Genomic DNA, 43491 nt, shown 5'->3' with positions numbered 1-43491 from the left:
CTGAAGGGACTGACCCCGGAGGAATTCCGGAATCAGTCCCTATGTGCGGCGTAGGCCGCTTATTAGCCCGTCCAAGAATTGGGGCGCAGTTCATCAGAGCCAAAACGGGGGCTGTTCCGTGCTTCAGCTAGCTGGTAAAAGCCTTTACCTTGCTGAATACTCTCAATTTTGCACGGCGCAGGCGGGGGTACCTTTGTCCGCGGCAGAATATGGAAGCCAATCACCAACCTACCGGCAAGATCGTGTCGGCAGCCCCGGCCTTTCCTTTGCCTAGCGCGACCCTCGCAAAGCGCGTGAGCGATAGGGAAAGGAAAGGCCGGGGCGAACAACCCGCGGCGCAGCCAGTGTTCGCGTTACGGCAGGATATGGAAACCGAGCGCGGCGATATCCTTGGCAAAGCCGCGAACGGTGTCGAGCGAAACCTCGTACGGATCGCGGCCGATGTTCTTGCGCTTGGCAAGGATGCCGTTAGGCACCGTGATGATCTGGCAACCGCAGGCCTCGGCCTGGTAAATGTTGATAAGCTCGCGCGTGGACGCCCACAAGACCTCGCAGTTGGGCTTGACGGCGGCCTTCTTGACCGACTCCGTCATAAACGGAATGGGGTCGACGCCGGTGTCGGCGATGCGGCCGGCAAAGAGCGAGATGATGGACGGCGTCTCGGCGTCAACGGCCTCGACCATCTCATCGACCTGCTCGGGCGTAAAAATGGTGGTGACGTTGGCCTTGATGCCGTCGGCCGAAAGCTTGCGGACCAGCTCGGCGGTGGACTCGCCCTTGGTGGTCACGCATGGAATCTTGACGTAGACGTTCTCGGCCCAGGTGGCGATCTCACGAGCCTCGACCTCCATGGTCTCGACGTCGTCGGCAAAGACCTCAAACGACACGGATACATCGGTGATGTGGGCCAGGACCTCCTTGGCAAACGCGCGGTAATCCGTCACGCCGCCCTTCTTCATAAGGGACGGGTTGGTCGTGAAACCCTGAACGTTGCCGTTCTCGTACATGTCGAGCATGCCCTCGAGGTTTGCACCGTCAGCGAACACCTTGATTGCCATCTGCCTGATTCCTTTCGTTTGCATATGGGCGTTAAGCTGCTAAACACTTTACCTACGTTTATCAAGGCGTGAACTGCGGTTTTTTGTCTTCTCGGCGAACGGTATAAACGCTTTAGCGTTTTTGAGCACACCTTCCAGCAGCAAAACGATTTTGCAGGGCGGGCCCATTTGAGCCGCCCGCCGCGGGTGAACGGTAATTGGGCGGTTCCCGCTAGATCAACCCAAAGTGGCGCATCGCCGTGACGGTGCCGTCGTGCTCGACGTCGTCGGTCACATAGTCGGCGACCGCCTTGACCTCGGGCATGGCGTTGCCCATGGCGACAGCCATCTCGACAGCGGCGAGTATGCCCAGGTCGTTGCCCGAATCGCCGAAGCCAAAGGTGCGCGCGTTACGGCTGCATCCCAGATACTCCAGTGCTCGCGCCACGCCCACGCCCTTGTCAATGCCCTTGGGGCTCAGCTCGCGGTTTGCTTGCTGGGCTCGCTTGGAAGATCGGCGGTAAACGCGTCTCCCAGTCAATCCGGCACCGCCGAGGCAAACCCCACACGCGCCCGCCGGCAAGCGGCACGCGCCCGCCAACGCAAAGGTCCGGCGGGACGCACCTAGCATCCCGCCGGACCGTCACTCGTCCAGGAGGTCGCCGCGACGAGCCCCTAGATCTTCGCAAGCTCCTCGGAGATGACGCGACAGACATCCTCAGCCTGAGGCATCACGCCGTACATCTCGAAGAAGCCGTGGTCGCAGCCGCGATAACGAATCGCAGTGACGTCAACGCCCGCATCCTGCAGCCTCTTCGCGAACAGCTCGTCCTGATAGCGCAGATAGTCATACTCGGAAGAGATGATGACCGTGCGGGGGAACGCGCTCACGTCCTCCGCGAACAGCGCGGAAATCAGCGGGTCGAGCATCTTGTCCGCATCGCCGTTGACGTACATGGGCGGAAGGTCGTTGTTGGCGAGGCGAATGCGATCAACCCTGCTCAGCGCCTCGGGCCTCTGCTCATCCACGACCTCGTACAGGTCATAGGACCACTCATCCGGAACGGGACCGCCATCAACGAGCGGATAAAGCTCGACAACCGCCTTGATCCTATCCGCGTGAGAGCCCTCGAGCACGACGGCATTCGACAGGCTGCCACCCGCAGAGTCACCAGCCACGGCAATGCGAGTCGCATCAACGCCCAGCTCGTCAGCGTGATCGACAAGCCAGTCGAGCGTCTTCACGCAGTCCTCGACGCCACCCGGGAACATCGTCTCGGGAGACAGGCGGTACTCCGGATAGATCGCGACGCAACCCGTGCGCTCCACGATGTCGCGCAGGCAGTTCTCGTACTGGCCGATGTTGCCCACCATGAACCCGCCGCCATGGATGAACACGAGCGCGGCAGACCCATCCTCGTGCCCCTCCGGCGTGAAGATGTGCAGCGGAATGCCCTTGTCGCCGAAGTTCATGACGACGGTCTTCTTGGCAACGTTCGCGCCCCTCACGACGTGGGTCTCCTTGTTGGGCGCGGAGCGCCACGCGATCACGTCCACCGGTCCGGCCGGCGCCGACCCCGCCGCAGGAGCCGCAGCGAGCTTCGCGTGCGCACGAGCATAGACGCGCGGATCGAGCACGTGCTCGCGGTCGTCACCCGGCACGGGCTTCAGCATCAGCCTCAGGCCGTTAGGCTCGACAACCTCCCTCGCGCCACTCTCAAGCACCTCAAGCTCGGAAGTGGGGTACTTCCTATCCTCGGCGCTCATGGCTAGCCGATCTTCAGCTCGTCGAGCCTGGCGTCGAGCTTGGCCATCTCGTCGGCGGAAAGCTCCCACTCGAACGTCTCGCAGTTCTGAATCGCGTGGGCGTCCGTGCGCACGCCCACGAGAGCGGTGCCCACGTACTCCTTCTGGGTGCTCCAGTTCACGGCAACCTGCGCCACGGGTTTGTCGTGGGCCTCGGCGATCTCGTCCATGACCTTGAGCAGCTCCTGGACGCGCGAGAACTTGGGCTCCCGGAAGTAGTCGTAGAAGCCACCGCGGACGTCGCCTTCCTCGAACTTCGTCAGCTCGCGGAACTTACCCGACAGGATGCCCGCGCCAAGGGAGCCATAGGTGAAGGAGTCGATGCCACGCTCGTAGCCCCACTTGATGAGGTCCTCGGAGGAGCGGTCAACCATAGAGTAGGGCGGCTGCTGGACGTCAATCTGAGCGACCTTCTCGCACTCCTCGATCATCTCGGTCGTGAAGTTGGAGACGCCGATGTGGCGAATCTTGCCCTGCTCCTTGAGGAGCTGGAGGGCGCACATCGTCTCGGAGAACGGAGTCTTAGCGTCGGGCCAGTGCACGAAGTAGAAGTCGATGTAGTCGGTGCGGAGGTTGCGCAGCGAGCTCTCGACCTCCCTCATGATGTTCTTGAACGAGGAGTCGCGGTCATAGCCGGCGGCGCTGGTGATCAGGCCAACCTTGGTCGAGAGCAGGTAGCTCTCTCTGTCGACGCCCCTGAGCGCGTTGCCGACGACCTTCTCGGACGTGCCGTTGCCATAGCACGGCGCGGTGTCGATGAGGTTGACGCCGTGATCGAGCATGGTGCGGATGGCGGACATGCTGGCGGCGTCATCGTTCTCACCAAAGGAGTCGCCGCCGATCGCCCAGGTGCCCACAGCGAGCTGGGAGACGTCGACATCGGAATTCTTGAGGTGCGTGTAGCGCATGTTCTCTCCTTCTAATGGGGCGGCACGCGTCGAATGTCCTCGATCGCGTGCCGCCGGGAATTGCCTTAAACAAGCTTCGAATGATCCGGAAGCCGCCCTACACGATGCCCACGAGGCCGAGGACGAGCGCCAGAATCATGATGCCAACCAGGATGATGTTGACGTTCACGTTCTTCTTGCGCAGGAGCCAGAGGACGACGAGCGTAAGCCCCAGGGGCACGATGCCCTTGAAGATCGAGTCGAGGTAGGTCTGGATCATGACGGGGTCAGAGTCCTGAACCGGAATGGACAGGATCGTGTTGAATTGGACGTTCGCCGCAGTCATGGCACCGATCATCACGAGGCCAACCGTGGAGGTCGCCTTGGTGATGAGCTTCATGAGACCACCCTCGTACATCTCGGAGATGAAGTTGGTGCCCATGCTGAAGCCGAGGTAGGTCATGAAGTATCGGCAGAGGATCGACGGGATGTTGTAGATCAGCAGGAACATGATCGCGCCGAGGGGCGAGCCGCTCATGGCGAGGTTGATGCCAATGCCGGCAGCGATGACACGCAGGACGCCCCAGAAGATTGCGTCACCGATGCCGGACATCGGGCCCATCAGGGAAACCTTGATGCCGTCGATGGACTCGGTGTCGAAGTCTTCGTGCTGCGAGTTCTCCCTCTCCATGGAGGCGACGAGGCCCATGGCGAACGTGCCGACGTTCTGGGTAATGTTGTACCAAGTCGTGTGACGCTTCATGGCTTCGGCACGGGCCTCGGGGTCATCGGCGTAGTAGCGGTTAAGCGCGGGCTGGACGGAGTACAGCCAGCCGTCGGCGCCAGCCTTGACGGAACCGCCGGCGCAGGAGGCGAACACGGAGAAAGAGCGCAGGAAAATGCTGTTGAGCATCTTCTTGTCTTCAGGGCTCACATTCTTGGTCAGGTTGCTCATGCGAAGAAATCCTCCTCGTCGCTGGTTACAGAGTCGTTGGAAACGGCCTGGGTGGCCAAGCCCTTCTTGGTGAGATCGAAAATCTCCTTGTCGCGGAGGGCGGAGGCAACCGCGATGATGACGCCGAGAACCGCGATGGCGATCATCGGGAGGCCGAGGTACTGGTAGAGCGTGAAGCCCAGGAAGAAGTAGATGCTGAGCTCGGTGCTCCACAGCATCTGGAGCAGGAGCGCCATACCAACGGCGGGCAGGAGGGCGCCCACGGCGTTGAGGCCGCTCATGACATTGGCCGGAATCTGGTTGACGATAGCGGCAACGGGCTCAGCGCCAAGGTAAACGCCGAGGAAGGCGATGAGGCCAAAGGCGGCGTACTTAACGAACCAGAGAACGAAGTGCTGAAGCGCGAGGCCCTTCTCGTTGCCCTCGGCGGCCATCTTGTCAAAGGTGGCGGCGAAGAACGCGAGGAACACGTTGTTCACAAAGATCGAGAGGAACGCGGTGACGACGCCAATGGGAACGGCCAGCGTGATGGCGGCGCCTTGGTCGATGCCGGCGCCAACGGTGAAGGCGACGGCGAGGGCGGTCGCGGTAACGGGCTCGGCGGAGATGGCGCCACCGATGTTAACCGCGCCCATGAAGATTGCCTCGAGAGAGGCACCGATGATGACACCGGTCTTGACGTCGCCCATCAGAAGGCCCGCAACGAGGCCGACCACGAGAGGACGCTCGATCATACACTGACCGAGAACCCAGTTGCCGCCGTAGCAAATCAGCACGGTCAACCAGGCCATTACTGCTAACCCAATCATTTGACTTCCTTTCTCTCATTTCATTTGACCGCCTGGCCAAATCCCCTTATTTCTCCGCCGCCTCGATCAGACTCTTGAGAGGAGTCTTGGGATTGGACGGGATAAGCTGATGGAAAACCGGAATACCCTGCTCGCAAAGCTCCTTCGCGGCCTCGAGCTCATCCGGGTTGAGCATGATCGTGGAGTTGAGGGCGACCTTGCTATCCGGATCGGACTTGTCGAAGCGGCCGACATTGGCAACGTTCACGCCCTCGATCTTGCCCGGTGCGCCTTTAACGAGCTCAAGCACGTCACGCACGCAGTTGGTGAGCGCGAAGATGCGCATGGAGTCCGCACGCGGATCGTTCGCGATGCGGCAAGCATCCGGAACATCCTTGACGAGGAGCTTCTGGCCCGCCGGCGTACCCATGGAAAGCGTCATGCGAAGGGCATCGCTCTCCACGGCGTGCTTGTTGGCGACGATGATCCTGGTGGTGTTGAGCTCCTTGGTCCACACCAGGGCGACCTGCCCGTGAATCAGACGGTCATCGACTCGAACCTGAACAATCATTGTTTCCTCTCCTTACTTATTAGTGCTCTCTAATCGAAGAAGTCTCCGTCGGACCCCTCGTTGTCCGCGGCCTTGCTCGGAGGCTCGACGACCTGCATCGTCGCCCTCGCCAGCTCGACGCTCTGCTTGATCGAATCTGCCGTGACCGGCTCAGCGCCGAGGAGCGCCTCGATCACGAGGCCGAGGTTCATACCGGTAACATGGACGATCCCGCGCTTCTCCGGCTCCATGAGGACGACCTTCTGGAAGACGGAGCCACCGTAGATGTCGGTGAAGATGATGGCCTCGTCCTCAGGGCCCACCGAGTCAATAAACGCCTGGATGCGAGGGGTGAAATCGGAGTCGTCCACGTAGCAGTCAACTGCTTCCACCATGTCCGCCATACCGGTCAGGATCTCGATCGAGCTCCTGATTCCGCTTGCGAGGTGACCGTGCGACGCGACAAGAACTTTCTTCATCGAGTCTCTCCTAGAGCGAATAGTGGTTGGGGTTCAGAAGCTGGATCTTGCTTGCGACGAACGCGCGCATGTCGGGGGCGGCGTCCATCAGGAGGCCAACGCCGTTGCCGTCGTTCTTGCCGGAGCTGATGTCCTTCTCGAAGGCGCGGTACATGGAGCGGAAGTACTCCGTGGCGATGTTGAACTTGCTCATGCCGAGGTTCACGGCCTCCTGGAGCTGCTCGTCGGGGATGTCGGAGCATCCGTGCATGACGAGGGGGACGCTGACGGCCTCCCTGCAGGCCTTGATGCGCTCCATGTCGAGGTTCGGGACCTTGACGTAGGGGCCGTGGGCGTTGCCGACGGCGATGGCGAGCGAACCACAGCCGGTGCCCTCGACGAACTCCTCGGCGAGGTTCGGGTCGGTATAGTGGTCGCTGTTCACGAAGTCGTTGGCGTCGGAGCCGTTGCCGACGTGGCCGAGCTCGGCCTCGATGTCAACGTCGAAGATCTTGGCGACCTGGACGACGTCCTTCGTGAGCTGAAAGTTCTCCTCATAGGGAAGCGAGGAGCCGTCGACCATGACGGAGGGGAAACCGGCCTTGACGCCCTTGACGGCGATCTCGTAACCAGCGGAGTGATCCTGGTGGACGGCGACGGGCACGCTCGCGCGCTCGGCGTAATAGCGGGCGGCGAAGGCGATGATGTCGAGGGCACAGTGGTCCTCGAAGCCGGGCCAGTACTGGATGATGATAGGCATGTGCTCATCCTCGGCGGCCTGGATCGCATAACGGATGGTCTCCGTGTTGATGACGTTGATCGCGGGCACGCCATAGTGGTGCTCGGTCGCATGTTGAAGAAGCTCGTTGACCTTGATGAGAGACATCTTTGTCTTCCTTTCACTTGGATAACCATTGGATTGGACAGTTCTCAGCTCGTCAGCTGGTTGAACACGAAGAGAAGCGCGAAGCAGGCAGGCGCTTGCAAAACGCGGTGGAACCTATGCGGCCGACTGGCCCTCAGGCTGTGGCGCTGCGCTTCGACGCCACAGTACGTACGCCACAAAAGCAACGACCGCAGCAATCGTTGAAGCGAGGGCGAAGGCCAGAAAACCCGCGTGCGTGCCGAGCGCGTCGCACGCCCAACCGCCAAACAGGTTCGCAACCACGACGGACAGACCGCTCTGAACCATCGCGAAGGCGCTCTGACCTCGAGCGCGACAATCCTCGTAAGTGTGGTTGGCAATGTAGGTAACGCAGGAGTAGTAGACGGTCATGTAACTCACGCTCTGCAGCAGCTGGCCGCAGATCATGACCGGGACGATGCCGGTGCCCACGAGCACGAGCCTGAGCGCCGCCATGAAGCAGGAAAAGATCAGGAGGTTCATCTCGCCGAAGCGCCTGACCAGCTTGGAGGAAACGAGCAGGATGGGGATCTCGCTCGCAGCGGAGACCGCACTCAGGACGCCCACGAGGTTCTGACCCTCGCCAAGCTCGACCGCGTAGCGGCCCAAGAACGCCCCGATGAAGCCAATCGCGGCCGAACTGATGAAGGCGAAGACCAAGACGAAGGCGATCTCATTGCTGGTAAACAGCGAGAGGAGGCCCTTTCCGTGGGAGACCTTGGGATCGTCCGCGGCATTGGCGCGAATTCCCGCCTCGGGGAGGCGCCACATGTGAGCCGCGAAGACCACCAGCGCGGCAGAGACCACCGCGAACTGGATTTGAGGAGCCATGTCGAGCAGCCGACCGACGATCAGGACGACGATGGCATAGCCGATAGTGCCACCCATGCGAATGCGAGAAAAGTCCAGGCCAGAGCGATCCGCGAGCTCGATGACGAGGGAGTCGCTCAGGGGCAGGAGCCCCGAGAAAAACGCCGAGAACGCAAAGGTTACGAGAAGGACCGGGACGAACGTCGACGCCAGGTAATACAGCGGAGCGAGTACCGCCGCCGCAAGGCAGAGGATCACGATGACCGCGCGGCGGCGCCCGAGCTTGTCGGCGATCGTCGACCAGAGCGGCTGGATGGCGAGCGCACACACCGGGGTCGCCGCGAGGAGGATGCCGGTCTGGGCTGCGCTGAGGCCGAGGCTCGTGTAGTGAGCGGAGAGGAACGGCGAGTACACGCCCGCGCAGACCCAGTAGAGGACGTTCGCGAAGAACAGCGAAGTCATGCTTGCGTTTGTCCTGGCGTTGTGCATCGTGCTTCTCCCTTCTTGCTCGCCGGGTGCCTGTCTGGGCTTCGAAGTGATTCGCCATCTAGCGTGAAACAAAGTTGTGAGGCGTTGGAACAATGTTCTGTTGTTTCATCGTTTTCGTGCCGTTGTTTCACGGCTCATAAGATAGCAGCTCAAGATGAGATTGCGCCGGGGAAGCACCGATTTACCGTGAACGGTAGGAAATCAGCGGTGAAACGCTATTTCACCGCTTATGAAACATTTTGCTTTATTTTCACCTCTCTTGACCTAAGATACGAAGCAAACTAGGGCCAAGGAGTAACCATGGATAAGACAGGGGATGTGCTCAGCCACATCTGCGCGGTCATGAACAGCCTATCCCCCTCGGAGAAGGCAATCGCAACGTATGTGCTCGACCACCCGTCGGACGTCGCAACGATGACCGTCCGCGAACTCGCCGCAGGAACCGGTACGTCACCGGCGTCTGTTTCGAGGTTCGCAAGGACGCTTGACTACCGAACCTATTCGGACATGCGTCTGGCGCTCGGCATATCCATCAGCAGGGCCTCCGGCGAGGAAAAGGCCACGGGCGGCAAGGTTACTCTGGACGACGTCGAGGGCTCCATTAAGTACGTCCTGTCTCACAAGGTCAAGGAGCTCTCCCAAACCGCCTCGCTCATTGACTCCGATGACTTTTCGGCAGTCGTCAATCTGCTCCACAACGCCAACCTCGTCCTGATTGCGGGCGTCGGCAACTCGATTAGCATGGGCGTAAACGCGGCGTTCAAGCTCTCACAGGTTGGAGTCAGGGCGTTTTGCCCCAGTACCACCGATGCCATGGTCTCCGCCGCAACCAGCCTCAAGGAGAATGACATCCTGCTCGTCATTTCGACGTCCGGATACTCGAAGCGCCTCGTCAACATATTCGACTCTGCCGAGGATTCGAACACCCCCATCATCATGATCACAGACAACCCAGATACGCCGCTCGCGAAGCGTGCCACGTATATCATCCGAGCCATCTCGCGAGATCAGGCCATCACCGGAACCGAGGTCGCCTTCTCGCACAGCTCGATCAACTTCGTCATCGAGCTGCTGTTCCTCTTCCTGACCTCTTGCTGGGATGACCCGGTAGAGTTTAACAGGATCATCTCGAAGAATCTCTTGGGAGACAGGCAATACAGCTAGGACGACGCACACCGGCGCACCGACGCCCAGACCGAAACGGGAGGACCCCTTGATAAAGCTCATCCTCGCAGACATGGACGGGACCCTGCTGCCGTTTGGCTCAAGGGTCGTATCGGAGCGCACGCACAGCGCGATTCTTTCGGCGCTTGATGCGGGCATCGCGTTCGGCCCCGCAAGCGGCCGCGACTACGCCGACCTGGCCGATGCCTTTGACGGCGACGCGCGCTGTTTCTCGACCGGCATCATGGCCAACGGAAAGAAGGTCTTCTCCAGCGGCGAACTCGTGTTCAAAAAGACGCTCTCGACGGAGGCCCTCGTCAAGCTCGATAGCGCCGTACGCCCCTACGCGGGGACGTCACTCTGGCTAGTCGCCGATGTCGATGAGACAGGCAAACGCTGCGAGCAGTTCCTCTGCGCCGTCGAGCCTGGCGACGAATTCGCCCTGGAAATCGTTAAGGACTCCGGAAGAGACATGGCGCTCGGAGACGTGCCCACGAACCGTGACGTCATCACCGCCGGCATCTTCGTCAACGTCAGCTCCGCCCCGACGGAAGTCGTTCGGAGTCGATGCAAGGAAGCCTGCCCAGAGCTTGATTTCCCCTCGCCCGTCCCATTCTTCCTCGATGTTGTTCCGGCTGGCTGGAGCAAGGTAAACGGACTCGACGCGCTTCTCGGCAGCCTTGGGGTCACGCTGGACGAGGTCGCTTTTATCGGAGACTCGGAAAACGACGTGACGCTCCTCGAAAAGGTGCCGAACTCCTACGCAGTCGCGGGCGCGATGCCAGAGGCGAAGGCCGCGGCCCATCACCTGATCGGGGACGCAGCCGAGGACTCCGTCGCGAAGCTCATCGAACAGATTGTCCAGCAGCGAGGCTAGGGTTCCGCCAGCGTGGCATGCGCCGCGTGCCTCGTCATCCGTTCGTGGTGCGCTACCTCGTGACGATCCAGAGCGTGGCCATCGTCGCGACGCCGATGCCTACGATGAGCGCGACCCACAGGACGCGGACCACGAGGTTCATGTCGCCCGCCACCACCATGTCGTTCGCGCGCCAGAACCAGCTCTCGTTTCCCTCGCACATGATGCCCTCCCTTGGCCTCGATTACGCCATCTATGGCCGAGCAATCGCAGGTCACGTGCCATGGATTTGCCCTACGCCCAGCTTTCAGTTCTGTAAGGCGGCGGGAGCCTGTGCGAGGCCCCGAGTCCTGAGGCTGTTGCAATGAAAATGGGAATCAAGGAGCACGCATCAATCATATGGGTTCCTTTCGAGGGCGATGGCAAACGAAGCATCCATCATATAATGGAGCGACACAACCAGAGAGGTCACCCATGGAATTTTATGCAAGCTGCCCCGAGGGCTTTGAGTCCGCACTCGCCGACGAGCTAAAACGGCTCGGACTTTCGCATGTCCGCCGCCTGAAGGGCCGCGCTACGTTTGAGGGCGAGCTCGAAGAAGGCTATCGCGCCTGTCTGTGGTCGCGCCTGGCCAGCCGCGTGTTCGTGGTACTCGGGCGCTTTGAGGCGCAGGATGCCGATGAACTGTACGATAGCGTTTACGGCATCGCCTGGGAGAGCATCGTCCGCCCCGGCGCCACCATCGCCATTACCGCCCGCGGCGTGACCGAGCAGTTGCGCAACACGCGCTTCTCGGCCCTGCGCGCCAAGGACGCGCTGTGCGACCGTCTGGCCGAGGCCACGGGCCGTCGCGCCGATGTCGATGCCGCCGACCCCGATGTCCACCTGCTGCTCTCGCTGCGCCAGCGCCGCGCGAGCATAAGCCTGGACCTTTCGGGCGATCCGCTGTTCAAGCGCCTGCCGCCCGCAGCGACTCGCGCCGGCGAGGGCACTCACGTGCTGCGCCCCGACTACGCCGCTCTGGTGCTGGCTCAAGTTGGCTGGACCGCATTGTGCGAGCGCGAGTTGACGGCCGACGACTACGAAAACGAGGCCCTGCCCACGCTGATCGACGCCTCGTGCGCCGGCGGCGGCCTGCTGCTGGAGGCCGTGAACATTCTGACCGACCGCGCCCCGGGCGCCGCACGCGAGCGCTGGGGCTTTGAGGGCTGGCAGCTGCACGATGCCGCCCTATGGGAGCAGCTGCTTGCCGAGGCGCGCGAGCGCGAGGCGGCGGCGCGCGAGCGCCAGGCGCGCATCGTGGCCGTGGACATCGACCCCGCCGCCCGCAAGACCGCCGAGCGCATGGTCAAGTGCGCCGGCTACAAGCGCTTTGTCGATTTTTGCGCCGCTAAGCCCGCCACCGTGCTGGACCATGCGGGTGCTGTCGCCGGCGTTGCCGTAGTCGCAGACACCACCGAGACGCCGCTTTCGCTCATGCACGACGCCATGACGCTGGTCGGCGAGCTGCGCCGCGCGCCCGAGCTCGCTACCGCACCGGTCGCCGCGCTCACCCGCGACGGCCTTATGGCCCGCGCGCTCCATGCCGAGCCCGCGCGCTCCATCGCCGTCATGCCCAACAACGAAGAGGCGACTATTGAGGTTTGGCCCTCGCTTGACCACGCTGCCGCGGCATTTGAAGCTGCGACCAGCACGGATGCCGAGGACAAGACCGCAGATGCCGAAGACGAAGCCGCCAACACCCCCATGTCCGAACCCGCCGCTACGCTCGACCTGGGTGACGGCAAGCCGCTGCCCGTGCTCATCCCCGAGTCCGAGCAGTTCGCCAACCGCCTGCGCAAGAACGCTCGCCTGCGTCGCAAGTGGGCCAAGCGCGAGGGCGTGAGCTGCTACCGCGTCTACGATGCCGACCTGCCCGATTACTCCGCCGCCATCGACCTGTACGAGGGCTGCCCGCAGACACCGGGCCGTTGGCTCGTCATCGCCGAATACGCCGCACCCAAGACCATCGACCCGGCGCTGGCCCAGGCCCGCATGCTCGATATCTTGGCCATCGCGCCGCGCATCCTGGATGTTCCGGCCGAGCACGTGCACGCCAAGGCACGCATGCGTTCGCGCGGCGGCTCGCAGTACGGCAAGCAGGGCGCCGGCAAGGGCGGCTCGGGCGAGCGCGCCAACATCGCGCGCCGTCGCCTGCCGCTCATCGAGGAAGGCGGTCTTACCTTTGCCGTCAACTTTGACGACTACCTGGACGTGGGCATCTTCTTGGACCACCGCGTCACGCGCGATCTGGTGCGCGAGCACGCCAAGCAGGCACGCCGCTTCCTCAACCTGTTCGCCTACACCGGCACCGCTACCTGCTATGCGGCCGACGGCGGCGTCGAGGAAACCGTGACGGTCGACCTCTCCAACACCTACCTGGACTGGGCCGAGCGCAACATGCGCCAGAACGGCTTTGTGGGTCCGCAGCATCACTTTGTGCGCGACGACGTGCTCGCCTGGATTCGCGACCAGCGCCAGACGCGCAACCGCTGGGACCTGATTTTTGTCGATCCGCCCACGTTCTCGAACTCGTCCAAGATGGGCCGCCGCACCTGGGATGTCCAGCGCGACCATGTTGAGCTGTTGGCCGGCGTATCGCGCCTGCTCGCACAGGGCGGCCATGCCATCTTTAGCTGCAACCTGCGAGGCTTCCGCCCCGAGACACGCAAGCTCGCACGCGCGGGCGTGGTGCTGGAGGACATTACGGCGCAGACCATCCCCGAGGACTTCGCACGCAACCAGAAGGTGCACCATTGCTATATCGTGCGCCGCCTGCCCATCGAGGACGCCATGGCCGAGGTCGGCTTTAGCGCCGAGGTAATTGCCGAGCGGACCGAGGAGCTGCGCAACCCCGAGGCCCGCAAGCCCCGCGCAGCAGCGCCCGCGCACGCGCAGTCCGGCAACGGCAAGTCGAACTTTGCCGCCAAACCCTCCCCTGCCGGCAAGCCCAAAAAGAAGAAGTTCTACGCGAGCAAGCCCAAGGGCAAGTAACAAAAATGCGGTGGGATAGTTCCCAAATGGCCTCATCAAAAGCCAAATACGGGAACTATCCCACCGCAACTCATAGAGGGGCCGCGTCTGGGGGCCGCGCTCTGCCCTACCCTTGAGTGACCAATCGGTAACCGATACCCACGTGCGTCTGGATATAGCGCGGATGCGCGGGGTCGGACTCGATCTTCTTACGCAACGTGCCCATAAAGACACGCAGGCTCGCCAGGTCGCTCTTGGTTGCCGTGCCCCAAATCTCGTGCAGGATAAACTGGTGCGTCAGCACCTTGTCGGCGTTGTGCGCCAGCAGGCACAAAAGCTTGTACTCGATCGGCGTCAGATGTAGTTCCTCGCCATCCATCGTGGCGATGCCGGCATCAAAATCGATATGCAGCTCACCGGTATCGAACGAGCCCTCGGAGGCAACGCCGCCCGTCTGCGCATACGAAAGGCGTCTGAGCGTGGTGCGAATGCGCGCGAGCAGCTCCTCGACCGAAAACGGCTTAGTCAGGTAGTCATCGGCGCCGGCATCGAGCGCTCGGATCTTGTCCGCGTCCTCGCTGCGCGCCGAAACCACGATGATCGGCATGCCCGACCACGCGCGCACCGACTCCACCACCTTGACGCCGTCCATATCGGGCAGGCCCAGATCGAGCAGCACAATGCTCGGCGCCTGCGACGAAGCGGCGGCGATGGCGGCGTGGGCGGTCTCCACAGCCATATGGCGCAAACCGTGCGCCTCGAGCGCGGCGACGATAAGGTTGCGGACGGCGGGATCGTCCTCAACGACCAAGATGAGCGGTTTCACGGCAGAGTTCGGCACAGCGCTACTCCTTATCAAACGAAACGTCGGCGGCGGGAAGCTCAATCGTAAAGACCGAACCGTGAGGGTCCGCCGCGGTAACCTCTATGCTACCGCCATGTGCCAGCGCAATGGAGCGGCAGAGCGAAAGCCCCAAGCCCACACTGCGGCAGCTGTCGGCCAGGCCATGGTTGGCGGTGTAGAACGACTCAAAGATGCGCTCGCGGTCCTCGGGCGCAATGCCCGGGCCGTCATCGGCAACCGAGCACGCCACACATCCATCATGGACGCCAATCGAGATTACGATATGCGAACCCGCAGGCGTATAGGTGATGGCGTTGTTCACCAGATTGACCACCAGCTGCACCATCAGACGCGCGTCGACGTTGACAAGCGCCGGCTCATCGCACGCCACCACCTTAAGGTCGTGCTCGCGCACGGCAGGGTTCACGTGGCGCAGCGCCTCCTCGACGATATCGTCCATGAGCTCGAGCGTGGTCGACAGGCGCATACCGCCACCCTCGAGCTTGGTGATGGCGAGCAGATTCTCGACGGTGGCGTTGAGCCACAGCGCATCCGAGCGAATGGATAGAAGCAGGCCGCGGCGCGTCTGGGCATCGAGCACCGCGGTGCCGGTCGAGCCCTGATCGAGCAGGACATCGGCATTGCCCGAAATACTGGTAAGCGGTGTGCGCAGGTCGTGCGAGATGGAGCGCAGCAGGTTGGCGCGCAGCTGCTCATTTTTGGCAAGCACCGCCGCCTCCTCGCGGGCCTCCATGGCGCGGGCGCGATCGAGCGCCAGCTCGCCTTCGCTCACGATAGCATCGGCAAGTGTCCGCTCCTCGTGCGTCAGCACGTCGGGCTCGGCAACGATAGCCAGCACGCCCACCACCGAGGCGGGGTCGCCCGAGCGCGCGAAGCCGTCGCCTGTGCGAACCGTCAGGTAGATGCCATAAAACGCCGAGCCGCCGAACGTAGCATCGAGCGGCGTTCCCACATAGGCGGACGCCGAGAGCCGCGGTGGCATCTGCGGCGCCAGCTCGTGCACCGGCGCGGCATCGCCCACGGCCGTGTATGTCGCACGCGGCAGCAGGTCATCGCCCTCGGCGTCGGCGCTGTACCACACGACCGGACAGCCCGAAAGACGCGCCAGCTGCGTTGCCATGGCGTGCACAATCTGCTGCTGATCGGCACAGCGCTGCAGCATGCGGTTGGTCTCGAGCACCATCTGCGTGCGGCGGTCGCTGGCGGCGGCCTGCGCCAAGGCGCGGCGCAGGGCCAACGCGATCGAACTCGACACAAGCGAGACCGCAAACATGATGAAGAACATGCCGGGATAAACACGGTCGATAAACGACAGCGAGTAGCGCGGGTCAACAAACAAGAAGTTGTAGAGCGCCACGGCGGCAGCCGAGCTCAGCAAGCAATACAGGCGGCTCCAGGTAAAGAACGCGCACAGCTGCACGGCGAACACATAGACGATCATGATGCTCGGCGCGAGACCCGGATGGTCGAGCAGCGCGCCCGCAATCGTCGCCGCGACCAGCAGCCCCGCCGATACGCAGGCGTCATACAGAGGGCTGCGACGCGTCAGCGTCGTGCGCCGCCACCAAAAGTTCTCGGCAATATCGCCGTCCGCATGGACGTCCATCAGCGCCCCGCCCCTCTCTCAAAAACAAAAACCACCACAAAGGGGACAGGCACCTTTGTGGTGGTTTCCCCTTGTGGTGGTTCCAAGTGTATAGCCTTTACAGCCTGCGGTCGTTAGACAAACAGCACGTGCGCGAGCAGGGCGCACACGCACACCGCTCCAAATACCAATGCCACGATCGAAATCACGCGATCGACCATGTCCATGTTGGCCCGATTCGTAAAGAACCGATCTTCGGCGGCGTCGACGCGCGCCTCACGGACGTCAAGTGTCCTTGCATCCATGTTTACCTCCCCGGCTTTAGTTTTGCTCATCGATAACCAACTCCGTGTAGTCTCCGTCGGCTACGGACGCTCGTTGGGGGCCAGGCGCTGCATCTTGCTCACGGCCTTAAACTTGGTGAACAGCGGCACGTACTCAAAGCTCACGTTGGAATTCTCCAGGCCGTACCAGCGCGCGGGGGTGCCGGCAGCACGGCGGATGATGTACTTGAGCGTGATGGCCGTACGCTCGCTGGGCTCCACGTCGCTTTCGGGCGCCAGCAGCTTGCGGATCATGACGAACTTAAACGTACCGATGTTGCCCGGATCCTTGTAGACCGAGTAGTCGTGCGTCTGCGCCGGCAGCTCGCCGCTGGCAGCCAGGTCCTGAACAACCTGGCGCAGGTAAGCATTGACGCGCTGGTTGATCTTATAGCCCAGGTACAGATGCACGCGGAATACGTAGTCGGTGCCGAACGTCTCGACCGAGTAGGCAAAGGTATGCGGCTCGTCCATGGTCTCGACATTCACGAACCACCAGGCACGAGCGCGCTTGGGGTGCTTGTCCAAAATCGAGTAGACGATATCGCGGTCGATATAGTCGGTGTTGGTGTCCTTGGTCAGGTACACGATGTTGTCGCTCATGAGCTCGTAGCGATCGTCGTCGCGCAGGCGTTTGAGCTGCGGCAGATAGCTGCGCAGCGGCAGCAGCGTAAACTGACGTTGCTCGACCGCCGTGCCGTTGTACCAGCACACCATGATGCCCATGATGAGCGCGGCCATAAGGATGGTGAAATAGCCGCCGTGGAAGAACTTGGTGAGCGAGCTCACAAAGAAGAAGCCCTCGAGCATAAGGAAGAAGGCGGCAAAGATCCACGGCGCGACCTTGAGATTGCGCTCCACGTGCAGATAGAAGAAGAGCAGCATTGTCGTGCACATCATGGTCAGGGTAATGGCCAGGCCGTACGCGGCCTCCATGTGCGCCGAGTTCTGGAACAGCAGCACCACGACGACGCAGCCCACGAGCATGACGTTGTTGACCATGGGGATGTAGAGCTGGCCCTTGGTCTCGGCAGGATAGAAGACCTGCATATGCGGCATGAGGTCCAGGCGGCTGGCCTCGGACACCAGCGAGAATGCGCCGGTGATGAGCGCCTGCGAGGCGATGATGGCCGCGACGGTGGAAAGGCCGACGGCAAAGGGGCGCAGACCCGGGGCGAGCATCTGGTAGAAGGGGTTGAGGTCGGCGATACCCATGAGCTCCGGGTTGCCGGCGTTGTTGATAAGCCACGCGCCCTGGCCCATGTAGGACAGCAGCAGGCAGCACTTAACGAACGGCCAGGTGGCATAGATGTTGCCGCGGCCCACATGGCCCATGTCGGAATAGAGCGCCTCGGCACCGGTGGTAGCGAGGAAGCAGCTGCCCAAAATCATGATGCCCGCATGGTTGTTGGGGCTCAGCAGAAAAGCGATGCCACGCAACGGGTTGAGGCATAGCAGCACCGCGGGATACTGGCAGACAAAGAACAGGCCCGTGCCGCCCAGGAACAAAAACCACAGCGTCATGATAGGGCCGAAGGCGTGACCGATCTTGGCCGTGCCGATGCGCTGCACCAAGAAGAGCGCGATGATGATGGCAAGCGTGATGGCGACAACGCGGCCCTGGTCGTCACCGAGCACGGCGTGGACCGCCGGGATGGTGCGCAGGCCCTCGATGGCCGTGGTAACGGTAACGGCCGGCGTCAGGATGCCGTCGGCGAGCAGCGCGGCGCCACCCAGCATGGCAGGGATGATGAGCCATTTGCCGCAGCGCTTGACCAGGCTGTACAGGGCAAAGATGCCGCCCTCGCCGTGGTTATCGGCGCGCAGCGAGATCAGCACGTACTTGACGGTCGTCAGCAGCGTGACCGTCCATACGACGAGCGAGAGCGCGCCGAGCACGAACTCCTGCGTGACGCTTCCGATGCCGCCGTTGCCGGCAACGAGCGCCTTAGTTACATACATAGGGCTGGTGCCGATATCGCCGTACACCACGCCCAGCGTGACGAGCATCGCCGAGATGCTCACAGGAATCGCAGCGTGCGAAGCTGCCTCCTTGGCCTTTTGTTCCATAAGCCGGTTTCCTCCCAATTTTAACGTTCGACGGGATTATATGTAATCAGCCCATATTTTAATGGCACCGTTTTCCCAGCTAGATAAACATTTATGCGGCCTTTAGGCCACCGCGGCGATATGGAATGTGACAAAGGGACGCCCCCTTTGTCACATTCGTCATTTTCCGAGCCAGTTTTTGAACCACCACTCCATAGAGCGGCTCATCTCGGCCATAAAGGGGCTCGTGTGCTTACGGGTGTAGATGTCGATGACGCGCTCGCCTACCTCGCGGGCATGCGGACGGAACATCGCGTCCATCTCGGCCACCTGCGCGTCCATGGTCGTGGCGCCGGCGCGGCAGTAGCGCTCCTCGTGCACCAGGTTCACCACGGGGTGCGCGATTGCCGGGCGCTCCTTACGGGGCGTGCCGATGATGAGCATCGACAGCGGCATGGTATAGGGCGGCAGATCGAGCAGCTCGGCGACTTCCTCGGCATTCTCGACGATATCACCGATGTAGCAGCTCCCCAGCCCCAGGGCCTCGGCGGCAACCACGGCGTTTTGCGCGGCGATCACGGCATCCTGGGCCGCGATCGCAAAGTCGCCCAAACCCGGCGCGCGGCGGGGCGCCTTGCCCGTGCGCTCGACAAACTCGGGCTCAAAGCAGCCCACGTGCTCAAACAGATCGATCCACTTGGCATAATCGACCACAAATATAAGTGCCCAGGGCGCCTTGGCGATCATGGGCTGGTGATCGCACAGGTCGGCCAGACGATCCAGCGTAGCCTGCTCGCGAATGCTCACGATGGAATACATCATCATGGCGCCTGCCGACGGCGCACGACTCGCCGCATGCAAAATCGCCGCCCGCTGCTCGTCGGTCACCGCCACGGGGCGGTCGTCGTCATCACGCGCGAAGGCACGCGTGGAGGAACGGTGCTCCAACGTGTCCAGCACCGCGTTGCCCGTGGTCTCGACCGGATAGCCGTACGTATCGACCGCCGCTCCATCGCCGCCCATGTCCGCCTTGCAAACCTGCTCGCTCATCGCCCTACCCTCGCCATTTCTTTAAGAAGCCTTTACGTTTCCGTGTAATTCCCGTCCATTATCGCGCAGGTCGCCGCTACATTGCGCAACACCGCCACACGTGCGCGTTAATATGGCTGGTTGTTGTGCGCAGCCACCAATTGCAGCGCATATCTTGGTAACAATCGGGTAAATCCCCGCTTTCGTAGGTTTTACATTTGTGAGGAGTCTCAGCATGTTCGCTGCCGCCATCTCGCTCGTCGGTCTTGCGGCGACCGTCTACCTTGTCTTGCGCGAGGCCAAGGCCATTCGCGCTCAGTCGGGCACCGTCACCAAGGGCGCCTTCGCCTGGAGCGTCGCCTTTGGCCTGTTCCAGCTCTTTTTGACTATTTGGGGCGCTGTGGGCCTCGTCGCCCAAAACGAGCCGCTCGCCTTTGTGATGCTCGTCCTGACCAATGCCATTCTCACCGGATGCGCCTGGGCCAGCATCGCCCGCGACCGCATCGCCCCGCGCGTCTTTGCGTTCGCCTCTGCCGACGCCCCCGCCCCCACCGGCAAGCTCGCCCGCCTGCGCAGCGCCTTTGTGGGCAAACCGCTCGTCGCCGCCGTCTTGTGCCTGCTGCTCGCCGGCGTCTTTGCGCTGCTGGGCATGGAGGTCTCGTCCAACCACGACTTTACCTGGGTCTACCCCCTGTGCATCCTGCTCGAGTGGGCCATCATCACCACGCTCATGGTCGGCCTGTTCTTCCTGTTCCAGCGCCACGGCGCAGCTCCCGCGGTCCTGGCCTTTGCCCTCTTTGTCCTGGGCATTGCCGAGTTCTTCGTCATCACGTTTAAATCCATGCCCATCCAGCCGGGCGACCTTTCGGCCATCTCCACCGCCGCCGCAGTCGCCGGCACCGGCTACACCTTCTCCATCTCGTTGTTCTGTGTGCTGTCCATGGGCTTTACCGCCATCGCCATGCTGCTATGCGAGTACGCCGGCCTGGTGGCACCGCACCGTCAGAAGGGTGCCGTCAACGCCAAGCGCATGCTGCTCATCAACCTGCTCGTGGCGGTGCTGTGCCTGGGCGGCGTGACCGCGCATGTCACGCTTATCGACTACTACAACACCCTCGACATCACCGTCTACACCTGGCGTCCGCTCGAGAGCTACTGGCGCGAGGGCTATCTGCCTGCCTTTATTAGTGCAGCACAGTCCATCAAGCCGCCCAAACCCGCCGACTACTCCGTCGACGATGCCAAGGCCACGCTCAAAAAGTACGCCAAGGCCTACGACAAGTCCGACGCGGCCAAGAGCGACGAGCGCGCCGCCGCAAAGGAGCAATTCGACAGCGAGAAGCCCACGGTCATCGCCATCATGAACGAGACCTTCTCGGACCTGTCCATCTACCAGAACATGCGCGCCGGCTACGAGGGCCCGCAGTACTTTAAGAACCTGTCCAACTGCCTCAGCCGCGGAAAGCTCTACGTGAGCGCCTACGGCGGCGGCACGGCCAATACCGAGTTTGAGTTTATGACCGGCAACTCCATGGCCAACCTGGGCTCGGGCGTGTATCCGTACACCATCTATAACATGGAAACGACCGGGAACCTGGCAGAGCAGTTCAAGTCGCTCGGATATTCCACCACGGCCATGCACCCCAACCACGCGACCAACTGGAACCGCGAGAACGTCTACAAGGACTTTGGCTTTGACCAGTTCCTGTCCATCAACGACTTCCAGGGCGCCGATACCCTGCGCGGCATGGTGACCGACCAGGCTACCTACGACAAGATTCTTGAGTTGCTCGACCAGAACGCCGACCCGCAGTTCATCTTCGACGTGACCATGCAGAACCACTCGGGCTACGACACGGGCCTGCTGCCGGTCGACAAGCAGATGCACCTGAACATCGACACGACCGACCTGGACGCCAAGACCGTCGAGGATGGCACGCTGTCCGATGTCGACGAGTACGTCTCGTGCATCGAGCAGTCCGACCAGGCGCTGCGCTACTTCCTCAACGCCCTGAGCAAGCTCGACCGCAAGGTGGTCGTGGTGTTCTGGGGCGACCATCAGCCGTTCTTCCCGTCCAAGTTCAATGACAAGTGGTTTACCGGCGAGGACGACGCTACGCATCAGGAGCGTCTGTGGCAGACCGACTACATCATCTGGGCCAACTACGACGTTGCCGGCTGCGACCAGACGAGCGAGGTTGACGACCTGTCCACCAACTACCTGTCCACTCAGCTGATGCAGCTGATCGGCGCACCGCTGACCGACTACCAGAAGGCGCACACGACGCTGCGCGAGTCGCTACCCGCCATCAACTCCGTGGGCTACGAGGACGCCAGTCTGCGCTGGGCGCTCTCCTCCAACGTCACCGGTGACGACGCCGCTGCCGCAGCCGCCACCAAGGCACGCGAGGATTACGCCAAGATGCAGTATTACGAGATGTTCCGCGACGGCAAGAACGTGTACACCGAGCACTTCCAGACCGAGGCCAACGAGACCGACCCCAACCTGGCGCCGGGCACGACCAAGATCAAGTAGCTGCTAGCTGCTGAGCCACAACTGAAACGTCTGTCCAGGCGGAGGCATATAAGGTTCCCTGCTCGGACAGTCCTGCGCAAGACGAAGGCCACATTAAGTGGCCTTCTTTGTTTGCGGAAAGTGTGTCCCGGAATTCTTGTCTGGAATGGGATGCAGTTTCCGCTTGGGACCCGATTGGGAAAGTGTGTCCCACTATTCAGCTGGATTCCGGGATGTATTTTCCGGTTGAGGCTCGTTGGGAAAATGTGTCCCGTTCCGGGCGCTAATTGTGGGATGCAGTTTCCGCTTGCGGAGTCTCCACTCAACAGAAAACCCGGGTGGCCTGTTTTTTGGCTACCCGGGTTTTTGGGTTGTCGATATGTTCGACTGGCTACTAGTGGGTCTTGCGGCGCTTGATCAGCATGATGAGGGCTATCACTACGAGCGTTGCTCCCGCTGCTGCTGCGGTGGTGACTAGGGCGAATGTTTGGTCGCCGGTGTTTGCGAGGTCCTTCGCTGTGGTCGTAGTCTTGACCTTGGTGTCGGTCTTAGCTCCGTTGTCGGACTTGGGCTTGTCCGGGTTCGTCGGGGTCTCAGGAGTCTCGGAGTCCTTTGAGCCTTCGGAATCGGTTGGGCCGGCGGTGTTTACCAGCGTATGGTCCAGGAACTTCTTGGCGCCCGCACTTGCCTGTGAGAACAGGCGGCGCGTGCGGATCGGGGTGGCGTTCACCGTTGTGGGCGCCGTCTCCTCGGCCTCGATATTCACGAGCGTCGTGCCGGTGTCGAGGCCCACGTCGTTGTATCCCACGTGGCAGTAATACTGCGCACCGTCATCGTCTGCGGTCAGGTCAATCTCGAGCTTTGAGGCCGTTCCAGCCGCGAGGTTGCCATCGGCACCCACGAGCTTAAACTCTGTCTCGCCGCGGCCCTTGCGGTACCACATATAGGTCGGTGCCAGCCCTGTTTCGCTATCGTCGGCACCGAGTTGCTTCACATGGCCAATCGCCGAGAGCGTCAGGTGGCTTCCCGCCGTGCGCTCAACCGAAAAGTCGTATCCAAGATCCGACCCCTCCGCAGCATCCGCCGCAGGTCCGCTCACGGTCATCGTCATGCCATCGGGCATGGTCTTGACCGTGATGATTGCCGAGCGAATACCTGTTTCGGTCGTGGATCCATTCTTAACGGCGGCGATGGCGAATCGATACTCCGTATTGGGCTGCAGCCCATCCCACTTGAGCGAGGTCTGCGTGTTGTCGGCAATCTTCCAGCTATTGACGACCGCATCCGCCGCATTGCTCTGCAGCATGCCCACGCCGTAGCTAAAGCCACTCTTGTTTGCGAGTACATCGTCCCAGCTAAACGTAACGCTGGTCGAATCGACGGCGTTTGCCGTAAAGCCCGTCACGGCCGGCGCGTCGGGCATCTCGACGTCCTTAACGTCATAGCCCACGATCCAGAACTGGTCGGTGTCCTTGGTGCCGAGCTTGTCGCCCGAGTCTGCCTCGAACTTGTCGACATCCACCGCGTTGACGCCCAGACGCCACACAAAACCGTACTTGCCCTGCGCGGCCTCGGGCAGGTTGTCGACGGTGCCGCCGTATTCGGTCGATTCACTCGAGGAGTTACCCGTAGTAAAGCCGGCGTTGGCACCAAAGCACAGGCCGCCAAACAACTCGTGCTTTGCGAGCTTCGCGCCCATGACAACGCTGCCGTTCAGCGTCAAGCCGAGCTCGAGCTCCTGCTCCTTGCCCTCCTCGACTTCGATGGTCTGCTCAATGCTCGCCCCCGACTGCGCGGCGGCGCCGTTAAACCCATCGTGCGTGTAGGCGCGCGTTACGCCAGGCTTGCCCAGGCCAAAGGAATCCCCAACGGGAGTCTCGCCGTTGAGCGTCGTTTGATAGGTTCCGGGTTCTCCCGACCGGTTGGTCAAAAAGTAGCTGAGCGGCGTCATATTGTGCTGTTTGGCAATGCGGTCATAGGCCTCGACATTAACGACCGAGGTCTGCGCGCCGAGCGACACGGGCGCCGCCATCACGCCCTTGCCACCAGTTTCCTCATTTTCGATCTCATACTCGTAATAGACCATCGGAATCGTGTAGAGCACGGCCTTGTCACCCTCGCCGGCATGCGACTCATAGCTTACGCTTGCGCTGACCGTGCGCTCGCTCCGGTAGTCATAGCATCCCTCGGCGGCAAAATCGACTGAAGCATTCATCGCGACCAGGGGCGGACCGGTCTGCACCTCGACGGCAACGCCCAACTCGGCGCCAATGGTATAGCCCTGGGATGTCCCCGTGCCCTTTTCCTCTCCGTATGACGTGCCGCCCAACACCAGATAGCCGTATGCCTGCTCCAGATCCTCAACATAGGGCGCATCCTGCAGCACGGCAAGCACGCGCGGGTTGGTATAGACCTTGTAGCGGTCCTTGTACGTGATCTTGACGCTGTCGTTGTCGACGTCGGGCAGCGCGAGCGAGATAAATGTGCCGTAGGTAGTGCCGCGACGGTTGCTCTCGCTAATCACCTGCTCCTCGCCGCGGCGCACCTTTCCGTTCTCGTCGAGCGAAAAATGCGAGGCGGTCATCCAATAGTAGTCATCGTTCTTGCGCAGGTCCTCGTCGCGGTGCTTGCCCACCACGGCGATAAAGCTCTCGTTATAGCGGTCCGAACCCGAGACGCTGCCCGCCTTGACGTCGCTGATCCACACCTGCTCTATACCCTTGTGGTCATGCTTGTTGCTGCTGTTGTATTGCTGACCGCTCATGCTCATGGTTCCGACCATGGACCCCAAGCCCTGAGCCCCGCTCTGTGCCGTATTGCAGGCAAAGTCGCGGAACACATCGCCGCCCACGAGCACCTCGTCGACCGCCAGCTGCTCGGACAGGCCGTCAAGGTTGGCAGTGGCAAGGGCGATAGGCGCCAAGGTGCACGGATAGCGCTTATCCTGAGCGCTATCCTTCCATGCGCTGTTGGGCACATGCATCAGCCCATAGGAGGCGAGGAGCCCGTCTCTGTATTCCTTGCAATCGGAAAGCTTGAACTCGCCAGACTCCGAGTCAAAATACGCGTAGCGGTACAGCGCGCCGTACAGCCCCTTGCTGCCGTCAGAAGCGCCGTAATCAAAAGCGCTGCGTTGCCAGTCATAGCCCGCAAGAATAAGGCCCGTGACGGTTTCACCCGTCTTCTTTCCTTCTTCATCGTAGGCGGCAAACGTGCCGAACGTCACATTCGCAGCGACCATGGTCTTGCCGTTCGCGGAGAGGGAGATTGCGCCCGCGTCGCCCAGAGCATCGACATGGACGAGCGCACCCTTGGATGCATCCCACGAAAACAGCTCGCAATGCGTCGACTTATCAATATTCTTCTTGCCGTAGGGTGCCGAGACCACGATGGCGAGGTCATCGAAAAAACGCGATCGAGGTCGCCGGCCGCTAGCGAAACGACAGGAGCTGACTGAAGCTGCGTCCAGGAGTCGTTCCCGCCCTTGTTGTGCGTGGTGTAGTCCGCGGCGTTACCGGCATCGATCTTGACGACGCTTTGCTTCCAGTTGCCGCCCTCCAAGTCATACATGTCGACTACAGCCTTGCGCACGCCGTTCTCGTCGACATAGCAGCCCGCGTAGACAAAAAGCTCGTCGACGCCGTCGCCATCGACATCGCCCGCCTCGACATCAAAGACGGCGTCGTGCTCTTGCAGGTAACCGGCATCCAGGTACTTAAAACGGCCTTCGTACATCATATTAGTGTTGACCGTCACCGGCAGGTGTGTGTCGAGAGTGCGCGTGCGCCCGTTGCTAAACGAGTAGAGGACCAGCTCAACCTTTCCGGCGTATGACTTGCCGTCAATCGTCGTGGAGGAACTGTCGCCGTAGGCACGGAGCTCGGCAACGCGGCTCTTTTTGCCCGTGCTGGCGTCGCTGCAGAACTCAACACTCGTGGCGTGAATGCCCGAGAAACCGTTGTTGTCGTTGGCGAGTACTGTTGAGGACTCATTGTTGCTTAGGTACGACCAGGTGCCGCCACCGTAGTCGCTATGCTTGTAGAGATCGCTGTTCGTATCGAAGTTGTTGACGTTTTGCCAGAACTTTGCGGCGCCCCACACACTTCCATAGCCATCGGTGAGTTTGCTGCTGCCGCCAATGTCACCGCGCTCGACGTTCTCGAGCTTGTCGCGCAGAGTGTAGCGATTGCCATGGCTACCGTTAGCTGCCATATAGACCTCGCTGCGCGTGGCAAACGTCGTGGGGGTATCAGTGGAATAGGGGCCGACGGTATCGGCCGGAATATCCTCGCTCGTGCCCAGACCCAGGGCTTGATAATCCTGCTCGGTCATATCGGTGATTGCGGGCGCGTCTGCCGCCTGGGCAACCTGGGGCGTGGCCGTGAAGCAGGCGACGCTCGTGGCGATCAACGCAGCAAGCGCCGCCATCCCAACAAGCGGGATTTTCGACAGCCTACGGATACGGGGGTGTGGAACGTACATGAGGGACCTCGCTTTATTCGAGTGGAGTGGACTCATTTTTGCAAATGATACATCCGATGCCCGATATCACGTGTCTCATTTTCGCCAACGGCGTGTCTCATTTTTGAGAATCCGAGATGCCGCGGAAATCTTATCCCAGCTCAAAGGCCATTTCTGGGATGTATTTTCCGTCGAGTGCCTCATCGGGAAACGGCGTCCCACTTTGAGGGCTGATTGTGGGATGCATTTTCCGGTTTTGCTCTCATTGGGAAAATGCATCCCGTTTCTTGACCGAATAATGGGACGCAATTTCCCGTTGGAGCGCCTTTGGGAAAGTGTGTCCCACTTCGACCGCCCAGAGTGGGATGCACTTTCCGCAAAGCACCTCAACGGGAAACTACGTCCCATTCCAAAGGCAAATTCCGGGACGCATTTTTCGAAAGCCTGCCCATCCGGAAAGCCCGTCCCACTTTGGACGCATCCGGGCACGGAACCATCGACCTATCAGGCCTCCCATCAATAAAGAGGCGTCCTCCCGGACGGCGGGGCACGAAGTTCATCGCGAGTTCCGCACGCAAAGAAGGCCACTTAATGTGGCCTTCGTCTTGCGCAGGACTGTAGAGCAGGGAACTTCGTGCCCGCCGCCCGGGAGGGCATTGCGTTTAGAAGATGGACCTAGCGCTTATTCCTCCGGGACAAAAGCAGCGCAGCAATAAAAGCGATGATTGCAAGTGACAGCAACATCAAAAGCAACGTGAGCGTGCTGTCGCCGGTTGCCGCCAAACCAAGCACGCCGGCCCCTTTGCTGCCAGCAGGTCGCACGGGAATCTCCTCGCCATCGTCCTCGGCGGTGATCTCCCAGCGAATGGTCTTGTTTGCGTCGGCAAGCTCGTTGCCCACCGACGTCGGGACACTTAGTTGCAGATTGAGCACCGTGCTGCCATCGCTCGTGAACGTGGCGACCTGCGTGGGATAGGCGAACACGCTGCCCGGCGTTCCCGTCTGGAGCCAACCGTCAGACGCATCGCCAGCCGACGCCGTTAAGGTAATGGGCGACAGCAGGTGTGCCGTCTCGTGATTGACAACGGCCCGCACAAACACGCGTACCTGGGACTTTACGCCCGTGGCACGAACCTCGATCTGCTGCTCGCGCGCATCGCCGGGCATTAGATCTTTAAAGGCGGGAAACAGATCGGGCTCCCCCGAGGAGCCCGTCGCCCCCGTTACCGTCAGCTGGCGCGCATTTCCGTCATAGGCAATCGCGGGAGTATCGGCAAACGCACGGGCGGGAACAGCGAGCGCGACCACGCAGAAAATGGCCGCGACCATGCAACGCAAGGAGCGCGCAACACCTTTGCGAATTGGGAATGCCATACTTACGCACCTCCATGCGGCGGCACCAGCACGCCATCATTGACCGTGCAACCCCATGCCTCTTTAACTGCATCGTCGGGCGTAGACTGAATTGCCTGGGTCGAAATGTCGACGACTAGGTTTTTACCATCTGCCTTCTTTTCGGACACGCTCTTGATGAGCACGCCCGTCTTGTCGAGCGGCTTAACAGAAGACGTCCAGTAGTAGAACCCGTCGCTCGCAAGAACCCAAGACGAAGGTCTGTTAGTGGCGGAGGCATCGCCTTTATCGCCCCACTCAATGGTGTAGTCGGTGCCGGCAACCGGCTCATCCCACAGGCGCGCGCCATCCTTATCCTGCCAGTAGATATCCACCGCGACACGCAGGTATGCCGGAGCCGAGCCCGTGTTTTTTACCGAGACATCCCTTTTCACGTTGTCCTTGCGCGTCTCGTCCACCGAAGGCGCCACCGAGCCAAAGCCAAACTCGTTGACCAGCACGCCCGTAACCGAAAGCCACGCAAAGGCGCCGACGACGCCGGCCAAAAGGAGGACGCCGACAAGGAGGGCAACGATCCGCTTGCGCTTAGTCATCCTTGTCCTCCCTCCTCAGCGTGCCGTTTTCCCAAACATTCTTGGCACGCGAGCCGCCATCGACCCATTTGTCCTTCGCGCGCGTGTTGACGCACGTCACCACCGCATCGCCCGCGCTCGAAGCAGACGAAATCGTCAGCTCGGCAGATTTACCGGGCGCCTTGCCCGGCGTGCTCAGCTCGCCCTCGTAGCGCCATGCCCAATTCGTGTCTTCCTCGACGGTATAGATGCCCGCCGGAGCGGCGAACTGCACGCTGCCGACATACCAGGTCTCACCGTTTTCCGGCTGCTGCTTATCGACCTTCACCTCGACCACGCGCGTCTCGGGAGAGGCTCCCTCCGCCGTCTTCGTCACCTTAAAGCGGAACGTCTGTCCCATGGCACTAGCATCGGTAGTCTTTTTAACGATCGTCAGCGCATGAGTCTGGGCGAAGTCGAACACGGCATTGCCGGGAGCCTGCCCCCCTTCGCCCGTCTTCTTGGACTCCAGGCGGTTGGCCAAGTCGAACGAACCGTTACCCGAGCCCAAGCTGTAGAGCGAGACATACTGGTCGTTAACGGGTTCCTCCGCCATGGACGCACCAGGACCGTAGCTCGCCTGCTTAACTGTGACAGTCAGCTGCGTCCCCATAAACGGCTCGGCGAAGCAGGCCTTAAACGGCGCCTCGTCGGCGTTGTTGTCGACTGTGTTGCCAGCGGTGGGATCGAGCAGCCACTTAAGCTGCGCGGTCATGGCTACGGGCCTCTCGGTATCTGACGTATCGTTGGCGGCCACTCGATACGTCACGGGATACAGGTCCATGTCTCCCTTGACCGGCTCGCTCTTAAACTCATCCCAAGACTTCGGAGCGCCAACGGCAGGCACATATCGCCACTCCAGGAAGAGCTCGCGTACGTCACCGCTGGCCGCCTGTTCATCGAGCAGCGCGACGATCTTGGAGTGGGCGTCCGGGTCGTATGCCACGGACTTTTTCTCCATCTCGGGATTGCCGTTTTTGTCATAGACCGGGTTGCCGCTCTCATCCACCTTGGGAACATCGACGTTATGGACAAAGCCGGCGCCCGTCGCTCGCTCGCCGTCCGAGTCGACCGTCGCCGTAAAGACGACCGACCCGTCGACACCGTGATAGCGCACCTTATACGGCGCGATCTTGTACACCGCGGTGTAGGTCACGCTCTCAAAGGGCTCGTTGCCCTCGAGGGGATACCTCTCGTCATCGGTCATCAGGGTGTAGCTGCCATTTTCCTTGTTGTAGTCGCTCGACCAGCCCACGAAGTCATACGAGGTGCCGGCTTCGCCCTCAACGTGGGTCGTGGCGACAAGCGAGATCTGATCGCCGGAAGCGCTGCGTTCGAACCCACGTATGGAACCGGGATTTGCAAGGTCATCGTCGATATTCGATTGGACCTGTGCCGTGCACGCTCGATATACCGGATACAGCTCCATGGGAGCCTTGACCACAGTGTTTTTGTTCACCATGGGAAGACCGTCCGGCCAAACAACATAGCCCTTGCCAGGTGCCGGCTGGGCTTCCGTCCAGCCCACGAAGACGTTGAACTTACCTGTATCCCCATCGATAGTGCGGACGTCATAAGTAGGCTTCGGGATGCCGCCATCAAGGTTGCCGAGCATATCGCCTTGCTGAGCAACTTTGCCGTCCACATCCGTGGCATTGAGGTGGTACACAACCGCCAACGGCGAATAGTACGCCACGAATGTATAGGCTCCGCCGGGTTCCACCGGATAAGAGCAAGTACCATGCTCCACATCGTAGGGAAGCGTCTTGATCTCGCCGTTCGGAAGCTCGATCTCAACCTTCTGCAACTTATACAGCTCACCGCCCGCTTTATAAACCGGCGTCGTGACGTCAGGGGTCACCGTTGCCGTAGCAGGATCGGTGTCCGCGTTGATAACGGGCGCGATGTCGTTCTTATCGTACTTAGGCACATTGACCTTGTCCGTGCCATCGAAACCTACGCGGTGCAGGTTGGTGGTGTAGTTAACGTCGTACTTCGCGTACACCGGATAGGCATCCTGGTACTGGGTGACCTTGAAATCTGCTTTCACCAGATACGGTTCGGCCTTATCCGGGTCAGACGTGGTGAATTTATCGTCCTTAACATCGTAGATATAGTTCCAGACGGCAGAGCCCTCCTTGACCTCAGCCGTAGAGATCCAGCCCAGGAACTTATGACCCGGCACATTGTCCATTTGAGCATCAGTCGGGGAAGCCTGAAGAGTCAGGTAGGGATTGATGTCTTTCTCGTTTCCGTCGTAGGGCCAATTATTAACCGTCTTGTCCTTATAAAGATGCGGATAACAATACAGGAACGTCGGGTCTTTACCTTCTGGTGTTTTCTGTTGAAGCAAGTTGCTTTCATAGCGTCGAGTAGCGGTTTGCTTGACGTTGTCATACTTGTCATAGAAGGTGACATCCGTAGTCACCATAGCGCGAACAAAATATTGTTCCGTCGTTAAAACGTAACTCGAAAAAGGATTACTTATATATGTCCAAGAACCGTCGACGGGTCTTTCGAGCGTCCAAAAACTGAAGTGATACCTAGGATGCGCAGAATGAAATTGGACTTTGATTTTAGCGTCAACCTTCTCATCGCTCAGTTTTCCAGCTCCCGGAAAATCAGTGTCGGCGATCATATCCTTGAGAGTGTTTGCGCCGCTGTCGTTACGCACGTTATGGGAGTAGGCGTGTATAGGCGCAATGATTTTCGTCGCATTAGAGAGAACGGTGGTGCACTTATCTGCTGGATTCTTATCATCGTGCAGCACATGGGCGGAGGCGTCCGTGCCAGCACCCCAATGGATAATGTTTTCACGAACATATGTCGCGCCGACGTTTTCCTCGAAGGGCGACTTGTATTTATTCCAAATCGAGCACAACTTCTTGCTGTCCGTTAGACCGCTATTTGTAAATGCCTTAACGTAATAATCCACGCGGTACTCAAAGCGCGCCGTATAGGTGTGCGGGACGGTCAGATCGACGCTGGCGGGAAGCTTATAGCTGAAGTCGCGGCTCACGCGCACCTCGACCTCGGACCCGTCGGCGGCTTTTTTGCTTTCGTACCAGCCCAGGAAGCGATACCCATCGGGCAGCTCGTCGTCTTTGGACAGGGGCGTATCGTTCGTGTCGCACACCTGTACCGTGTAGACGCTGGCGCCGCCCACGGCAGTCTTGACGTCGACTTTGGTTGTGCCCACGCCAACGCGCTGACGCACATCATCGAGCTCATCATGCTCATTGCCCTCGAACACCGTTATGATGTTCGACGCGTAGTCGCTGTACACGGGATAGAAGTCGGTTGGACGGACAACAGTGATCTCGCTACCCGCAGGATAAAAGGCTCCCTGATTTTTAAGCTGGGCTAACTCAGTCGAGGTGATAGCAGCATAGCCGCCGTTCATCCCCTCCTCGTTGCTGCGCTGTGTGGTCCAACCGACAAAGGTTGCGCTGCCCGGCAAGCCGCCGCGATTAACCGGGGCAGCAGGCGTCAGACCGACGCCATAGCGGTACCAGTCCACTGAAGCATCGTGTTTGACGCCGTCATGCCAATTGAGTGTCTCGCCCTTTACGTTATAGAACAGCACCTGCGCCTCGTACGACGCAATGAAGAGGTCGTTGCCCTTGAAGCCCTCGCTCTCGGCATGGTCCTTGCCGTTGTCCGCCTTATAGGTCGAAGTCTTCGCAACACGCTTGCCAGCCTCTATAGCAGCATCATCGGTCTTGCCGTCAAACCAGCTGTTGTCTTGGCCAATGCGATTCACGTGTACATTGGGCTCGCGGAACCAACCCATAAAGCGGTAGCCACCGTTTTCATTGGTCAGGCCCTTGGGCTTTGCAGAGGTCTCCTGCTTAAACGTCACCGAAGTATCGCCCGTGGCAAGGCCCTGTGCCGTTCCGGCCAGCACAGCACTCACGGCAAAGGTGTACGGATCGCTGGTGGACTGGTCTTTGCCCAACATGGTTGCCAGAACAGTTGCCGTACCCGCACCGGGAAAATCAATCGTCGCCTTAACGCTCTGACCGTGCACGGGGATGCCCAACCTGTAGTCCATCGCCCACTCATTGGCGTGCTGGGCGCCCGGCGTCTTGTCGTTAGCAGTAGAGCGCATGGTGCCGGCACAGAAGTCGTAATCATGCTGCTCCCACAGCTCACGTGTGACGTAGCGTTCGTCGTCCCAGGGACCGAATCCGGCACCTGATACCGTACCGTCACCCGCAAGGGCGTAAATCTTTTTCTTAGCCGCGGTACCCTGGCTGCTTCCGTTTAGGCTCACGCTCGGCTTAAAGTAGCACTCGGTGACCGTCGCGTCGTCCTTGTTGGCGCGCGCAGCAATACCGCCCAAGTTCACGTCGTTTTGAATAATGGGAATCACGGCGATGGGATTGTACTGACGCGAGCTCAGGTCACCCGCAAAATGACTACGGATGAGTTCGTTGCCCTCTTCAGTTAAAATACGGCCCGCCAGGCCGCCCGTCCACGCGCGCGTTACGGAGACGACGCCCACGTACGATGCGGCATAGCTGTAGCACTGCGCCGTCGAGAAGCAGTCGATAATCTTGGCGCCGCCCGCCATACAGCCCACAAAGCCCGAGGCATACACGTTGTTGCCGCCCAGGGCGCCAATGGCAACGTCGTATTTATTGGTAACGTCGGTCATGCCCTTAACGGCAATCGAACCATCCTTGTTGCGCGTAGGCGTCACGCGGCAGTACTCGATGGTCGAGTTCTTGACGTAGCCGGCAAACGCCGCCATATACAGGCCCTCGCCGCCGATGGCCTGCACGCCCGAAGTCGTGTTGTTAACGGCGCGGCCACCACGGACCTCGCAGTTGTAGAGGGTGCAGCCGTCGAGCTCGCCGGCAATCAATCCACCCTCAAAGCCCGCGTTGGTAATAACGTTGAGCATGTTGTTGGCGCATGTAACGTGCAGGGTGCTCTCCATGACCATAACGTTTTCGAAGTGGGTGTTGATCGCCCTGCCCACGATGATGCCGCCGCGGAAGTCCGCCCAGATGTTGGCGTCCTTAACTAGGAAGTTCTTGATGGTGGCGCCATCGGTCTCGGCAAAAAAGCCCGTATCGCGCTCGGGATCCAACATATTGTTGGCGTAGTTAAGACCCGTCACGGTGTGGTTTTGGCCATCGAAGACGCCCCTAAAGGGATAGTCCTTGTTGCCGAAGGAGAGGTGCTTGACCGTATTCGCAACAATGGCGTTCATATCTTCATCGTTAAGAACGATATCGTTATCGAGATAGACGCGCCACTTCGACGTGTCACGTTGACGCGACAGCGCGACGCACGCCAGGAAGTCGTTCCTGTTTGTGATATGGAATTCGGTCTGATCCTCGGCATGCGCTGCCGCCGGCAGCGCCATAACGCAGCAAAGGGCGATTGCCGCCACGGCGATCAGCCTGCCGAGCACGCCTCGGTTCATGTTCATAATCTCCATGGGCTAGTTCGCCTCCGGCCAGCCCGCGGCGTCGAGCACGTCGAGGACGGTATCGCTTGCCTGCTGGTTTTTGGCCTGCACGGCCTGGACGTCGATATCGAGCCTGAATGAGCCGCCGCGCGCGGCATCGTGGTAGTCGCCCACGAAGCGCAGCGAGTCCATGAGGCTCTCCGTCATGGCACCGGAATCGAGCACGCCCCCGCGTCCGGCCAATCCGCGGTAGTAGTACCACCCATCGCCGCCATCGATCCACGGGGACCCCTCGCCCGCGTTCACGTGAAAGGCGACGTTGCCCGAGGCGTCCGCACTCGAACCGTCGGGCGCCACCGACGTCATGCGCAGACGGGCGCGAACGTACTCAGGCTGCGCGCCGGCGTTCTCCACGCGCACGATGCGGCTGATGTCAGAGCCCCCGGCCTCGGTGTCGGGATAGTCCCCGTGCTCGTCGGCCTCAAACGGAATCTCCTCGCCCTGCTCGTTTAGGGTGTATTCGCAGACTCGTACCTTCACGCTGCCAAACGATAGGACGTTGTTCGCCGGAACCATATCAACGGTGAAAGCCAGCGTGCCGCACAGGCACGCCAGGGCCAACAGCGCCATCGCGGCAAGCGCCAAGGTGCGTTTCTGATTGTCGGAAAGATTGTTGAGCATTACGTTCGCCAATCGTCGATCAAAGGGGACCGAGATCCCGACCCGAAAATGGGGATGGGGAGCGGGTCAGGATCTCGGTGGAGGGGGTGGGATTACTTCAGGCCGTTAGCCCAATCCTTGGCAGCATTCAAGGCTGACGTAGACGAACCCTCAGCGGTATTGTCTGCTGCGTAAATGAAGCAGTTGACCTTCATCACTGCAGGGTTAGCGAAATCCTTTTGCTCGGTCTCCTTGGGCGTGGTCACCTGGCTGAACAGCTCGCCAGTCCACTTATCCTCAGTCTCGCTGGCAATAAGCGGAGTAGCCTCGGCTCCTTCTCCTTCGCCAACATAAACGAAAAGGCCACCGAGATAATGAGTCGGCTCACCCGTAACGGTATCTGCCTGAACGGCTTTCCAGCCTTGATTAATGGTGAAGTAAGTCTTATGGGAATCAGCGGCCGTATCAGACGCCGTCTCGTTCTTCACGAAAGCGTACACATAAGCGTTCTCGGACCCCTTACCAATACCCACATTGGGATTCTTGGCAACAGACACGCCAGGGGCGAGCTTAGAGTCCTTAACCCATTTGGTCTCGGTCAGGTTGCCGTTGACCTTAGTGTTATCATCCGGAAGCGGCTGATCCGGATGGTCGGGATTGGTAGTGGGCTTGTTGATGCCCGCAGTGGTGAAGTTATTGGTCAGGATCGACTGCGCCGTCAGCCAGGCGTAGGTGCCCACGCCGGCAGCCAGTACCAGCAGCAGCAAGGCGGCAACGATGCCGTAGCGCTTTTTCCTCTTGTTCTCCATCGTTCTCTTCCTTTCGAGAATCGTTTTCCCCGGCAACGGCCATTGCCGTTGTCGACACCTCTCCCCTGCCGCTATGGACGCCGCCCCCTCGCATGCGCGCGGGCATGCTTGTCCGCAGGCTCGTCGGGAACCATCCGATCGAGCACAATCGACGCCGCGGCCAGCAGCGCCAGAACGGCCACCACAACAAGCAAACCGGGCATCGTCGTGCAATATGCGTTAACGAAGCCCAGGTAAGGGACACAAAAAGAAACGACACCGATCACGCGCGAAAAAGGAGTCTGCTCGGCGTCGTGCATGATGGTTCCATCTGCATTTTTGTTTGCGATTCCCTGCGTGCTGATCGTCTGCGCCACAGGGTCGACCTCGTACACCTGGTGCGTCACTACGGCGCCGTCGGATCGGTAAAAAGTTGCATTGTCGCCCACGGCAATATCCGTTGGATCAACCTGGCGAACAAACACCATGGAGCCGACGGGAAGCTCGGGCTCCATAGAGCCCGAAAGCACTGCAAAAGGCGTGTATCCAAATGCGCGGGGAGCAAAAGAAACAACGGCAAGGGCTATGACAAGCGCGAGCGCCATGCTGCTAAGAAGTGCAATAAATCGTTTGAGTCCGCGCGCCGCCATAATGATTAATTCATCCCCATCGAGGCCTTATTCGACCCATCCAAAGGTCAGCAAGTTTCAACAGGAACCGCAAGGCGATTGAAAAGTGAGTCCGAAATAAGCCAATTTGGAATCTCTTCTTATTAAGAAAACATAGTGATGTCCTACAGTTTTATCAATATCTCATCGCCTAATGCTACTTATTTTGGCGTAAGCGGTCATTTATCCCCAAAATGACCTGCTTTATCCAATACCTGTGATCGACCCGCTACTCAATTCCTCAATAGGAGGTCCGATATTTTGCGCAACCAAAAGAATCGTACCCCCCCCCCACATTAAAACTAACTGCTGGATGTACCATTTGTTTTTAACCCCCCCTATTGGAGTTTCATGGCTGCCCCATCTAGTTCGCAGCCCACAACCCGCTGGAAACTGTGTCCCAGAATTCGCTTGCGAAGTGGGATGCAGTTTCCGCTTGCGGCCCCGTTGGGAAGCCACATCCCGCTTCGGCCGCAAATTCCGGGTCGCGCTTTCCGCCAAGACCCTCAACCGGAAACTACATCCCATTTCTCGACCGAATACTGGGATGTAGTTTCCACAGAGCCCTTCAACGGGAAACCGCATCCCATTCCAAAGGCAAATTCCGGGACACGGCTTCCGCAACCCCGCCCATCCGGAAAGCCCATTCCACTCTGGATACATTTGGGTATGGAATTATCAGCCACCTGCTAGGCCTAGGTTCTGCAACGTGGCGCCCGCCCGGCGGCGTCTTGCTATACGAATCCCATCGAATGGTGCGTAAAGAAGCCCGGATACGTCTGGTAGCCGTACTCCATCTAGCGATACATCCAGCGAATGCACGAGACCGCATCGTTCAAAACCGACTTATTATCCGGATGATGGGAAAGCCCCCAGACGCTTGCCACGGCGCACCCCCGTGTTAAGAAAAAAGCCTCGAGGATTTCGAGGCTTTCACATTTGTATTGTTTTGCACGAAGGACCGCGAACGGCGAAGCTACTCGCCCAGCACGGCCTTCTTGGCGGCTGCGACCATGTTGTCCAGATCTTCCTTGGTGGGATGGTCCTTCGCGGCAACCCAGTTGTCGAGCAGCATCTTAAATCGGGCGTTTTCGGGATCTTGCTCGAGCATGGCCTCGTAGCGCTGCTTAACCGCGGGGCCCATCTTGCCCTGGCACATCGCCCAGCCCGCAAGCTCGGCATCCCCAGCCAAATTGGACGATACGCGGTCGATAATCTGCTGAAAATAGCTCTGGTCGGCACCGAAGCCGCAGGTGCCAAATAGGAACACGCGCTTGCCGTGCAAGGCGGAGAGCAACGCCGCCACCGAGGGCGTGCAGGCACCCTTGTCGCACCAAAAACCGACAAGCACCGTATCGGCAGCGCAGGCGCCCTGCGCCTCGAGCGCAACCTGATCTGCATCCGCATCGTCGCTCAACGCCGCGGCATGGACAAACTCAACGCCCGCAGCCTGCAGAGCGCGCTTGATCGCGCCCGAAACCATCCTGGTATTACCGCTCTTGCTGTTGACCACCAAAGCGCACGTCATAGTCACGTTGCCTCGTTTCCCCCAAAACTAAAGCCACTAATGCGATTTATTAAAAGCATATCTTAGTACTATCGACGCAGATGTAAACCATCTGCCGCTAATCGGCAGCCCCTACTGGGCCCTACTGGGCGAACTGGCTGCGGTAGAGTTCGGCATAGAAGCCGTCTGCCGCCAGCAGCTCGTCGTGCGTGCCGCGCTCGATAATCTGGCCGTCGCGCATCACCAGAATGCAGTCGGCGTTGCGGATCGTCGACAGGCGGTGTGCCACGACAAAGCTCGTGCGGCCAGCCATGAGCTCGTCGAATGCCGCCTGTACCTGCAGCTCGGTACGCGTATCGATGCTCGACGTTGCCTCGTCCAGCAGCAGAATCGCCGGGTCGGTGAGCATGACGCGCGCGATGCACAGCAGCTGCTTTTGGCCCTGGCTAAACGTGCCGCCGTCCTCGCCGATTACCGTATCGTAGCCGCCTGGCAGCTGAACGATAAACTTGTGTGCGTGCGCGCGCTTGGCGGCCTCGACGACCTGCTCGCGCGTGGCATCGGGGCAACCGTAGGCGATGTTGTCCGCCACCGTGCCCTCGAACAGCCAGGTGTCCTGCAGCACCATGCCAAAGGCGCGGCGCAGGCTCGCGCGCGTGTAGTCACGCGAGGAGCGACCATCGACCGCGATGCGCCCAGCATCGATATCGTAAAAGCGCAGCAGCAGATTGATGAGCGTCGTCTTGCCACAGCCCGTGGGACCGACGAGGGCAAAGCGCATACCGGGCTTGGCCTCGATGCAGATATCCTGCAGCAGCTTGCGGTCGGGCACATAGCTAAAGTCCACGTGCTCAAAGGTCACCTCGCCCTGCGGGGCGACAAGCTCCACGGCATCCACAGCGTCGGGCTCCTGCTCGCGCGCATCGAGCAACGCGAACATGCGGCGCGCCGAAGCGTACGCGGTCTGGACCTGCGTGATGACGTTCGTGACCTCGTTGAACGGCTTAGTGTACTGGTTGGCGTAGGACAGGAAGATCTGCACGCCGCCCACCGTGAGCGCCGCCGGCACGCCCGTGATCACGCCCACGCAGCCGATCACGGCAACCACGGCGTAGATGATGTTGTTGATAAAGCGCGTACCGGGGTTGGAAAGCGAACCCATAAACTGCGCGCGCTCACCTGCCGTATAAAGCTCGGCGTTGAGGGCATCGAAGCGCTGCCGAGCGCTCGGGCCGTAGGCAAACGCGTCCACGAGCTTTTGTTCACCCACATACTCCTCGATATGGCCGCCGAGCTGGCCTTGAATGCGCTGCTGGGCCGCAAAGCTCTTGTTGGAGAGCTTTGCGATGGCGCCGGCCGCAAAGATGGAAAGCGGCGTGACGAGCACCACCACAAGCGTCATGGTCAGGTTGATGGAGAGCATAAACGCGAGCGTGCCGACGATGGTGATGACGCCGGTGAAGAGCTGGGTAAAGCCCTGCAGCAGACCGTCGCCCACCTGGTCGACATCGTTGACCACACGGCTCATAAGGTCGCCGTGGGCATGGCTGTCGATAAAGCTGAGCGGCATGCGGCTGAGCTTGTCGCTTGTCTCCACGCGCATATCGCGCACCGTCTCGTAGGACAGGCGGTTTACGCAGTAGCCCTGCAGCCACTGGAAGGCCGCGGCCCCCACCACGACGAGCGCGAGCTTGGTGACGAGCGGCAGCAGCGCATCGAAGTCCACTTGGCCCGCGGCGATAATCAGGTCGATGCCCTCGCCAATGAGAATAGGCGTATAGAGCTGTAAGATCACCGAGACGGCGGCGCTCACAAACGACGCCGCAAACGAAACGCGATGCGGGCGAACATAACCCAGCAGGCGGCGAGTCACCGCTCCCACGGGATAGCGCTCAGGGTCGCCGGGTTGGCGCGGACCGTCACCCAGGTCGTTGAGGTTATCGTTGCCGGACACGTTGGCCGTCATCGTGGCGACCGAACCGGAAGAAGTGTACGGATTCATTTAGCAGCCCTCCTTTGCGCAAGTGGATGCCGGGGCAGCCGGGGCGGACGCGGGACTTGGGACGGACGCGGGTGCCGCGCTCCCCTGCTGGCCCTCGAGCTCCTCGCGACGAAGCTGCGACTGGCAAATCTCGCGATAGAGTTGGCAGTTTGCGTACAGCTCGTCGTGCGTGCCCAGGCCCGCAACCGAGCCGTGGTCGAGCACGCAGATCATGTCGGCATCGCGCACGGTCGAGACGCGCTGGCTCACGATGACGGTCGTCAGCGGCAGCCCGCCCCCGGCGGCACCGCGACCGCTGCGCTCGCGGATGGCGTGACGAAGCGCCGCGTCGGTCTTAAAGTCGAGCGCCGAGGCGGAGTCATCCATAATCAGGATCTGCGGCGAGCCCACCAAGGCACGCGCAATGGTCAGGCGCTGGCGCTGGCCACCGCTAAAGTTCTTGCCGCCCGCCTCGACCGGGGCGTCGAGCCCCTGTGGCTTGTTGCGCACGAACTCGCTGGCCTGCGCCATATCGAGCGCCGCCCAGAGCTCCTCGTCGGTCGCCACCTCGTCGCGCCAGGTCAGGTTGCTGCGGATCGTGCCACTCACCAGCGACGCGCGCTGCGGGACGGTCGCGACCGCATGGCGCAGCTGGTCGAGCGGCCAAGCGCGCACGTCGGTAGCCATCACGCACACGCTGCCGGCACCTGCATCGTACAGGCGCGGGATCAGCGAGACGAGCGTGGACTTGCCGCTGCCCGTGCCGCCGATAATACCGAGCGTTTTGCCCAGCGGCAGATCCAGAGTCACGTCGTTTACGGCATTTGCCGCGCCCGCGCCAAACGAAAAACTCGCATGGTCAAAGCTCAGCGCGGAAACCGGAGTGGTGTCCCCCGCCAGGTCGCTCGGCTCAGGCAGCGCGACCGGCTGGTTGCCCTCGTCGGTGATGCTCGGCACGCAATTGAGCACCTCATTGATGCGCGACGCGCTGGCGCTCGCCTTGGTAAAGACAACGACCAGGTTGGCGACGTACACGATGGAGGCGAGGGTCTGCGTCATATAGTTCACAAACGCCATGACCTGGCCCTGCGTAAGTTCACCTACGTTGACCTGGATGCCGCCCACCCACAGGATGGCGCACACGCCCAGGTTCATCACCAAAAACGTGACGGGGTTGAGAATCGACGAGAGCTTGCCCACCGCGATGGCAGTATTGGCCTGGTCATCGGCGGCTTGGGCAAAGCGCTCGCGCTCATGGTCCTCGCGCACAAAGGCGCGAGCCACGCGGGCGCCCGAAAGCCCCTCGCGGCAAATGAGCGCAATGCGGTCGAGCTTTGCCTGCAGCTGCTTGTAATACGGGATGCAGCGCGCCATGACAAACCAAAACACCAGGCCGATAGCGGGCGTGCAGATCAAAAAAATGATGCCGAGCTTAAGGTCGATGGCAAGGGCCGCGCACATGGAGCCCACCGCCAGGAAGGGCCAGCGGATGAGCATGCGCACGCCCAGCGCCACGGCAAGCTGCACCTGGTTGACATCGTTGGTGATGCGCGTGATGAGCGACGGCGTGCCAAAGCGGTCGAGCTCGGCGTAGCTCAGTTTGTTGATGTGCTGGTAGAGCGCGCCTCGAATGTCGGTGCCCATGCCCTGCGAGGTGAGCGCCGCCATCTTTTGGCAGACGAGCGTAAACGAGATGCCGATCACGGCCATAGCGGCAAGTACCATGCCGTAGCAGATAACGGCGTTCACGTCGTGCGCGCCGATACCTTTATCGATCATCTGGGCAATCACGAGCGGCGTCAGCAGGTCAAAGATCACTTCGATCAACTTACACGCAGGGCCGATCACCATATATCGGCGAAACTTGCCACCAAAACGCCTGAGCAGCTCAATCATGTATAGGCGCTCCCTATCATCATCTCTCTTCAATCTGATTCATGATAGTACGGAGAGCCCTGGAGATGCGTAAGCAACTCGTTACAGAACAAGCCCCCGAAACAATCAGGAAACTAGGCACAGAGACAAAACGCCCGAACATGTTTTGGCAAAGCCAATGAGCAGCACTAGACAAGGGATTGAATTGTTCAGATTAACGCGCCTTTACGGGTGATTTTTGGACGACGGGGCCCGGCCGGCGGCGAGGTGTTTGGTAGTCGAGCGATCCCGCAGGCAAAGCCGAGGACCAGCGAGACACCAAATACCTCGCCGCCGGCCGGGCCATGTCGCGGCACCAAAAAACGCCCGTGCGCTCGATGGATTCGGATGCCCGACAGAGGCTCCTTATGGCTGCTTCCTTCCGGACCTGACCAGATTCGGAACATGTCGTCATCCGAACCCATCGAACGCGCTAGGCGCTCGGTATATCTTACCCGCTCCCGCCCGATGGGGCAAGATAGCTAATTTGGGACAGGGCCAAAAGACCACTTTTGAGTTGCGGTGGAATAGGGACCTCGGACAAAATCTCGGACCCAATCTGGGTCCAGGAGGGAGTCCGATGTATACGAAAGAGGAGCGCGAGGGGATTCTCTGGGAGTTCCACCGGAGTGGCCTGTCCGCCCCCGCCGCCTGCAGGAGCCTGCCGCTTTTCCCGAACAAGGACAACCTGTATGCTTGGCTCAAGCTTGAGGAGGCGGGCGAGCTGACCGCACGCGAGATGCCCGACCGGGCGGAGCGCATGCACTGCTCGCACGGCGAGGGCAGCCCCGCGTTCGCCGCGAGGCGCGCGGGCGCCGCGCCCGCCTCCCCGCGGAAGCGTCGAGCCGAAGGGGGCGCGGGCAGGATGAAGGGGACCGGGCGCGGAGGGGCCGGCGGCGAGCCGCCCATGCAGACGGACTGGCGGGACTGGGGCCTGGAGGGGCTCCCGGACGACCCCGCCGAGCGCGCCCGCGAGGCCGAGGTCAGGCTCGCCGAGGCCCTGGCGGTGTTGGACGTCCTAAAAGCACCAGGCCCTGGCTCTTTGACGAACGAGGAGAAGCACAGGGCGGGAGAGGCGGCGAGGAGGCTCTCGCCGGCGGTGAGGCTCGCGGACGTGACCAGGACCCTGTCGATCCCGAAGAGCACCTATCTTGACCAGGCGTCCAGGATCTCGAGGCCCGACCCCAAGGCCGCGCTCAGGGAGCGCGTGCGCGCGTCGTTCGAGGCGAGCGGCGGCGCCTACGGGCCCGAGTCCGTGACCGCCGACCTCAGGAGGGGGCCCGGCGAGCCCGTCTCGTGGCGCGCGCTCGCGCCCGGGGACGCCGAGACCCCCGTCGTCGCGTCCGAGAAGGTCGTGCGCCGGATCATGCGCGAGGAGGGCCTGGTCGCCCGCAAGGCGGCGCAAATGCGCAGGAGGGCGAGGTACCGCAGCTACCGGGGCGAGCTCGCGGAGCGCCCGGCCAACGTCCCCCTGCGCGGGGACGGGACGCACGACTTCCACGCCGCCGCGCCCGGCCTGCTCGTGGTCACCGACGTCACGGAGTTCAGGCTCGACGGGTACAGGGCGTACCTGTCGCCGGCGATCGACTGCTTCGACGGCTGGCCGATCTGCTGGAGGGTCTCGGTCCACGCCGACTCGGACCTGATGGTCGGCATGCTCAGGGACCTGGTGGGGATAGTCGGCCCGACGGAGGAGCGGCCGCTCACGGTGCACACCGACGGCGGCGCCGTCTACATGGGGCGCGAGTGGCGCGAGGCGTGCGGCCCCGGGGTGGTGCGCTCGATGTCGAGGAGGGCCCGGAGTCCCGACAACGCGCGCGCCGAGGGGTTCTTCGGCACGCTCAAGTGCGACTTCTTCGAGGGCAGGGACTGGACCGGCGTGCCGTTCGACGAGTTCTCCCGCCTGCTCGGCGAATACATCGAGTGGTACAGGGACGGCAAGCTCAAGAAGGACCTAGGATGGAAGACCATTAGGGAGTATCGCGAGGAGAGGTACCATGCGGCATAGCGCCGGGACATGGTCCGGAAAAACGTCCGAGGTCCC

General features: G+C 60.9%; 32 protein-coding genes and 1 other RNA gene. 5 read left to right on the top strand and 28 right to left on the bottom strand.

Going from position 1 to position 43491, the window contains the following annotated elements:
• Window positions 1–353: 353 nt before the first annotated feature.
• The 10 genes from AQ996_RS06120 to AQ996_RS06075 all read right to left on the bottom strand — a co-directional run bounded on the left by AQ996_RS06120 (window position 354) and on the right by AQ996_RS06075 (window position 8684).
• Window positions 354–1058, bottom strand: a complete 705-nt coding sequence (locus tag AQ996_RS06120) for a transaldolase (protein WP_253274614.1) — start codon at window positions 1056–1058, stop codon at window positions 354–356.
• Between the two features lie 211 nt (window positions 1059–1269).
• Window positions 1270–1578, bottom strand: a complete 309-nt coding sequence (locus AQ996_RS09650; protein WP_253274613.1) for an HAD family hydrolase — start codon at window positions 1576–1578, stop codon at window positions 1270–1272.
• Window positions 1579–1712: 134 nt separating this feature from the next.
• Window positions 1713–2804: an alpha/beta hydrolase gene (locus AQ996_RS06110; protein WP_055251952.1), complete on the bottom strand. Its 1092-nt coding sequence runs from the start codon at window positions 2802–2804 to the stop codon at window positions 1713–1715.
• Window positions 2805–2806: 2 nt separating this feature from the next.
• Entirely contained in the window at window positions 2807–3751 is a 945-nt protein-coding gene (locus AQ996_RS06105; RefSeq protein WP_055251950.1) for an aldo/keto reductase, read from the bottom strand.
• 97 nt (window positions 3752–3848) lie between these two features.
• Window positions 3849–4685, bottom strand: coding sequence for a PTS system mannose/fructose/sorbose family transporter subunit IID (locus AQ996_RS06100; RefSeq protein ID WP_055251948.1), 837 nt, complete (start codon window positions 4683–4685; stop codon window positions 3849–3851).
• Window positions 4682–5494, bottom strand: a complete 813-nt coding sequence (locus tag AQ996_RS06095) for a PTS mannose/fructose/sorbose/N-acetylgalactosamine transporter subunit IIC (protein WP_055251946.1) — start codon at window positions 5492–5494, stop codon at window positions 4682–4684. Before AQ996_RS06095 ends, AQ996_RS06100 begins: the two co-directional genes overlap by 4 nt.
• 46 nt (window positions 5495–5540) lie before the next feature.
• The gene (locus tag AQ996_RS06090; RefSeq protein ID WP_055251944.1) at window positions 5541–6044 is read right to left on the bottom strand and encodes a PTS sugar transporter subunit IIB; all 504 of its coding nucleotides are present in this window, start codon (window positions 6042–6044) and stop codon (window positions 5541–5543) included.
• A gap of 29 nt (window positions 6045–6073) precedes the next feature.
• Window positions 6074–6502: a PTS sugar transporter subunit IIA gene (locus AQ996_RS06085; RefSeq protein ID WP_055251942.1), complete on the bottom strand. Its 429-nt coding sequence runs from the start codon at window positions 6500–6502 to the stop codon at window positions 6074–6076.
• A gap of 10 nt (window positions 6503–6512) precedes the next feature.
• The gene (locus AQ996_RS06080; protein ID WP_055251940.1) at window positions 6513–7367 is read right to left on the bottom strand and encodes a class II fructose-bisphosphate aldolase; all 855 of its coding nucleotides are present in this window, start codon (window positions 7365–7367) and stop codon (window positions 6513–6515) included.
• Between the two features lie 114 nt (window positions 7368–7481).
• Entirely contained in the window at window positions 7482–8684 is a 1203-nt protein-coding gene (locus tag AQ996_RS06075; protein ID WP_055251938.1) for an MFS transporter, read from the bottom strand.
• A 300-nt stretch (window positions 8685–8984) separates the two neighbouring features.
• On the opposite strand from AQ996_RS06075, the gene AQ996_RS06070 reads away from it, so the two are divergent.
• Both AQ996_RS06070 and AQ996_RS06065 read left to right on the top strand, forming a co-directional pair.
• Window positions 8985–9848 carry a MurR/RpiR family transcriptional regulator gene (locus AQ996_RS06070; protein ID WP_055251936.1) on the top strand — a complete coding sequence of 288 codons (864 nt, stop codon included), beginning with the start codon at window positions 8985–8987 and terminating at the stop codon, window positions 9846–9848.
• 49 nt (window positions 9849–9897) lie between these two features.
• Window positions 9898–10725 (top strand): HAD hydrolase family protein, encoded by an 828-nt coding sequence (locus tag AQ996_RS06065; protein WP_055251935.1) that lies wholly within the window; start codon window positions 9898–9900, stop codon window positions 10723–10725.
• 52 nt (window positions 10726–10777) lie between these two features.
• Here the strand turns inward: AQ996_RS06065 and AQ996_RS09815 are convergent, their stop codons facing one another.
• Window positions 10778–10927, bottom strand: coding sequence for a hypothetical protein (locus tag AQ996_RS09815; RefSeq protein ID WP_156333781.1), 150 nt, complete (start codon window positions 10925–10927; stop codon window positions 10778–10780).
• 251 nt (window positions 10928–11178) lie between these two features.
• On the opposite strand from AQ996_RS09815, the gene rlmKL reads away from it, so the two are divergent.
• A complete protein-coding gene (gene rlmKL / locus AQ996_RS06060; RefSeq protein ID WP_055251933.1) occupies window positions 11179–13737 on the top strand; it encodes a bifunctional 23S rRNA (guanine(2069)-N(7))-methyltransferase RlmK/23S rRNA (guanine(2445)-N(2))-methyltransferase RlmL in 2559 nt (852 codons plus the stop codon).
• Between the two features lie 106 nt (window positions 13738–13843).
• Here rlmKL and AQ996_RS06055 read toward each other — a convergent pair whose 3' ends face one another.
• The 5 genes from AQ996_RS06055 to AQ996_RS06040 all read right to left on the bottom strand — a co-directional run bounded on the left by AQ996_RS06055 (window position 13844) and on the right by AQ996_RS06040 (window position 19588).
• Window positions 13844–14557, bottom strand: a complete 714-nt coding sequence (locus AQ996_RS06055; protein WP_117648427.1) for a response regulator — start codon at window positions 14555–14557, stop codon at window positions 13844–13846.
• Between the two features lie 4 nt (window positions 14558–14561).
• Complete coding sequence (locus AQ996_RS06050) at window positions 14562–16187, bottom strand: sensor histidine kinase (protein WP_055251931.1); 1626 nt, start codon at window positions 16185–16187, stop codon at window positions 14562–14564.
• A 113-nt stretch (window positions 16188–16300) separates the two neighbouring features.
• Window positions 16301–16471 (bottom strand): hypothetical protein, encoded by a 171-nt coding sequence (locus AQ996_RS09810; RefSeq protein ID WP_156333780.1) that lies wholly within the window; start codon window positions 16469–16471, stop codon window positions 16301–16303.
• 60 nt (window positions 16472–16531) lie between these two features.
• Window positions 16532–18559 (bottom strand): KUP/HAK/KT family potassium transporter, encoded by a 2028-nt coding sequence (locus AQ996_RS06045; protein ID WP_055251930.1) that lies wholly within the window; start codon window positions 18557–18559, stop codon window positions 16532–16534.
• A gap of 159 nt (window positions 18560–18718) precedes the next feature.
• Window positions 18719–19588 (bottom strand): nitroreductase family protein, encoded by an 870-nt coding sequence (locus AQ996_RS06040; RefSeq protein ID WP_055251928.1) that lies wholly within the window; start codon window positions 19586–19588, stop codon window positions 18719–18721.
• 214 nt (window positions 19589–19802) lie between these two features.
• On the opposite strand from AQ996_RS06040, the gene AQ996_RS06035 reads away from it, so the two are divergent.
• Entirely contained in the window at window positions 19803–22103 is a 2301-nt protein-coding gene (locus AQ996_RS06035; protein ID WP_055251926.1) for an LTA synthase family protein, read from the top strand.
• Between the two features lie 373 nt (window positions 22104–22476).
• Here the strand turns inward: AQ996_RS06035 and AQ996_RS10115 are convergent, their stop codons facing one another.
• The 12 genes from AQ996_RS10115 to ffs form a co-directional block, all read right to left on the bottom strand.
• Window positions 22477–23505, bottom strand: coding sequence for a fibronectin type III domain-containing protein (locus tag AQ996_RS10115; protein ID WP_253274615.1), 1029 nt, complete (start codon window positions 23503–23505; stop codon window positions 22477–22479).
• A gap of 1799 nt (window positions 23506–25304) precedes the next feature.
• Entirely contained in the window at window positions 25305–26564 is a 1260-nt protein-coding gene (locus AQ996_RS10110; protein ID WP_253274612.1) for a hypothetical protein, read from the bottom strand.
• 654 nt (window positions 26565–27218) lie between these two features.
• Complete coding sequence (locus tag AQ996_RS06020) at window positions 27219–27917, bottom strand: hypothetical protein (protein ID WP_055251920.1); 699 nt, start codon at window positions 27915–27917, stop codon at window positions 27219–27221.
• A gap of 2 nt (window positions 27918–27919) precedes the next feature.
• A complete protein-coding gene (locus tag AQ996_RS06015; RefSeq protein ID WP_055251917.1) occupies window positions 27920–28489 on the bottom strand; it encodes a hypothetical protein in 570 nt (189 codons plus the stop codon).
• Window positions 28482–33959 carry a hypothetical protein gene (locus AQ996_RS06010; protein WP_055251915.1) on the bottom strand — a complete coding sequence of 1826 codons (5478 nt, stop codon included), beginning with the start codon at window positions 33957–33959 and terminating at the stop codon, window positions 28482–28484. The genes AQ996_RS06015 and AQ996_RS06010 overlap by 8 nt, the downstream gene beginning before the upstream one ends.
• A gap of 3 nt (window positions 33960–33962) precedes the next feature.
• Window positions 33963–34610: a hypothetical protein gene (locus AQ996_RS06005; protein WP_055251913.1), complete on the bottom strand. Its 648-nt coding sequence runs from the start codon at window positions 34608–34610 to the stop codon at window positions 33963–33965.
• A 92-nt stretch (window positions 34611–34702) separates the two neighbouring features.
• Window positions 34703–35398 carry a hypothetical protein gene (locus AQ996_RS06000; protein WP_055251911.1) on the bottom strand — a complete coding sequence of 232 codons (696 nt, stop codon included), beginning with the start codon at window positions 35396–35398 and terminating at the stop codon, window positions 34703–34705.
• Window positions 35399–35469: 71 nt separating this feature from the next.
• Complete coding sequence (locus AQ996_RS05995) at window positions 35470–36027, bottom strand: signal peptidase I (RefSeq protein WP_055251909.1); 558 nt, start codon at window positions 36025–36027, stop codon at window positions 35470–35472.
• Window positions 36028–37021: 994 nt separating this feature from the next.
• Window positions 37022–37573, bottom strand: a complete 552-nt coding sequence (gene bilS / locus AQ996_RS05990; protein WP_055251907.1) for a flavodoxin family protein BilS — start codon at window positions 37571–37573, stop codon at window positions 37022–37024.
• Window positions 37574–37694: 121 nt separating this feature from the next.
• Window positions 37695–39554 carry an ABC transporter ATP-binding protein gene (locus tag AQ996_RS05985; protein WP_055251905.1) on the bottom strand — a complete coding sequence of 620 codons (1860 nt, stop codon included), beginning with the start codon at window positions 39552–39554 and terminating at the stop codon, window positions 37695–37697.
• Window positions 39555–41429 (bottom strand): ABC transporter ATP-binding protein, encoded by a 1875-nt coding sequence (locus AQ996_RS05980; protein ID WP_055251903.1) that lies wholly within the window; start codon window positions 41427–41429, stop codon window positions 39555–39557.
• A 350-nt stretch (window positions 41430–41779) separates the two neighbouring features.
• An RNA gene (gene ffs / locus AQ996_RS09550) (signal recognition particle sRNA small type) lies at window positions 41780–41875 on the bottom strand.
• Between the two features lie 152 nt (window positions 41876–42027).
• On the opposite strand from ffs, the gene AQ996_RS05975 reads away from it, so the two are divergent.
• The gene (locus AQ996_RS05975; RefSeq protein WP_055251902.1) at window positions 42028–43455 is read left to right on the top strand and encodes an IS3 family transposase; all 1428 of its coding nucleotides are present in this window, start codon (window positions 42028–42030) and stop codon (window positions 43453–43455) included.
• The last annotated feature ends 36 nt before the right edge of the window (window positions 43456–43491 follow it).

The organism is Collinsella aerofaciens, assembly GCF_001404695.1.
Lineage (GTDB): Bacteria > Actinomycetota > Coriobacteriia > Coriobacteriales > Coriobacteriaceae > Collinsella > Collinsella aerofaciens_E.
Note: the sequence above shows the minus strand (reverse complement) of the source record. Positions and strands in the feature narration are given on the sequence as shown.

Excerpts from the sequence above, each read along its gene's own strand:
- AQ996_RS05980 (WP_055251903.1), bottom strand. The coding sequence starts at position 41,429 with ATGATTGAGCTGCTCAGGCGTTTTGGTGGCAAGTTTCGCCGATATATG.
- AQ996_RS06085 (WP_055251942.1), bottom strand. The coding sequence starts at position 6,502 with ATGAAGAAAGTTCTTGTCGCGTCGCACGGTCACCTCGCAAGCGGAATC.
- AQ996_RS06020 (WP_055251920.1), bottom strand. The coding sequence starts at position 27,917 with ATGGCATTCCCAATTCGCAAAGGTGTTGCGCGCTCCTTGCGTTGCATG.
- AQ996_RS06035 (WP_055251926.1), top strand. The coding sequence starts at position 19,803 with ATGTTCGCTGCCGCCATCTCGCTCGTCGGTCTTGCGGCGACCGTCTAC.
- AQ996_RS06100 (WP_055251948.1), bottom strand. The coding sequence starts at position 4,685 with ATGAGCAACCTGACCAAGAATGTGAGCCCTGAAGACAAGAAGATGCTC.
- AQ996_RS06040 (WP_055251928.1), bottom strand. The coding sequence starts at position 19,588 with ATGAGCGAGCAGGTTTGCAAGGCGGACATGGGCGGCGATGGAGCGGCG.
- AQ996_RS06045 (WP_055251930.1), bottom strand. The coding sequence starts at position 18,559 with ATGGAACAAAAGGCCAAGGAGGCAGCTTCGCACGCTGCGATTCCTGTG.
- AQ996_RS09810 (WP_156333780.1), bottom strand. The coding sequence starts at position 16,471 with ATGGATGCAAGGACACTTGACGTCCGTGAGGCGCGCGTCGACGCCGCC.
- AQ996_RS09815 (WP_156333781.1), bottom strand. The coding sequence starts at position 10,927 with ATGTGCGAGGGAAACGAGAGCTGGTTCTGGCGCGCGAACGACATGGTG.
- AQ996_RS10110 (WP_253274612.1), bottom strand. The coding sequence starts at position 26,564 with ATGTACGTTCCACACCCCCGTATCCGTAGGCTGTCGAAAATCCCGCTT.
- bilS (WP_055251907.1), bottom strand. The coding sequence starts at position 37,573 with ATGACGTGCGCTTTGGTGGTCAACAGCAAGAGCGGTAATACCAGGATG.
- AQ996_RS06095 (WP_055251946.1), bottom strand. The coding sequence starts at position 5,494 with ATGATTGGGTTAGCAGTAATGGCCTGGTTGACCGTGCTGATTTGCTAC.
- AQ996_RS06010 (WP_055251915.1), bottom strand. The coding sequence starts at position 33,959 with ATGGAGATTATGAACATGAACCGAGGCGTGCTCGGCAGGCTGATCGCC.
- AQ996_RS06105 (WP_055251950.1), bottom strand. The coding sequence starts at position 3,751 with ATGCGCTACACGCACCTCAAGAATTCCGATGTCGACGTCTCCCAGCTC.
- AQ996_RS06120 (WP_253274614.1), bottom strand. The coding sequence starts at position 1,058 with ATGGCAATCAAGGTGTTCGCTGACGGTGCAAACCTCGAGGGCATGCTC.
- AQ996_RS06050 (WP_055251931.1), bottom strand. The coding sequence starts at position 16,187 with ATGGACGTCCATGCGGACGGCGATATTGCCGAGAACTTTTGGTGGCGG.
- AQ996_RS06000 (WP_055251911.1), bottom strand. The coding sequence starts at position 35,398 with ATGGAGAACAAGAGGAAAAAGCGCTACGGCATCGTTGCCGCCTTGCTG.
- AQ996_RS05985 (WP_055251905.1), bottom strand. The coding sequence starts at position 39,554 with ATGAATCCGTACACTTCTTCCGGTTCGGTCGCCACGATGACGGCCAAC.
- AQ996_RS06070 (WP_055251936.1), top strand. The coding sequence starts at position 8,985 with ATGGATAAGACAGGGGATGTGCTCAGCCACATCTGCGCGGTCATGAAC.
- AQ996_RS06075 (WP_055251938.1), bottom strand. The coding sequence starts at position 8,684 with ATGCACAACGCCAGGACAAACGCAAGCATGACTTCGCTGTTCTTCGCG.
- AQ996_RS06090 (WP_055251944.1), bottom strand. The coding sequence starts at position 6,044 with ATGATTGTTCAGGTTCGAGTCGATGACCGTCTGATTCACGGGCAGGTC.
- AQ996_RS10115 (WP_253274615.1), bottom strand. The coding sequence starts at position 23,505 with ATGCCCGACGCGCCGGCCGTGACGGGCTTTACGGCAAACGCCGTCGAT.
- AQ996_RS05995 (WP_055251909.1), bottom strand. The coding sequence starts at position 36,027 with ATGGCGGCGCGCGGACTCAAACGATTTATTGCACTTCTTAGCAGCATG.
- AQ996_RS06015 (WP_055251917.1), bottom strand. The coding sequence starts at position 28,489 with ATGACTAAGCGCAAGCGGATCGTTGCCCTCCTTGTCGGCGTCCTCCTT.
- AQ996_RS06080 (WP_055251940.1), bottom strand. The coding sequence starts at position 7,367 with ATGTCTCTCATCAAGGTCAACGAGCTTCTTCAACATGCGACCGAGCAC.
- AQ996_RS05975 (WP_055251902.1), top strand. The coding sequence starts at position 42,028 with ATGTATACGAAAGAGGAGCGCGAGGGGATTCTCTGGGAGTTCCACCGG.
- AQ996_RS06110 (WP_055251952.1), bottom strand. The coding sequence starts at position 2,804 with ATGAGCGCCGAGGATAGGAAGTACCCCACTTCCGAGCTTGAGGTGCTT.
- AQ996_RS06005 (WP_055251913.1), bottom strand. The coding sequence starts at position 34,610 with ATGCTCAACAATCTTTCCGACAATCAGAAACGCACCTTGGCGCTTGCC.
- rlmKL (WP_055251933.1), top strand. The coding sequence starts at position 11,179 with ATGGAATTTTATGCAAGCTGCCCCGAGGGCTTTGAGTCCGCACTCGCC.